Annotated in this window: 54 protein-coding genes and 2 pseudogenes (1 of these 56 only partly in view); 33 read left to right on the forward strand and 23 right to left on the reverse strand. The window is 68.6% G+C overall.

Annotated elements, in window-relative coordinates:
• Nucleotides 1–100 precede the first annotated feature (100 nt).
• The 8 genes from tssJ to J2850_RS07065 all read left to right on the forward strand — a co-directional run bounded on the left by tssJ (nt 101) and on the right by J2850_RS07065 (nt 11,325).
• Nucleotides 101–805 (forward strand): type VI secretion system lipoprotein TssJ, encoded by a 705-nt coding sequence (tssJ, locus tag J2850_RS07030; RefSeq protein WP_209980150.1) that lies wholly within the window; start codon nt 101–103, stop codon nt 803–805.
• The gene (icmH, locus tag J2850_RS07035; RefSeq protein ID WP_209980151.1) at nt 802–2,337 is read left to right on the forward strand and encodes a type IVB secretion system protein IcmH/DotU; all 1,536 of its coding nucleotides are present in this window, start codon (nt 802–804) and stop codon (nt 2,335–2,337) included. Before tssJ ends, icmH begins: the two co-directional genes overlap by 4 nt.
• 3 nt (nt 2,338–2,340) lie before the next feature.
• Entirely contained in the window at nt 2,341–6,045 is a 3,705-nt protein-coding gene (tssM, locus tag J2850_RS07040) for a type VI secretion system membrane subunit TssM (protein ID WP_209980152.1), read from the forward strand.
• Entirely contained in the window at nt 6,027–8,039 is a 2,013-nt protein-coding gene (locus J2850_RS07045; RefSeq protein ID WP_209980153.1) for a serine/threonine-protein kinase, read from the forward strand. The genes tssM and J2850_RS07045 overlap by 19 nt, the downstream gene beginning before the upstream one ends.
• Nucleotides 8,040–8,108: 69 nt before the next feature.
• On the forward strand, nt 8,109–8,528 hold the full coding sequence (locus J2850_RS07050) for an ATP-binding protein (RefSeq protein WP_209980154.1): 420 nt from the start codon (nt 8,109–8,111) through the stop codon (nt 8,526–8,528).
• Nucleotides 8,529–9,099: 571 nt separating this feature from the next.
• Nucleotides 9,100–9,402, forward strand: a complete 303-nt coding sequence (locus J2850_RS07055) for a YciI-like protein (protein WP_209980155.1) — start codon at nt 9,100–9,102, stop codon at nt 9,400–9,402.
• A 140-nt stretch (nt 9,403–9,542) separates the two neighbouring features.
• Nucleotides 9,543–10,604, forward strand: a complete 1,062-nt coding sequence (locus J2850_RS07060; RefSeq protein WP_209980156.1) for an aldo/keto reductase — start codon at nt 9,543–9,545, stop codon at nt 10,602–10,604.
• Between the two features lie 535 nt (nt 10,605–11,139).
• Nucleotides 11,140–11,325, forward strand: coding sequence for a hypothetical protein (locus J2850_RS07065; RefSeq protein WP_209980157.1), 186 nt, complete (start codon nt 11,140–11,142; stop codon nt 11,323–11,325).
• Nucleotides 11,326–11,490: 165 nt separating this feature from the next.
• On the opposite strand, the gene J2850_RS07070 is transcribed toward J2850_RS07065, so the two are convergent.
• Nucleotides 11,491–12,021, reverse strand: coding sequence for a helix-turn-helix domain-containing protein (locus J2850_RS07070; RefSeq protein ID WP_307354014.1), 531 nt, complete (start codon nt 12,019–12,021; stop codon nt 11,491–11,493).
• A gap of 52 nt (nt 12,022–12,073) precedes the next feature.
• Between J2850_RS07070 and J2850_RS07075 the strand changes: the two genes are divergently transcribed.
• Nucleotides 12,074–12,991, forward strand: coding sequence for a DMT family transporter (locus J2850_RS07075; protein ID WP_209980159.1), 918 nt, complete (start codon nt 12,074–12,076; stop codon nt 12,989–12,991).
• A gap of 9 nt (nt 12,992–13,000) precedes the next feature.
• Here the strand turns inward: J2850_RS07075 and J2850_RS07080 are convergent, their stop codons facing one another.
• A complete protein-coding gene (locus J2850_RS07080; protein ID WP_209980160.1) occupies nt 13,001–13,183 on the reverse strand; it encodes a hypothetical protein in 183 nt (60 codons plus the stop codon).
• A gap of 273 nt (nt 13,184–13,456) precedes the next feature.
• On the opposite strand from J2850_RS07080, the gene J2850_RS07085 reads away from it, so the two are divergent.
• The 3 genes and pseudogenes from J2850_RS07085 to J2850_RS32040 all read left to right on the forward strand — a co-directional run bounded on the left by J2850_RS07085 (nt 13,457) and on the right by J2850_RS32040 (nt 14,364).
• A complete protein-coding gene (locus J2850_RS07085; protein WP_209980161.1) occupies nt 13,457–13,858 on the forward strand; it encodes an RcnB family protein in 402 nt (133 codons plus the stop codon).
• A gap of 157 nt (nt 13,859–14,015) precedes the next feature.
• Nucleotides 14,016–14,231: pseudogene (locus J2850_RS07090) on the forward strand (helix-turn-helix domain-containing protein); the annotation flags it as partial.
• A 1-nt stretch (nt 14,232) separates the two neighbouring features.
• Nucleotides 14,233–14,364, forward strand: a complete 132-nt coding sequence (locus tag J2850_RS32040) for a hypothetical protein (protein WP_281414957.1) — start codon at nt 14,233–14,235, stop codon at nt 14,362–14,364.
• 9 nt (nt 14,365–14,373) lie between these two features.
• Here J2850_RS32040 and J2850_RS07095 read toward each other — a convergent pair whose 3' ends face one another.
• Nucleotides 14,374–15,231: a LysR family transcriptional regulator gene (locus J2850_RS07095; RefSeq protein ID WP_209980162.1), complete on the reverse strand. Its 858-nt coding sequence runs from the start codon at nt 15,229–15,231 to the stop codon at nt 14,374–14,376.
• A 104-nt stretch (nt 15,232–15,335) separates the two neighbouring features.
• Here J2850_RS07095 and J2850_RS07100 point away from each other — a divergent pair, with 104 nt between their 5' ends.
• Nucleotides 15,336–15,728, forward strand: coding sequence for a tautomerase family protein (locus J2850_RS07100; RefSeq protein ID WP_209980163.1), 393 nt, complete (start codon nt 15,336–15,338; stop codon nt 15,726–15,728).
• 119 nt (nt 15,729–15,847) lie between these two features.
• Here the strand turns inward: J2850_RS07100 and J2850_RS07105 are convergent, their stop codons facing one another.
• Together J2850_RS07105 and J2850_RS07110 are read right to left on the reverse strand one after the other, a co-directional pair.
• Nucleotides 15,848–17,677: a response regulator gene (locus J2850_RS07105; protein ID WP_307354010.1), complete on the reverse strand. Its 1,830-nt coding sequence runs from the start codon at nt 17,675–17,677 to the stop codon at nt 15,848–15,850.
• 136 nt (nt 17,678–17,813) lie between these two features.
• Nucleotides 17,814–20,417, reverse strand: a complete 2,604-nt coding sequence (locus tag J2850_RS07110) for a PAS domain-containing hybrid sensor histidine kinase/response regulator (RefSeq protein ID WP_307354009.1) — start codon at nt 20,415–20,417, stop codon at nt 17,814–17,816.
• Between the two features lie 498 nt (nt 20,418–20,915).
• Between J2850_RS07110 and J2850_RS32305 the strand changes: the two are divergent.
• Nucleotides 20,916–21,029 (forward strand): annotated as a pseudogene (locus tag J2850_RS32305) (hypothetical protein); the annotation flags it as partial.
• 180 nt (nt 21,030–21,209) lie between these two features.
• Here the strand turns inward: J2850_RS32305 and J2850_RS07120 are convergent.
• Nucleotides 21,210–21,716 (reverse strand): hypothetical protein, encoded by a 507-nt coding sequence (locus J2850_RS07120; RefSeq protein WP_209980164.1) that lies wholly within the window; start codon nt 21,714–21,716, stop codon nt 21,210–21,212.
• A gap of 181 nt (nt 21,717–21,897) precedes the next feature.
• Nucleotides 21,898–22,320, reverse strand: a complete 423-nt coding sequence (gene ndk, locus J2850_RS07125; protein ID WP_014197473.1) for a nucleoside-diphosphate kinase — start codon at nt 22,318–22,320, stop codon at nt 21,898–21,900.
• 560 nt (nt 22,321–22,880) lie between these two features.
• On the opposite strand from ndk, the gene J2850_RS07130 reads away from it, so the two are divergent.
• The 11 genes from J2850_RS07130 (at nt 22,881) to J2850_RS07180 (ending at nt 34,159) form a co-directional block, all read left to right on the forward strand.
• The gene (locus tag J2850_RS07130; RefSeq protein ID WP_209980165.1) at nt 22,881–24,776 is read left to right on the forward strand and encodes an ABC-F family ATP-binding cassette domain-containing protein; all 1,896 of its coding nucleotides are present in this window, start codon (nt 22,881–22,883) and stop codon (nt 24,774–24,776) included.
• A 35-nt stretch (nt 24,777–24,811) separates the two neighbouring features.
• Nucleotides 24,812–25,474: an exopolysaccharide biosynthesis protein gene (locus tag J2850_RS07135; RefSeq protein ID WP_246512860.1), complete on the forward strand. Its 663-nt coding sequence runs from the start codon at nt 24,812–24,814 to the stop codon at nt 25,472–25,474.
• Between the two features lie 56 nt (nt 25,475–25,530).
• Nucleotides 25,531–25,923 (forward strand): VOC family protein, encoded by a 393-nt coding sequence (locus J2850_RS07140; RefSeq protein ID WP_209980166.1) that lies wholly within the window; start codon nt 25,531–25,533, stop codon nt 25,921–25,923.
• A gap of 85 nt (nt 25,924–26,008) precedes the next feature.
• Nucleotides 26,009–26,803: a YdcF family protein gene (locus tag J2850_RS07145; protein WP_209980167.1), complete on the forward strand. Its 795-nt coding sequence runs from the start codon at nt 26,009–26,011 to the stop codon at nt 26,801–26,803.
• 126 nt (nt 26,804–26,929) lie between these two features.
• A complete protein-coding gene (locus J2850_RS07150; protein ID WP_209980168.1) occupies nt 26,930–27,907 on the forward strand; it encodes a septal ring lytic transglycosylase RlpA family protein in 978 nt (325 codons plus the stop codon).
• Nucleotides 27,908–27,973: 66 nt separating this feature from the next.
• Entirely contained in the window at nt 27,974–29,164 is a 1,191-nt protein-coding gene (locus J2850_RS07155; RefSeq protein WP_209980169.1) for a D-alanyl-D-alanine carboxypeptidase family protein, read from the forward strand.
• A 19-nt stretch (nt 29,165–29,183) separates the two neighbouring features.
• Nucleotides 29,184–29,837, forward strand: a complete 654-nt coding sequence (tmk, locus tag J2850_RS07160) for a dTMP kinase (protein WP_209980170.1) — start codon at nt 29,184–29,186, stop codon at nt 29,835–29,837.
• Nucleotides 29,834–30,952 carry a DNA polymerase III subunit delta' gene (locus J2850_RS07165; protein ID WP_209980171.1) on the forward strand — a complete coding sequence of 373 codons (1,119 nt, stop codon included), beginning with the start codon at nt 29,834–29,836 and terminating at the stop codon, nt 30,950–30,952. The genes tmk and J2850_RS07165 overlap by 4 nt, the downstream gene beginning before the upstream one ends.
• A 38-nt stretch (nt 30,953–30,990) precedes the next feature.
• A complete protein-coding gene (gene metG, locus J2850_RS07170) occupies nt 30,991–32,550 on the forward strand; it encodes a methionine--tRNA ligase (RefSeq protein WP_209980172.1) in 1,560 nt (519 codons plus the stop codon).
• 8 nt (nt 32,551–32,558) lie between these two features.
• A complete protein-coding gene (locus J2850_RS07175) occupies nt 32,559–33,338 on the forward strand; it encodes a TatD family hydrolase (protein ID WP_209980173.1) in 780 nt (259 codons plus the stop codon).
• A complete protein-coding gene (locus J2850_RS07180; protein WP_376981095.1) occupies nt 33,335–34,159 on the forward strand; it encodes an MBL fold metallo-hydrolase in 825 nt (274 codons plus the stop codon). The genes J2850_RS07175 and J2850_RS07180 overlap by 4 nt, the downstream gene beginning before the upstream one ends.
• A 64-nt stretch (nt 34,160–34,223) precedes the next feature.
• Here the strand turns inward: J2850_RS07180 and J2850_RS07185 are convergent, their stop codons facing one another.
• The 3 genes from J2850_RS07185 to recO form a co-directional block, all read right to left on the reverse strand.
• Nucleotides 34,224–35,330, reverse strand: a complete 1,107-nt coding sequence (locus J2850_RS07185) for a TRAP transporter substrate-binding protein (RefSeq protein ID WP_209980175.1) — start codon at nt 35,328–35,330, stop codon at nt 34,224–34,226.
• A 462-nt stretch (nt 35,331–35,792) separates the two neighbouring features.
• Nucleotides 35,793–38,018 carry a DNA topoisomerase IV subunit A gene (gene parC, locus J2850_RS07190; RefSeq protein WP_209980176.1) on the reverse strand — a complete coding sequence of 742 codons (2,226 nt, stop codon included), beginning with the start codon at nt 38,016–38,018 and terminating at the stop codon, nt 35,793–35,795.
• A 9-nt stretch (nt 38,019–38,027) separates the two neighbouring features.
• Nucleotides 38,028–38,759, reverse strand: a complete 732-nt coding sequence (gene recO / locus J2850_RS07195) for a DNA repair protein RecO (RefSeq protein ID WP_209980177.1) — start codon at nt 38,757–38,759, stop codon at nt 38,028–38,030.
• Between the two features lie 259 nt (nt 38,760–39,018).
• On the opposite strand from recO, the gene J2850_RS07200 reads away from it, so the two are divergent.
• Nucleotides 39,019–41,544 carry a sensor domain-containing protein gene (locus J2850_RS07200; RefSeq protein ID WP_209980178.1) on the forward strand — a complete coding sequence of 842 codons (2,526 nt, stop codon included), beginning with the start codon at nt 39,019–39,021 and terminating at the stop codon, nt 41,542–41,544.
• Between the two features lie 21 nt (nt 41,545–41,565).
• Nucleotides 41,566–41,949, forward strand: coding sequence for a hypothetical protein (locus J2850_RS07205; protein WP_209980179.1), 384 nt, complete (start codon nt 41,566–41,568; stop codon nt 41,947–41,949).
• 47 nt (nt 41,950–41,996) lie between these two features.
• Here J2850_RS07205 and J2850_RS07210 read toward each other — a convergent pair whose 3' ends face one another.
• From J2850_RS07210 to J2850_RS07240, 7 genes are all read right to left on the reverse strand, one after another.
• Nucleotides 41,997–42,803: an SGNH/GDSL hydrolase family protein gene (locus J2850_RS07210; RefSeq protein WP_246512861.1), complete on the reverse strand. Its 807-nt coding sequence runs from the start codon at nt 42,801–42,803 to the stop codon at nt 41,997–41,999.
• Complete coding sequence (locus J2850_RS07215; protein WP_209980180.1) at nt 42,800–43,579, reverse strand: SGNH/GDSL hydrolase family protein; 780 nt, start codon at nt 43,577–43,579, stop codon at nt 42,800–42,802. The genes J2850_RS07210 and J2850_RS07215 overlap by 4 nt, the downstream gene beginning before the upstream one ends.
• Complete coding sequence (locus tag J2850_RS07220; RefSeq protein WP_209980181.1) at nt 43,576–44,751, reverse strand: OpgC family protein; 1,176 nt, start codon at nt 44,749–44,751, stop codon at nt 43,576–43,578. The genes J2850_RS07215 and J2850_RS07220 overlap by 4 nt, the downstream gene beginning before the upstream one ends.
• 211 nt (nt 44,752–44,962) lie before the next feature.
• The gene (locus J2850_RS07225; RefSeq protein WP_209980182.1) at nt 44,963–45,955 is read right to left on the reverse strand and encodes a MotE family protein; all 993 of its coding nucleotides are present in this window, start codon (nt 45,953–45,955) and stop codon (nt 44,963–44,965) included.
• Nucleotides 45,952–46,578 (reverse strand): DUF6468 domain-containing protein, encoded by a 627-nt coding sequence (locus tag J2850_RS07230; protein WP_209980183.1) that lies wholly within the window; start codon nt 46,576–46,578, stop codon nt 45,952–45,954. Before J2850_RS07230 ends, J2850_RS07225 begins: the two co-directional genes overlap by 4 nt.
• On the reverse strand, nt 46,575–47,645 hold the full coding sequence (gene fliM, locus J2850_RS07235; RefSeq protein WP_209980184.1) for a flagellar motor switch protein FliM: 1,071 nt from the start codon (nt 47,643–47,645) through the stop codon (nt 46,575–46,577). Before fliM ends, J2850_RS07230 begins: the two co-directional genes overlap by 4 nt.
• A 63-nt stretch (nt 47,646–47,708) precedes the next feature.
• Nucleotides 47,709–48,260 carry a flagellar basal body-associated FliL family protein gene (locus J2850_RS07240; RefSeq protein WP_209980185.1) on the reverse strand — a complete coding sequence of 184 codons (552 nt, stop codon included), beginning with the start codon at nt 48,258–48,260 and terminating at the stop codon, nt 47,709–47,711.
• A gap of 508 nt (nt 48,261–48,768) precedes the next feature.
• Between J2850_RS07240 and flgF the strand changes: the two genes are divergently transcribed.
• Genes flgF through flgH form a run of 4 tightly spaced genes read left to right on the forward strand, consistent with a single transcriptional unit; the run spans nt 48,769 to nt 51,905 of the window.
• On the forward strand, nt 48,769–49,491 hold the full coding sequence (gene flgF, locus J2850_RS07245; RefSeq protein ID WP_209980186.1) for a flagellar basal-body rod protein FlgF: 723 nt from the start codon (nt 48,769–48,771) through the stop codon (nt 49,489–49,491).
• Nucleotides 49,492–49,522: 31 nt separating this feature from the next.
• Nucleotides 49,523–50,308: a flagellar basal-body rod protein FlgG gene (flgG, locus tag J2850_RS07250; protein ID WP_209980187.1), complete on the forward strand. Its 786-nt coding sequence runs from the start codon at nt 49,523–49,525 to the stop codon at nt 50,306–50,308.
• A 48-nt stretch (nt 50,309–50,356) separates the two neighbouring features.
• On the forward strand, nt 50,357–51,127 hold the full coding sequence (flgA, locus tag J2850_RS07255) for a flagellar basal body P-ring formation chaperone FlgA (RefSeq protein ID WP_209980188.1): 771 nt from the start codon (nt 50,357–50,359) through the stop codon (nt 51,125–51,127).
• Nucleotides 51,128–51,140: 13 nt separating this feature from the next.
• Nucleotides 51,141–51,905 carry a flagellar basal body L-ring protein FlgH gene (gene flgH, locus J2850_RS07260; RefSeq protein ID WP_209980189.1) on the forward strand — a complete coding sequence of 255 codons (765 nt, stop codon included), beginning with the start codon at nt 51,141–51,143 and terminating at the stop codon, nt 51,903–51,905.
• 176 nt (nt 51,906–52,081) lie between these two features.
• Here the strand turns inward: flgH and J2850_RS07265 are convergent, their stop codons facing one another.
• From J2850_RS07265 to J2850_RS07280, 4 genes are all read right to left on the reverse strand, one after another.
• Nucleotides 52,082–52,237, reverse strand: a complete 156-nt coding sequence (locus J2850_RS07265; protein WP_209980190.1) for a hypothetical protein — start codon at nt 52,235–52,237, stop codon at nt 52,082–52,084.
• A gap of 89 nt (nt 52,238–52,326) precedes the next feature.
• Nucleotides 52,327–52,470 carry a DUF1289 domain-containing protein gene (locus J2850_RS07270; protein ID WP_209980191.1) on the reverse strand — a complete coding sequence of 48 codons (144 nt, stop codon included), beginning with the start codon at nt 52,468–52,470 and terminating at the stop codon, nt 52,327–52,329.
• Nucleotides 52,471–52,624: 154 nt separating this feature from the next.
• On the reverse strand, nt 52,625–52,831 hold the full coding sequence (locus J2850_RS07275) for a DUF6494 family protein (RefSeq protein ID WP_209980192.1): 207 nt from the start codon (nt 52,829–52,831) through the stop codon (nt 52,625–52,627).
• A 195-nt stretch (nt 52,832–53,026) separates the two neighbouring features.
• A complete protein-coding gene (locus J2850_RS07280) occupies nt 53,027–53,245 on the reverse strand; it encodes a hypothetical protein (RefSeq protein ID WP_209980193.1) in 219 nt (72 codons plus the stop codon).
• Between the two features lie 352 nt (nt 53,246–53,597).
• Between J2850_RS07280 and J2850_RS07285 the strand changes: the two genes are divergently transcribed.
• Nucleotides 53,598–53,792, forward strand: a complete 195-nt coding sequence (locus tag J2850_RS07285; protein WP_209980194.1) for a hypothetical protein — start codon at nt 53,598–53,600, stop codon at nt 53,790–53,792.
• A 28-nt stretch (nt 53,793–53,820) separates the two neighbouring features.
• Here J2850_RS07285 and dksA read toward each other — a convergent pair whose 3' ends face one another.
• Both dksA and J2850_RS07295 read right to left on the reverse strand, forming a co-directional pair.
• The gene (gene dksA, locus J2850_RS07290) at nt 53,821–54,240 is read right to left on the reverse strand and encodes an RNA polymerase-binding protein DksA (protein ID WP_209980195.1); all 420 of its coding nucleotides are present in this window, start codon (nt 54,238–54,240) and stop codon (nt 53,821–53,823) included.
• Nucleotides 54,241–54,429: 189 nt separating this feature from the next.
• The gene (locus tag J2850_RS07295) at nt 54,430–54,855 is read right to left on the reverse strand and encodes a flagellar assembly protein FliX (protein WP_209980196.1); all 426 of its coding nucleotides are present in this window, start codon (nt 54,853–54,855) and stop codon (nt 54,430–54,432) included.
• A 230-nt stretch (nt 54,856–55,085) separates the two neighbouring features.
• Between J2850_RS07295 and J2850_RS07300 the strand changes: the two genes are divergently transcribed.
• On the forward strand, nt 55,086–56,085 hold the 5' portion of the coding sequence (locus tag J2850_RS07300; RefSeq protein WP_209980197.1) for a flagellar basal body P-ring protein FlgI. 155 nt of this gene lie beyond the right edge of the window; the window shows 1,000 of its 1,155 coding nt (coding positions 1–1,000); it begins with the start codon at nt 55,086–55,088; its stop codon lies beyond the right edge, outside the window.

The raw sequence follows: 56,085 nt of genomic DNA on the forward strand, positions 1-56,085 counted from the left end.
AGCCGGCGGTCGAGGAATTGTCACTGTGCGCCCGTTGGATAAGGATGACCATCCATTCTTGCCCTGCTATATCCGTTCGTATGAGCGAAAAGGTGGGGCTATGTTGAGGACAGCCGGCAGGACGCGGACCCGGATCAGTCTGGCGGCCGGCCTTGCCGCCGCGACCGCGCTCGCCGCCTGCTCGTCCGCGCCGCCTCCGCCGCCGCCACCGACGACAATCAGCCTGACGGTGGTGGGAAGCGCCGACCTGAACCCCGATCCGAGCGGCCGGCCGTCGCCGCTGATGCTGCGGCTCTACCAGCTCGGCCCCAGCGACGCCTTCGCCAATGCCGACTTCTTCCAGATCATCGACCAGGACAAGGCGACGCTCGGCCCGACGATGCTCGACCGCCAGGAGCTTGCGGTCGCTCCCGGCGGCCGGCAGACCGTGACGGTCGAACCGAAGCCGGATGCCAGGATGCTGGCGGTCGCCGCCGGCTACCGCGCCTACGAGGAGGCCGGCTGGCGCGCCATGGTGCCGGTGGAGCCGAACCGGAAGAACGAGTTCCTGCTGACCGCCGCCGCCGGCAAGGTCACGCTCGCCGCGCGCGGCGGGGAAGAGGCGCACCAGACCGAGGCGGACAAGACCGAAGCGGGCGAGCCCGAGGCCGGCAAGGCCAACCCGGATAAGGCCAAGCCGGACGGCGCTCCAATCCCGGCCAAGCCGGACGGCGCTCCAATCCCGGCGAAGCCGGCGGCAGCCCTTCCGCCCGCCGACCCGGCGCCGGCAGCGACGCACAACCTGATCATGAAGGGGCCGTCATGACCGTCCGGCCGCCGCCCGACAAGAATCCCTTCGAGGAGCCGGACGACATCGACGCCACGGTGATGCAGCCGATGGCGTTCCAGCGGCCGGCGGCACCGGCGCCCGGCGCCCCGGTACCGCCGCCGCCGTCCGGTTCCGCCGGCCCGGTTCCGCCGGCCTTCGGACAGGGCGGCGTCGCCCAGGGTAGCTTCGCACCCTCCGCCTTCGCGCCGTCCGCCTTCCCGGCGGCCTTCACCCCGGCCGCCCCGTCGCCCGCCCGTGCCGCGGCGTCCATGGGCGCGGCGTCGCCGGCGATGCCGGTCTCGCCGGCCTACCGTCCGCTCGACGACGCCACCCTGGCGGCCCTGGCGTCGGTCAGCGAGAACCCGCTGGTCACCGCCGCCGCACCGATCCTGGCGCTGGTGGGACGGGTCCGCGACCTCACCCAGCACCGCGACGTCGACTCCCTGCGCGAGCGGGTGATCGGCGAGATGCAGCGGTTCGAGGCGGCCTGCCTGCGCGCCGGCCTGCCGGCCACCGCCATCCGCAACGCCGGCTACGCGCTGTGCGCGACCATCGACGACGTGGTCCTGGCCACCTCCTGGGGCAGCCAGAGCCTGTGGGCGCACAAGAGCATGGTCTCGACCATCCAGAAGGAGACCTGGGGCGGCGAGCGCTTCTTCGACCTGCTCGACCAGATGGCGGAGGCGCCGGACCGCCACCTGATGGAGCTTGAGCTGTTCTACCTCTGCGTCTCGCTGGGGTTCGAAGGCCGCTACCGGGTGACGCCGCGCGGCTACGGCGAGCTCGCCCGGCTGCGCGACCGCATCTACCGCATCATCCGCCGCCAGCGCGGCGAGGCGGAGCGCGACCTCTCCCCCCGCTGGCGCGGCGTCGCCGACGGGTTCCGGCCGCTGGCGGCCTCCGTGCCGCTGTGGCTGCCGGCGGCGGTGATCCTGGCGCTGCTGGCGGCGCTCTACCTCTGGTTCGTCTTCGCTCTGGGCGACCAGTCCGATGCCGCCCACCGGCGGCTGGCGGCCCTGCTGCCCGACCAGCCGGTGCAGATCGCCCGCATCGAGGCGCCCGCCACCCTGCCGGCGCCGCGGCTGAGCCGCACCGTGGCCGAGCGCGTCGCCGCCGCCCTCGCCCCCGACATCAAGGCCGGGCTGGTCGATGTCGACGGCGGCAACGACGGCCAGGTCCGGGTGCGCACGCGCCTGAACGTCTTTGCCCCCGGCAGCGACCGTGTCGAGCCGCGCTATGTCGAGGTGTTCCGCCACGTCGCCGAGGCGCTGCGCCCGGAGGCCGGCCGCATCACCGTCATCGGCAACACCGACGCCACCGCCATCCGCTCCCAGCGCTTCGGCTCCAACCAGGAGCTGTCCGAGGCCCGCGCGGGCACGGTGCAGCGGCTGCTGACCGAGGTGCTGGGCGACAACGCCGCGAACCGCCTCGCCGCCGAGGGCCGCGGCGACACCGACCCGATCGCCCCCAACACGACGGCGGAGGGCCGGCAGGCCAACCGGCGCGTCGACATCGTGCTGGCGCCCTGACCGATGCTGAAGACGATCCTGTCCGCCCTGATCTCCCGCTGGTTCCTGACGCTGGTCGCGGCACTCTGCCTGGCGGCGGCGGTGTGGTTCCTCGGACCGCTGGTCGCCGTCTCCGGCAGCTTCCCGCTGGCCGATGCCACGGTCCGGCTGACTGTGGCCTTCGGCATCCTGCTGGTGTGGGCGCTGGCGATGCAGTGGTCGCTCTACCGCCACCGCAGCGCCAACGACCGCATGGTGAAGGCGCTGGCCGGCAAGCCCGCCGCCCAGACAGGCGCCCAGACAGGCGCCCAGACAGGCGCCCGGGCGGCCGACCCCGACGCCGAGGCGGTCGGGCAGGAAACCGACCTGCTGCGCGGCCGGCTGCGCGACGCGCTCGACCAGTTGCGCAAGGCGCGCTTCGGGCGCGGCGGCCCGTTCGGCGGCCGGCGCTACCTCTACCAGCTTCCCTGGTACCTGATGATCGGCGCGCCGGGGGCCGGCAAGACGACGGCGCTGGTCAATTCCGGCCTGCGCTTCCCGCTGGCGGCGGAGATGGGCCGAGCCGCCCTGCGCGACGTCGGCGGCACCCGCAACTGCGACTGGTGGTTCACCGACGAGGCGGTGCTGATCGACACCGCCGGCCGCTACATCACCCAGGACAGCCGGCCGGCCGTCGACGGCAAGGTGTGGTCGTCCTTCATCGGCCTGCTGAAGCGCCACCGCCCGCGCCAGCCGGTCAACGGCATCCTGCTGGCCGTCAGCCTCTCCGACCTCGCGGTGTGGAGCGAGGCCGAGCGCCGCGCCCACGCCGAGCAGCTCAAGCTGCGGCTGAAGGAGCTGCGGGGACAGGTCGGCTCGCGCGTGCCGGTCTATGTCCTGCTGACCAAGGCCGACCTGATCGCCGGCTTCGCCGAGTTCTTCGACGACCTCAGCCGCGAGGAGCGCGAGCAGGTCTGGGGCATCACCTTCCCGCTCGACGACGGCGCTTCCCGGGACGGGAAGCCGGCGGACGAGGCGCCGGTCTACCGGTTCGACGCCGAGTTCGACGCGCTGACCGTCCGCATCGCGCGCCGCGTCCTCGACCGCGTCCACGGCGAGTCCGACCTCCAGCGCCGGTCGCTGGACGCGCTGTTCCCGGCGCAGATGGCGGCGCTGAAGCCGGCGATCGCCGACCTGCTGCTGGTGATCTTCGAGCCCAACCGTTACGAGGAACGCCCGCTGCTGCGCGGCGTCTACATGACCAGCGGCACCCAGGACGGCCAGCCGGTCGACCGGCTGGCCGAGGTCGTCGCCGGTTCCTTCGGGCTGGAGCGGCAGGTGCTGCCGGCCGGAAGCGGCGGGCGCAGCTTCTTCATCAACCGCACGCTGCGCGACGTGGTGTTCGCCGAGGCCGGGCTGGTCGGCACCGATTCCGGACAGGAGCGGCGGCGGCGCCTGCTGCGCGGCGGGGCGATGCTGGCGATGCTGCTCGCCGGTTTGGCGCTGGCCGCCTTCTGGGCCAACAGCTTCACCCAGAACACCGCGCTGGTCGCCGGGGTCGACGCCGCCGCCGCCCGGGCCGCGGCCGAGCTGGAGCCGCTGGCGGCCAAGCCGCGCTCGCTGGTGCGGATCGACGACACCGACTTCATCACCATCGTGCCGCCGCTGAACACCCTGCGCGCCATTCCCGCCGGCTGGCAGGATCCGCCGCCGCTGGAGATGACCGGCGGCCTCTACCAGGGCGGCCGGCTCGCCCGCCAGAGCGACGGCATCTATGGCCGGGCGCTGCGCAGCGTGCTGCTGCCGCGCGTCTTCCTGCGGGTGGAGGAACAGCTCCGCCGCGAGCGCGGCCGGCCGGAATACCTGTTCCAGGCGCTGAAGGTCTACCTGATGCTGGCCGGCAAGGGGCCGCTCGACAAGGCGCTGGTCGCCGACTGGATGACGGTCGACTGGATGGCCTCGCTGCCCGGCCCGGCCTACGAGACGGTGCGGCGCGACCTGCGCAGCCACCTGGATGCGCTGCTTGCCGCCCCCTTCTCGCCGCTGCCGCCGGACGAGGCGCTGGTGGAGGAGGCCCGGCAGGGCCTGACCCGCTACCCTCTCGCCGAGCGCGGCTTCGCCATCCTGCGCGACCGGCCGGAGATCCAGTCCCTGCCGGACTGGAAGCTGGTCGACAATGCCGGCCCGCTCGCCGGGCGCGTGCTGATCCGCCCGTCGGGCAAGCCGCTGTCCGAGGGACTCCCCGGCCTCTACACCTATGACGGCTTCCACAAGGCGGTGCTGCCGGCCCTGCCGAAGGTCGCCAAGGCCCTGGTCGACGAGAACTGGGTGCTGGGCCAGCCGAGCAGCGGGCCGCAGGCGGTCGCCGGGGCGAAGACGCTGGAGAAGGGCATCCTCGCCGTCTATTTCGACCGCTACGCCCGCCAGTGGGACGAGCTGCTGGGCGACGTGGTGATCGTGCCGCTGCGCAGCCTCAACCAGGCCGCCGACGTGCTCAACACCCTGTCCGGACCGCAGTCGCCGCTGAAGCTGTGGCTGACCGCCATGGTGCGGGAGACGACGCTCGTTCCTGGCCCGAACGACAGGCCGGGCGCGGACGGGAAAGTCCCGGTCGCCGGCGGGCCGCTGGCCGGCGTCGCCCAGCAGGCGCAGGCGGCGGAGAAGGCGGCCGAGTCCACCGGGGCCAACACCGCCTATCTCGCCCGCCTCGCCGGGGTGCCGCTGCAACCGGACGGACCGCCGCCGGGCCAGCCGATCAACGACCACTTCAAGCCGCTGCGCGACCTGGTCCAGGGCGACGGCGGGGCGCCGCCCAAGCTCGACGACGCGCTGAAGCTGCTGGGCGAGCTGTACCAGCAGATCGCCCGCGCCGCCAACGCGCCGGACCAGAACGGCGCCCTGCTGGCCGGCCTGACCGCCGCCGGCGACAAGGGGGCGGTGGCGGCGCAGTTGCGCACCCTCGCCCGCGACCTGCCCGATCCGGTCGGCGGCATGGTCGCCACCGTGGCGCAGAGTTCGGCCACCGTCAGCGCCGGCGGGGCACGCGCGCAGATCAACAAGGCGTGGCAGTCCACGGTGCTGCCCTTCTGCCGGGCGGCGCTCGACAACCGCTTCCCGATGGTCGCCGCCAGCCCGGTCGACGTCACCACCGCCGATTTCGCCAAGCTGTTCGCGCCCGGCGGCATGATCGACCAGTTCTTCAACACCAACCTGCGCCCCTTCGTCGACATGACGGTCAGCCCCTGGGCCTGGCAGAAGGTCGACCAGGTCGACCTCGGCATCCCGCCGGCCGTGCTGGACCAGTTCGAGCGGGCCTCGCGCATCCGCGACAGCCTGTTCCCCGCCGGCGCGACCACCGCCAAGGTGGTGTTCGAGATCACGCCGGTCGAGCTGGACGCCAAGGCGACGCAGGTGGCGCTCGACATCGACGGCCAGACGCTGATCTATCAGCACGGCCCGCCGCGCCCGCAGGTGATGAAGTGGCCGGGGGCGGAAGGCAGCAGCAGCGTGCGCCTCGGCTTCGGCCCGCCGCTGCCGGGGGAGCCGGCCGGCATCTCGCGCCAGGGTCCCTGGTCCCTATTCCACTTCCTCGCCGACGGCAGGCTGGAGTCGACGCCGCAGCCCGACCGCTTCACCTTCGCGGTGACGGTGGGCACCCGCAAGGCGGTCTTCGCGCTGCGCGCCGACAGCGTCAACAACCCGTTCGGCAAAAACCTGCTGGAGACCTTCCGATGCCCGACGGCTCTGTAGCCCCGACGCTGCCCGGCCCGATCGGCCCCTTCCGGGTCGAAGGCGTCCTCGGCCACGGTGCGATGAGCGTGGTCTATCACGCCGTCGATGGCCGCAGCGGCGCCGAGGTGGCGCTGAAGCTGCTGCGCAGCGAGCTTCTGGCGGCGGCGGAACGCAACGCCGTGCTCGCCCGCTTCGGTCGGGAGGCGGAGATCGGCCTGAAGCTCGAACACCCCAACATCGTGCGGGTCCACGACTACGGCGTTCAGGACCCGGCCCGCGGCGGCGCCCCCTACCTCGCCATGGAGCTGGTGCGCGGCCGTGAGCTCAAGCACTACCTGGAAGCCGGTGATCCCCTGCCGACGCAGCAGGCCGGCGCGCTGATGCTGGGGGTGCTGGACGCGCTGGGCTTCGCCCACGCCCGCAACGTCATCCACCGCGACATCAAGCCCGCCAACATCGTGGTGCAGGACGACCTGACGCCGAAGCTCGCCGATTTCGGCATCGCCCAGGTGTCCTCCTCCGACCTGACCCAGGCCGGCGACCTGCTCGGCACCCCCGCCTACATGGCGCCGGAGGTGCTGCGCGGCGAGAAGGCGGATGCCCGCAGCGACCTGTTCTCCGCCGGGGTGGTCCTCTACTACCTGCTGGCGCAGCGGCGCCCCTTCTCCGGCTCGGTCGCCACGGTGATGCAGCAGATCCTGTTCGTGGAGCCGCCGCCGCCCTCCCGCGGCAATCCCGACCTGCCGCCGCCCTTCGACACCGTGATCCTGAAGGCCCTGGCCAAGGCGCCGGCCGACCGCTACGCCAGCGCCGGCGAATTCGCCGACGCGCTGCGCCGCGCCCTGGCGGTCGCCGGCACCATGCGGGCCGCCGCACCGTCGGCCGACCTCACCTGGTTCGCCGCCGAGGCGCCGGGCACCCCGGCGCTCGACCGCAACGCCCTGTCGGTGGCGCTTGAGGCGGCATTGCAGGCCATCCCCGGCCAGCCGGTGGACGAGCGCCGCCTCGCCGAACTTCTGGGCATGCTGAAGGACTGGCAGGCCGGAACCGGCGGCGACCTCCAGCGCTGGCAGTCGGTGATCCTCGGCGCCGGCATCGAGCCGCTGGCCGCGCTGATCGTCGCCGCCACGCCGGCACCGCGGGCCGTCCCCTCGACGCAGCGGCGGGACTGGATGCCGCTGGTCCGCCTGTTCGCCGCGCTGAACCGCGAACTGGCCGGCACGCCGGCGGCCGAGCGCGCCAGGATGTCGGCCGCACGCATCGCCTTCGACCTGTCCGGCCGCTTCTTCCTCTATTCCGGCGAGCTGAACCGCGTGCTGATGGACGGCGACAACCCGGACATCCAGATGCTGTCGCTCGACTTCCTGCGGCTGGAGATCCTGCAGCACGCGCTGGAGGAGCTGGGGGCCGAGGCGGAACTGGCGCAGAGCCGCAACGCCATGCTGATGTTCGCGGTGCAGGTCATCCGCAAGGTGACGCAGATCCTGCGGGCCTGCACCGACGGCAACGACGGGCTGGCCCGCTTCGGCGTCGCCATCATCCTCGCCAACATCGAGGAGCTGATCGTGATGGCGCAGCGCCTGTTCGAGACCGGCGGACAGGCCACCGGCGGGCTGCCGCAGGACGCCGTGTCCGACTTCATCGCCGCCGCCGGCCGCTTCGCCACCCTGTCGGTGGAGGAACTGCGCGGAGAGGTGTCCCGCGGTGCCGACAACGCCGGCACCGCCGAGAGCTTCGCCGCGCGCCTGCGCGGCGTCGGGCAGCTCTACCTGTTCGCGACGCGGCTGACCGCACCCGACTGCGCGCCGCTGATGCACAGCCTGTCGACCATGCTCTACGGCCTCGTCGCCGGGCTGACCGGCGACCTCGGCAACGCGCCGGTCGGCGACACCGGCGCCAGGACGCGGCTGGTTGCCCTCGCCGACATGGCGAGCGGGCTCGGCTGGAGCGAGGTGGAGCGGATCGCCGTGAGCGCGCTCCGCCGCTGGGCGGTCGCGGGGGTCGCGGCCTGAGCGCCGCATCGGGAGCCGATCAACCGGGGTGGAGGGCGTCGGCGCATGGGGGAGCGGATGGACGATACCGTGACGAACCGCCTGGACATGGTCCTGCGCAACGACCTTGCCGAACTGGAACGGCTGGCGGCGGCGGTCGATGAGTTCATCGAGCGCAACGACCTGCCTCCCGCGCTGGGCTTCTCCTTCAACCTCTGCTTCGACGAACTGATCACCAACACCGTCTCCTACGGCTATCACGACGGGACGCCGCACGAAATCCGGGTCCGGCTGGAGGCAGCCGGCAACGAACTGCGGGCCGAACTGGTGGACGACGGCGCCGCCTTCGATCCCTTCGCCGACGCGCCGCCGCCGGACCTGACCAGCGACATCGACGAGCGACGGGTGGGCGGCCTCGGCGTTTTCCTGGTCAAGCAGACGATGGACCGCACCGCCTACCGGCGGGAGGGCGACCGCAACATCGTCCTGCTGGCCAAGACGCTGGGGTGAACGGCCGGCGACACGGCGCCTGCATCCCCAGTCCCCCAATGGCCTCCCCTTTCGCCTCTCCTTTCGTTTCCCCCGGGGCCTCCGCCTGCAGGGCGCGATAAGCCCGATATTGTCCGCGCTCGGCGGACAATTCGGCGCGCGCTGCAACGCCAACGATGTGCGATGGTGGCCTCGCCCGCCTGGCGGAGGAGACGTTCGGGGTTGGTCGAGGCCTGAAGGGGCGATGGGCCGGCAATGGCTGTCGAACGCGCCCGGCACCGTCACCATTCGCCATCCACCGGTCGGGTGAGCGTCGCCGGGCGGCCCACCTCCTCGCCCGATCCGGCCTGCCTGGAGCGCCGACCGCCTCCGGCGATGCATCGGCACGGACGCGGTCCCGACGGTCCGGAGGCATCGGTGGTCGAAGCGGCTTCTTCGTCAGGGCCGCCGCCCCTCGGACCCCCTCGGACTCCTCGGACCCCCGCGGAGCCGACGTTGCCCGACCGCCCCGGCATCGCAACGGCCGACGAGGGTCGGATGGCGGGACATCTCCCCTTCTGTTTGACGGGATTGAGAACGAAGGATCGCCACCATGAAGCACTACCTTCTTTTTCTTGATTTCAGCGACAGCTATGAAGCGCGCAGGCCCGAGTTCCGCACGGAACACCTTGAGAAGGCCTGGGCTGCCGTCGAGCGCGGCGAACTCATCCTTGCCGGCGCTCTCACTGATCCCCTCGACACGGGCGTCATCCTCTTCAAAGGGGAGAGCGCCGCGGTCGTGGAGAAATTCGTGAAGGACGACCCCTACGTGAACAACGGGCTCGTCCGGAGCTGGCGTATCCGCGAATGGGCCACCGTCGTCGGCAACGATGCGTCGGCGATCCTGCGGCCCTGAGCGATTGGCGCAGGCGCCCGCAAGGCCGGCCGGCCTCTCCCCGGCATCAACCGGCGCGGAGCCGACGCCTTCGGCCCGACGCCTTCGGTCCGACGGGGCCGTCGCGTCGCCGGGGGCGATTTGGTCATCAGGAGATTTGGATGAAGTACAAGACTTTGGGAAACACCGGGCTTCTGGTTTCGCAACTCTGCCTCGGGACCATGACGTTCAGCGACGGCACCGGCGTTTACCAGCACATCGGCGACCTGGACCAATCGGGTGCCGATGAGCTGGTCAAGGCCGGCATCGACGCCGGCATCAACTTCTTCGACACGGCGGACGTCTATTCCGCCGGTGCAAGCGAGCGAACGCTCGGCCAGTCGATCAGGAACCTGGGGCTGTCCCGGACCGGGATCGTTCTGGCGACGAAGGTCTATAGCCGGACCGGCATGGGTCGGAACGATGTCGGCGCATCGCGTGGCCATATCATGGACGCCGTCGAGGGGAGCCTGCGGCGCCTCCAGACCGACCACATCGATCTGTATCAGATCCACGCCACCGACACCGTGACGCCGGTCGAGGAGACGCTGCGCGCGCTCGACGATCTGGTCCGGCAGGGCAAGGTCCGGTACGTCGGCGTGTCCAATTGGCAGGCATGGCGGATCGCAACGGCGCTGGGCATCTCGACGCGCCTCAATCTCGAACGGTTCAGCACGCTGCAGGCCTATTATTCGATCGCCGGGCGCGACCTGGAACGTGAACTGAAGCCTTTGCTCGAAGCCGAGAAGTTGGGCCTGCTCGTCTGGAGCCCGCTCGCCGGCGGCCTGCTGTCCGGCAGATTCAGCCGCGGGAACCAGTCGCCGGAGGGGTCGCGCCGATCCTCGTTCGACTTCCCGGTCGTCGACAAGGAGCGCGCCTGGAACGTGATCGACGTGCTGAAGCCGATCGCCGAGGCCCATGGCTGCAGCCCGGCCCGCATTGCGCTGGCGTGGCTGCTGGCGAAACCCGTCGTCACCTCGGTGATCGTCGGCGCAAAGCGGCTCAGCCAGTTGGAGGACAATATCGCCGCGGTCGAGGTGGTCCTGAGCGACGATGAGATCGCCAAGCTCGACGCCGTCAGCGAGTTGCAGCCGGAGTATCCCGGTTGGATGCTCGCCACCCAGGGCGCCGACCGGATGGGGCCGGTCGACCTGTGGGCCGGGAAGACGACCCCCACATCGTAACGGGCGGGAGGGAGGTGCCGCCGTCGCCGCCTCCCTCCCCGCCGTCCAGGGCGGGCAAAGCCGGATCAAGTCAAGCCGATCAAGTCAAGCCGGACCAAGCCAGCCAGATGTCCCCCACTCCGACGCCGCGCCGGGGCAATGACCGCGATCTTCGGCAACCTGGGTTTGCAACCCGCCGGCTGCGGTCGGCACGGTCCTGGACCACGGCCGCCCGCGATGCGCTGCAACCTGTGAATGATCGCGGACCAGCGCCCAGGCAAAACGGCTCCGGCACTGTGGACATCGTTTCGCGGCAGACGAGGAGCAGATCGTCCGAGGATCGAATCATGTATTGGTTGTCCGGAACTCCGGCCGGTGCCTCCCCATGACAGGACAGCAAAGCTGTGCGCATCAGCTTGCAGCAATCCGTCACGTGACAAGCGGAGTGGTTCGTAGCAAAATTGCGGGAGTTCTCATCCAGGATGGATTAAGCCTTTCCAGCCGGCCGTCCTGTGGAGCAGCATAGGAATACGCTAACGTGTGGAGTCGACGCATCATGACCGGGACGCAGTGCCAGCAGGCACGTCTGCGGCTTGGCTGGTCGACACGGATGCTGGCGAGCAAGGCCGGCGTTCCGTGGTACGCCGTGATGAACCTCGATTACGGGACCGGCGAAGTCGATCCCACCATCGTCGATGCGTTGGCTCGCGCTTTCCGCCAAGCCGGCGTCGACCTGCGCTGAACCAAGGGCCGCCCACCCGCGCCACGGTTTCCCCCTTTCTTCCGCAGGTACACCGTGGGCTTTGCCGCTGCGTTGCGGTGACTGCGGAAATCTCCCTTCGGCCATCTTCCGGGACCTGACAGCGATGCGCCCGGGTCGAGGGCGTTCTTCCACCTGCCCCTGCCGTCAGCAGACGACGTTGCGGATGAACAGCGTCACCATGTCGGCGGCGTTGACGTAGGCATAGGGCTGGGAACTGCCGTAAATGGCGAAATCGCCGGCCTTCACCAACCGTTCGCCTTCGGCAAGTTCGATGCGCAGGCACCCCTGCATTACGAACACCATTTCCGACCAGCCCTCCGGATCCGGCTCGGCGGCATAGCGCTCCCCGGGTCCCAGCGACCAGTGCCAAAGCTGGGCCTCGCTGCGTGCCGGAACGCTGCCGAGCAGCACCGCCTTGCTTTCCGCGCCGTGCCCGCGCCAAGCCACGGCCTCGATCCGCCGCGATTCGGCGGCGGGATCGCTGACCACCTCGACGAAGGTCGCTCCCAGCGCTTCGGCAAGCCGGTCGAGACTCGACAGGCTGACATTGGTGTCGCCGGCTTCGAGATTGACGATCATGCGCCGGCTGATCCCCGAGGCGTCGGCCAACGCCGCCTGGCTCAGGCCGGCTCTCTGCCGCAGGCGGCGCAGGTTCGCGCCGACATGGGCGAGCACGTCCCGTCTTTGGGGTTGATTGTGCACTATATTGCCCTTATGCATGTGCACTATGCTGCACAACACCCCCATAGCTAACCATTCCGGTGCCTTGCTGTCACGGCAAGAGTTGGCCCTGATCGGCGTGACGATGCTGTGGGGGACGACCTTCCTCATCGTCCAGAACGCGGTGGCCTACAGCGGCCCGCTGTTCTTCGTGGGCATCCGCTTCCTCATCGCCGGGGCGCTGTCGATCCTCTTCTTCCGCCGCGCGATGGCCGGGCTGACCAGGGCCGAGCTCGGTGCCGGCACCGCGATCGGTGCCGCCATCTTCCTCAGCTACTCGCTTCAGACCTGGGGGCTGCAATCGATCAGCAGCAGCATGTCCGCCTTCCTGACGGCGCTGTATGTGCCGATGGTGCCGCTGCTGCAATGGCTGGTGCTGAGGCGCCCGCCCCGCCTGATGAGCTGGATCGGCATCGTCCTGGCCTTCGCCGGGCTGATGCTGCTCGCCGGCCCGGACACCGGCGCGGGGACCTTCGGCCCGGGCGAGGTCGCCACGCTGTTTTGCGCACTGGCGACCGCAGGCGAGATCATCCTCATCGGCCACTTCGCCAGGCATGTGGACAGCCGGCGCGTCACCGCCGTCCAGCTTGTCGCCGCCGGCCTCCTGTCGCTGGTCTTCATGCCGGTGATGGGTGAGACGTTCCCCGCCTTCTCCTGGGTGTGGCTGCTCACCGCAATCGGGCTCGGCCTCATGAGCTGCATGATCCAGTTGACGATGAACTGGGCGCAGAAATCGATTTCCCCGACACGGGCGACCATCATTTACGCCGGCGAGCCGGTGTGGGGCGGCATCGCCGGGCGCATCGCCGGCGAACGCCTGCCCGCCCTCGCGCTCGCGGGCGCGGCGTTCATCGTCGTCGGGGTGCTGGTGAGTGAATTGAGGCCGCCGCTTCGGCGCAAGCGGTGTGCCGAAGCCGGCGGCTGAGGCGGTCCCTCACTTCTTCTTCCCAGCCTTGCCCTTCTCCGCGGGACGGTCGATGTGCTTGGCCGATTCGGTGTCGGGCGTGATCGGCTTGCCGGTGTCGGACACCGCTTCCGCCGCCTTCAGGGGATCGGCGATGTCGCGGTCGGGCTCGACGCTGAGCGCCTTGCCGTCCTCGGTCGTCGGGTCTGCCATGGTGCTCCTCCTTCATGAAAGGACCTCTGCACCACAACAGGCGGCGGGCCCCGGCGTCGCGGTCGGCGATTGCGGACATCGGACTGCGGACTGCGGCGCCGTCGCCGCCGGATACAGTCCGTTACCAAAAACCCGGCCGGCCGAGACGCGCCCGAAACAATGCCGCAATGGCGGGACCGCATGCTTGGGCCATAGGCAGCCTCTGGCCGGAGCGCCGGCGGCAGAAAACCCACCGTCAAAGCCCACCGCCCGAAACCGCCAAGGATCACGCTCATGAGACAGCCGCTGCTTGCCCTGGCCGCCGCCATCATCGCCGTCACCGCGGTGGTCGGCAGCCCCGCCATGGCCCAGCACTGGCACTCCGGCCGCGACGACCATCGGGGGCCGGACCGCGAATGGAACGATCATGGCGCCCGCGGCCGTGGTCCCGACCTGCCGGCCGCGGTGCGCCGCCCGGCACCTCCTCCCGGACCGCCGGCGGCTCATGGATGGCATGCGGGCGACCGCCTGGCGCCGAAATGGCGCGACACGCGGTACGTCATCGCCCGGCCGGTGACGTTCCACCTGCACCGGCCGCCGCCGGGCCACCGGTGGGTCCGCGTCGGCCATGATGCCCTGCTGGTCGCTTCCACCTCCGGGCTCGTGGTGGAGATCAGGCCCGGCCTGTTCCGCTAGAGTGTGATCGTTTCAAGCGGTATCGCTTGAAACGCGACTCACACGGAAAACCAAAAGCTTGGAGTCCATCTGGTGCTTCAATAAGCACCGGATGGACTCTGGTGCACCGACGCAAACAGAGGCTTCACAAGGGGCTTGGACGTGCGTGTCCGGCGGCATGGCCCGGATCGTCGGCATCATCGCCGGACCGGGGGACCACACGCGTTTGGCTGCGGTCGTCGGTGACCGGAACCGCCCGCAGAAGCATGTGAAGCGGGCGAGTATCATTCTGCTCGCGGCCGAGCGACTGCCCGTGCTGGAGCTGGCCGGTCGGGCCGGCGTCGGTCGCCCGGCGGTCTGGCGGTGGCAGGTGCGCTACGCCGAACAGGGCTTGGGTGCCTGACCTGCAGGACGCCGTCGTCCGCCACATCCGCGTGCACACCAAGACGTCCAAGCCCTTCGTCTGGACCAAGTCCGCTGATGCGATCGTCGCCAAGCTGAGCCGGTTGCCTGCACCCTCCGAATGAGCCAGTGCCCTACGCGAAATGCGTTGCCAGCATCCTCCGCACCTCACCTACCAGTGTGGCCTCGCCGGGGCGGGGCGGGAGCAGGCTGAACTCCACCTCCGGCAATGGCGGTAGAGTCTGCGCCAATCGGAACGTCCCCACATCGTCCGGCACCGCAGACATGTTCAGGCAGGAAATGCCAAGCCCCGCTACGAGCGCGGATTGAAGCCCCGCCACACCCGAGGCGGAATGGGCGACGACATAGGGTACACCATGCGCTTCCAGAAGCTTCCGCACGAAGCGCTGCAAGGAACAGTCCTGAGGGAGCCCGAGCAACGGGAGAGGTGCCCGGGGTTCGAACTCGAACTCGTGTCCGGCTACCCAGGCCAGAGCCTCACGTCGAACCGGGATGCCTTCCGGTAGAGTGCGCCCGTCGAGAATGCGCATGGACAATCCAATGTCGAAATCGCCACCCTGCGCCTCTCGTTCGATCAGAAGGCTTTTGCGGATTGTGACGTGCAGTCGGAGCTTCGGGTAATGCACTCGCAACCGCTTCAGCATCTCCGCGATCGCGTTGGGACGGAAGTAGTCCGTGACGGCCAGGTGCAACTCTCCAGCCAGGCCCATGCCCCGCATGTCCTCAAGGGCCCGATCGCTCGCAGCCAGCATCTCCCGAGCGTGGGCGATCAGGCGCTCCCCGGCCGGCGTCGGCCTCACGCCCTTCTTGCCCCTTTGCAGCAGAACGACCCCGGCAAACTCTTCCAGCCTCTGAAGCTGCTCGCTGATCGCCGATTGCGAGCGGAACAGCCTCGGCACTGCGGCGGACAGGCTACCCGCTTCCGCCACGGTCACAAGTGTCCGCAACTGCCCAAGATCAAACGGCTGCATCCTATCATCCCAATTTTCCGATAGATGCTATCGTACCTTCCGGCTTCCCCGATGCAAGCCCCGGTACCATCCTGGCGCCCGCACCAACCTTGCTGGAGGAAGCCATGCCCGGGATTAATCTCACACTCTCCGGCGAGTCGGATGCGGGACTTGCCAACCGCATCGTTCCAGAACTCACTGCCCTGACCAGCGCAGTTCTGGAAAAGCTCCCTGAACTGACCATGGTAATGGTTCGGTTTATACCGCACGAATTGTGGTTCATCGACAGTCGCTCACTCGTGGAGCACGGCCGAAATTCGTTCCGCCTCGAAATCACGATTACGGACGAGACCTGCTCCAAGGCGCAGAAAGCCCGATATCAGCGAGAAGCCTTCGATCTTCTCTCCACTCTCATTGGCAACGTTCATCCACATTCGAACGTACATATCGTCGATTGCCGAGCCGGTGCCTACGGCTACGGGGGAGTGACGCAGGAATACAAGTATCAGCACACCTGAAACGTGGGCAGCGGGACGCCGACCATCGCGCCGTCTCGGCTCGGCTGCTGACGGACCCTAGGCTTTTGGTTTTCCGTGCGAGTCATGTTTCAAGCGGTACCGCTTGAAAGGATCACACTCTAGGCGCCCTGGTCGCCGCCGCCCTTCTGCGCCAGGACCAGCAGCACCTTCTCCTCCAACTGGTCCGGCGTGAAGGGCTTGGCGATATAGCCGCTCACATGGTGGGCCAGCGCCCGCTTCACCGCCTCCAGGGTGGCGAGCGCCGTCACCATCAGGAAGGGCAGGTCGCCGCGGGCCTCGCGGACATGCTTCAGCAGGTCCAGGCCGTTGAGCCGCGGCATCATCCAGTCGCAGATGATCAGGTCCCAGCCGGCGGGATCGGCCTCGAAGCGCTCCAGCGCCTGCTGCCCGTCGGCTGCCGTTTCGACCGTGCCGACGCCGAGTTCCTGAAGCACCGAGGCGACGAAGGCGCGCGGCCCCTCCTCGTCATCGACGACCAGCACCCTCTGGGCGGCGAGGTCGATGAAGGGAACGCCGACCTGGCCCAGCGACTGGCGCAGCCACTTGGTCCGCACCGCCCGCTCGTTCGGGCTCGGTGCGTTCAGCACGACATGGCGCACGAAGCGGGGACGATGGCAATGGCGGTACAGCACGCGCGCGACGGCCAGCCTGCTCTTGCCGGCGCAGAAGGCACCCTCGCCCGCCAGGCGGACGATGTCGAGGACGGCGTTGGCCGGCACGTCGTCCTTGGCCTGGATCAGCGGCGTCAGCACCCTCTGGGTGCGCAGGAAGGCGTTCTGGATATCGTCGACCTGTCCGGCCAGGGATTCACGCTCATCTTCGGGAAAGCCGCTCGCCAGCACCAGCCGCTGAACGTCGGCCAGCCCCTTCAGCTTCTCGTTCCGGTCCTTCCAGCAGTCGAGCAGGCGGCCGGCGAAATCACGGCCTCCGAAAAAGCTCTTCAGGTAGTCGGCGACCGCCTTCGCCGCCGTCGGCGACAGCGGCATCTTCTGCAGGATGAAGAGGATGCGCAGCTTCTGTGCGAAATCGCGCCCGCGGGTGATCTCCGGAACGGTGTCCTCGTTGACCAGCAGTGCGGTGCGGCGCTGCAACGCCGCTTCCGTCCGGGCGCCGCCGACATAGCCGCCGTCACGCTCCCTCAGCCGTCCCGACAGGTCGCTCAGCGCCATGATCTCGCGCTGGACCGCCTCGATCCCGAACATGTCGCCGGCGCTGGCGATGGTGAAGCAGGCAGGTTTCGCCATCTCCCGGCGGAAGGCCGCGGCCAGCGCCTCCCGCAGTCCCGGCATCGGGATGCGGCGCATCAGCATGTCCAGCCGCTGGAAGACCGGCGGCGCCTCCTCCGGCATCGGACGGTCGGCGGCGATCAGCGTCACGATCAGGTCGATCAGCAGGGTGAAGGGGGCGTCGCGCGCGCAGGACGCAGTGCCGGCATCGCTGGTCATGATCTCGCCCAGCAGGCGCTCCAGGGGGGCCAGCGCGTCGGGATGCTCCGTCGTCTCGGCCAGCGCCAGCAGCGCGTCCGCCTTGTCGGCGAAGCTGCGGCCGGCCACGATGTGCTGGGTGACGGCGGCATCCAGCAGGAAGCGGCCGACAAAGCCGCCTTGCGACAGCAGCTCCGCCGCGACGCCGGGATACCCGTCGGCCAGGAACTCCGGCGGCGGATTCTCCTTCAGCCGCTCGCGGGTCAGGCGCGCGGTCTCGTTCACCAGCGGCGTCAGCGCACCCTTGCGCTCCATCACGCGCTCGGCCTGCGTCAGGATGGCGACGAAGGTGGCCGTGTTGGACAGCGAGGTCTGGTGGCGCGGGTGGTGCAGCAGCTCGGTCGCCGTCAGCGCGTTCTCGTCGAGGAAGCGGCGGCAGAAGCGCCCGACCCCGTCCCGTCCGGCCGGTGCATAGAGGTCGGCGGGCTCCCTGCAGACGGGCACCGCCGGGCCGTCCGCCTCATCCGGCGCGGCGGATTGCGGCGCTGTGGATTGCGGCGCTGCGGAGTGTGGCGCATCCGCCCCCCGGTTCGCCGCCCCCCGGTTCGGGTCCTCGTGCCGGCTGTCCTCCATCACGTCGTCACTCGGCCAGCAGGTCGCGCAACGCCTGGAGCAGCCGCTCCGGCGCCACCGGCTTCATCACGATCTGCCGGCCGGCCGGCCCGGTCAGCCCGGACGCCGTCTCCCGCGAGGCGTAACCGGTCAGGAAGAGGATGCGCAGCATCGGGTTGCGTTCCTCCAGCGCCCGGGCGAGGTCGGGGCCGTTCATCCGCGGCATCGACACGTCGCTGACCACCGCATCGAACAGGCCGCCGGCCTCGTCGAACCGCTCCAGCGCCTCCAGGCCGTCGGCGGCCTCGGTGACGGTGCAGCCGGCCTCCTCCAGGGTCAGGCGCAGGTAACGGCGCACGGAATCCTCGTCCTCGACCAGCAGGATGGCCGCCCCCTCTCCTTCGTCGACGACCAGCGGGTCGAAGCCGACCGGCGCCGCGGGCGGCTCGACGGCCGGCAGGTAGAGGGCGAAGGTCGCACCCCGCTCCCCCTCGCCCTCCAGTTCGATCGCACCACCGGACTGCTGCGCCGTGCCGTAGACCATCCACAGCCCGAGCCCGGTGCCCTTGCCGGGCTCCTTGGTGGTGAAGAACGGCTCCCAGATACGGTCGCGGATCGCCGCCGGCACGCCCGTTCCCTCGTCCGACACGCGGATCACCACGTAGCGGCCCGGCTTGAGGCCGCGATGGCGGGCGAAGAACGCGGCGTCCGGCACCTCGACGGCCAGGGCGATGGTCAGGCTTCCGCCGTCGGGCATGGCGTCGCGGGCGTTCAGCGCCAGGTTCAGCAGCGCCTGGTTCAGGGTGACCGGATTGACCAGCGCATGCGCCGCCCCGCAGGTCGCCTCGTCGGAAGCGTCGATCACCACGTCGATGCCGGCGCTGAGCAGCGGCTTCAGGAAAACGCGCAGGTCCCGCACCAGCGGCGCCACCGCCACCACCTCGCGCTCCTCGGCCACCCGCCGGTGGGAGAAGTCGAGCAGTTGCCCGGTCAGCGCGGCTGCCCGCTCGGACGCCTTGGCGATCTCCTGCACGCAGGTCAGCACGCGGTCCGCATCGGCGGGATTGCGCTCCGCCAGACGGGCGAAGCCGCCGATGGCCGTCAGCATGTTGTTGAACTCATGCGCGATGCCGCCGGCCATGCGGCCGACCGCCTCCATCTTCTGGGCGCGCTGCAGTTCCCCCTCCACCCGGCGGCGGTCGGTGACGTCGTTCAGCACCAGCAGCACCGCGGGTTCGCCGTGGAACATGGCGGGCGTGGCGCCGACCTCGAGCTGGCGGCGCTCGCCGGACGGGCGGAGCGCCGCGCACTCCAGCCGCGACACCCCGCGATCCGCCACCCCGGCCAGCATCGCTTCCAGCGCCGCCCCGTCGTCGAGGAAACCCGCAAGGGCCGCTCCCTCCAGGCCCGCTCCCTCCCCTCCCTCCTGTCCGACGCCGAGGATCATCGCGGCGGCGCTGTTGGCGAAGCGGATGGCGGCACGGTCCCAGATGACGATGCCGTAGGGTGCGAGCTCCACCAGTTGGCGATAGCGCCGCTCGCTCTCCTGCAGCGCGGTGACGGTCCGTTCCAGCCGGGCCGTCTGGCCGGCCAGCTCCTCCTCCCGCCGTTTCAGTTCGGTGATGTCCATCAGCAGCTTCACCACGCCGCCGGCACCCGTGGCGTGTTCGCTGATGCGGTACCAGCGGCCGTCGGACAGCCGGCCGTCGACCGGCGTGGAATGCTGGAGATGGCGGGTCAGCCGCTGTTCGACCCAGGCGCCGATGTCGCCTTCGCCCCCGTAGCCGCCACGCTCGGCCGCAGCCCGCAGGATGTCGGCGAAGCTGCGGCCCGGCGTCAACTGGTCGGCGATGGTGGGATAGGCCTGCCGGTAGCGCTCGTTGCACATCAGCAGGCGGCCGTCGGCGCTGAACAGCACGAACCCTTCGGAGATGCTGTCGATGGCGTCGTGCACCACCGCCTGCATGAAACGCGCCTCGACCAGCGCCTGCGTCTCGGCGGTGGCATCGACGCCGCACCCCCGGTAGCCGCGGAACGCCCCGTCGTCGCCGAACACCGGAACGGCGCTCACCCTGAAGACGAGACTGCGACCGTCCCGCCCCGTGAAGCCGACCTCCAGGTCGCGGAAGGGGCGCCCGGCCTCGATGTCCCGGCGGTACTCGCCCCAGTTCGCCTCCGCCCCGGCCAGCGCGCCGAGGGCGAGCAGCGAATCGCCGAACACACTGCGCGGATCGCCGCCGAGGATGTCGCCCAGCCGCTTCGAAACATAGAGGTACCGGTGATCGGAATCGGTTTCCCAGAACCAGTCCGACGAGGCGGCGATGAAGTCGCGGCTGCGGGCCTGCAGGGCGGCAAGCCCGTCCTCCGCCCGGCGCAGCTCGTCGCGGGAAGAGGCGAGCGACGCGGCGGCTCGGCGGTCCCGCCATGCGCTCCACAGCGCGAGCCCGCCCACCGCGGCCAGGGTCCCGGTGACGATCCCTCCCGTCAGGCCGGCGGCCGCCATGACCACGGCCGAGCCGATCCCCACCGCCCCCCCGACCAGGCCCGGAAGGCCGGCAGGAAGCGTCGGCCGGCGGACGGGCGCGGATGGTCCGGCAACAGCGGCGGTCTCATCGGCGTTCGAAACGTCCACGGGGCCTCCGTCCGGTCGGAAGGTCGGCGGTCCGCAAAGGGATCGCCCGACGTCATTCGTGATAAATGCCCATGAGTTAACGACAAGTTTCGACACAAAGAATTCGTGATCGCTTCCGGTCCCGGCGACGTCCGGCTTATAGAAAGAGTAGCGCGAAATCGGGAACCGGGATCGATTCGCCTCCCGCCGGCGACACATCCTTTCACATCAGACGCAAGGATAAGTGGCGATGAAAAGCACGTCACGCCCTCGTTCTGCTTGCGACCGGATTTCCACACCTTCGTACGATGCGACAAAACCCCGCAGCATTGTTTTCCGGCAAAGACGGTGGAGCGGAAGATCCGCCGGATTCCCCGGTTCGTATGGAGGACCGGACCAAGGGGAGACTGCCGGAATGTCCGGGGCGACCATCTTCACATGGCGTGACATGCCGCCGGACACCGGGCCGTTGTCGAACGGCGCCTGACCGGCGGCACGGGAGCCTCGCTGAAACAGCCTGTGGTCAGGGCGGGGACGACCGCCACACGCCACAGCCATCCCTTCGAGCAGTTCGTCATCGTCGCCGAAGGTGCCGCGCGGCTGGAGTGCGCGGGCGGCCCGGTCGAGCTGCGGCCGGGAATGGTTCGACCCGGGTGCCTGGCACAGCGCCGAGTTCATCGAGGATACGGTGCTGATCGAGGTGAATGTCGCTCCCGCACCCCCATCCGCGTCACGCGGGTAGGGAGGGTCGGGGGCGGCGGTCGCCCGGACCGTGGCGGGCGCCACCGCGTCCCGACCCTGCCTGCCGGCTTGTCAGACGCCGATGTCGATGTCGATCTCGCCGTCGTCCTCCGGGGCGCGGCCGAGCAGCAGGTCGGCGGCGTCGAGCGTCAGCGCCTCGACCTCCTCGTTGCGATCCTCGTCGGGCAGGCGCAGGGCATGCATGACCTGGGTCGCCAGATGGATCAGCATCGCGCGCACGCAGTCGTCCTCGGGATAGTCGAGGGCGACGACATCCTTCAGGAAGGCGCCGAGCTGGTCCGGCGCGTTCCAGGGATGGGCGATGACGGTGTCGAAGCCGCTGGTGCCGAGGAACACCGCGTTCAGCGCGGTCGCCTGCCGGTTGATGCCGTCCACCGCCTCGTCCTGGTCGAGCCGGCCATGCAGCACTTCGGTGAAGGCCGCCAGCGCCTGGTCGATGAAGCCGCGGACCAGCAGGCGAACGACGCCCTCGTCGGACAGGTCGTTGCGCGCCCGGGTCAGCTCCGGCAGCGGTTGCAGCAGCGCCGCGATGATCGGCTTTGCGGATTGCGATTCCATCGCGGGAACTCCTCGCGGTGATCGGCTCCGGCGGGTCGGACGGGGACGCCGGAGCAAATGGTTTGAAAGGCTTATGCGATCCGATAGTGCCAGAGCCGGATGCAAAACGCAAAAAGGGCCGCTCCGGTGGGGGAGCGGCCCTTTTTGCGGGGTGCGCGGGCGCGAACGCCCGCGCCGCGCCTCAGCCCACCAGCTCGATGCCGGCGAAGAAGAAGGCGATCTCCTGGGCGGCGGTCTCCGGAGCGTCGGAGCCGTGCACCGAGTTGGCCTCGATCGACTCGGCGAACTCCTTGCGGATGGTGCCCTCGGCGGCGTTGGCCGGATTGGTGGCGCCCATGATCTCGCGGTTGCGGGCGATGGCGTTCTCGCCTTCCAGGACCTGCAGGACCACCGGGCCGGAGATCATGAAGGACACCAGGTCGTTGAAGAAGGGGCGCTCGCGGTGCACGCCGTAGAACTGCTCGGCCTGGGCCTTCGAAAGCTGGACGCGCTTCTGCGCGACGATGCGCAGGCCGCCGTCCTCGAACTTGGCGTTGATCTTGCCGGTCAGGTTGCGGCGGGTGGCATCGGGCTTGATGATCGAGAGGGTCCGTTCGACGGCCATCGTGGTGACTCCTGCAAAGGGGCTTTTCGCCGATTAAAAGCGTGCAGGCGCCACCGGAAGGACCGGGGCGCCGGATGGGGCGCTTTATAGAGACGCTTTCACGGCCCGGCAAGCCGTTCCTTGCCCGCCCGCCCGGCTGGCCGCGCCGAAGCCGGCCCGGCGGGTTGCGGCGGATTTTCCCGCTGGTGCTGACCGGCTCCGGGCATCGGTGATAGAATCAGGCGATGCGGAGAACGACCGAGGCCGAACGTCCCCGACCCATTCAGCGGAGCGCCCGGCATGCGCGGGGCCGCGCCTTGGAACGGTGGAACAGGCCGCGGAAACTGTTCCATACTGTTTCAAATGTTCAATCCGCGGCGGCCGGGCGCCCCGAAATCCGGCCTCCCGCCCGTTCCGATGACCTGCCGATGGAGCGGGCGCTCACGGCCGCGGCCGGCCTTCTCCGCCCCGGCACGGGCGCCGCGGGCCGGCGCACCTCCGGTTCGGCACGGGACAAAGCCGTGCCATCGGCCGGCCGCCGCTTCAAATCCGCGGATCCCCATGCTACATCCTCGACCGCTATGCTGCACATCAACGACCTGACCTTCCGCTTCGGCGGCCGAGTGTTGTTCGACCATGCGACGGCCGTGGTGCCCAAGGGGCACCGGGTGGCGCTGGTGGGCCGCAACGGCACCGGGAAATCGACCCTGCTGAAGCTGATCTCGGGCCAGCTCCAGACCGATGCGGGCGCCATCACCCTGCCGTCCGGCATGCGGATGGGCATGGTGGCGCAGGAGGCGCCGTCCGGGCCGGTCACGCTGATCGACGCCGTGCTCGCCGCCGACACCGAGCGCACCGCCCTGCTGGCGGAGGCCGAGACGGCGACCGATCCCATGCGCATCGGCGAAATCCACGCCCGCCTCGCCGACATCGAGGCCCACTCCGCCCCGTCGCGCGCCGCCCAGGTGCTGTCGGGCCTGGGCTTCGACGCCGACGCCCAGCACCGTCCCTGCTCCGACTTCTCCGGCGGCTGGCGGATGCGCGTGGCGCTGGCCGGCGTGCTGTTCTCGCGTCCCGACCTGCTGCTGCTGGACGAGCCGACCAACCACCTCGACCTTGAGGCGACGATCTGGCTCGAGGGCTACCTGAAGAACTACCCGCACACCATCCTGCTGGTCAGCCACGACCGCGAGCTGCTGAACGCGGTGCCGACCACCACGATCCACATCGACCAGGGCAAGCTCGTCACCTACAGCGGCAACTACGACCAGTTCCTGGCCCAGCGCCGCGCCAACCAGGAGCGGCTGGCCTCGATGGCCGCCAAGCAGGAGGCGCGCCGCAAGCACATGATGTCCTACGTCGACCGTTTCCGCTTCAAGGCCAGCAAGGCCCGGCAGGCGCAGAGCCGCCTGAAGCTGCTGGAGAGGATGGAGACGATCACGCTGATGGAGGACGATCCCGAGGTCGTCTTCAACTTCCCCCATCCGGACGAGCTGGCGCCGCCGCTGATCGCGCTGGAAGGGGTGAGCATCGGCTACGGCGACAAGGTCATCCTGCGCCGCGTCACGCTGCGCATCGACATGGAGGACCGCATCGCCCTGCTGGGTGCCAACGGCAACGGCAAGTCGACGCTGGTCAAGCTGCTGGCCGGCCGGCTGGCCCCGATGGCCGGCGAGATGCACCGCTCGCCCAAGCTGCGCATCGGCTATTTCGCCCAGCACCAGTCGGAAGAGCTCGACCTGTCGCTGACGCCGATCCAGCAGACCCAGCGCATCATGCCGCTGGCGCTGGAAGAGAAGGTGCGGGCCCATCTCGGCCGCTTCGGCTTCCCGCAGGCCAAGGCGGAGACGAAGATCGCCAACCTGTCGGGCGGCGAGAAGGCGCGGCTGCTGCTGGCCCTGATGAGCCGGGAAGTCCCGCACATCCTGATGCTCGACGAGCCGACCAACCATCTCGACATCGACAGCCGCGAGGCGCTGATCGAGGCGATCAACGACTTCCCCGGCGCGGTGATCGTCATCAGCCACGACCCGCACCTGATCGAGCTGACCGCCGACCGCCTGCTGCTGGTCGGCGACGGCACGGTGCAGGCCTATGACGGCGACCTGGAGGACTACCGGCGCTACCTGCTCGACCGCGCCAAGGCCGAGCGGGCGGTGGCCAAGGGCGCGGCCGACCGCGAGGCCGGCCCCAACAAGAAGGACCAGCGCCGCGCCGCCGCCGAGGCGCGCACGGCACTCGCCCCGCTGAAGCGCAAGGCCACCGACGCCGAGACGCTGGTGAACAAGCTCAGCGAGGAGAAGCGCAAGATCGAGGTGAAGATGGCCGACCCCACCCTCTACACCGGCCCCTCGGACAAGCTGACCAAGCTGCAGATCGAGCTGGGCACCGTCGAAAAGAAGCTGTCGACGGCGGAGGAAACCTGGCTGGAGGCGCTCGAAGCCTACGAGAGCGCGGCGGCGGAGGCCGGCGTTTGAGCGGCGCCCGCTACGACGCGTCGGAGGATCCCTCCATGGACCACTCCATGAAGGGGCGCGCCACCACCCTGCCCGCCACCTGCGGGGGCGGCGAGGAGGAACGGACCTCCGACGTGCTGGCGCGCTTCCGGGCCAACCTGCCGGAGGGCCGGGTGTCGCTGGGCGACCTGATCGGGGCGCTGGGCGACCGCTCGCTCGGCACCATCCTGCTGGCGCTGGCGCTGCCGACCATCGCCCCGGTGCCGCTCGGCGTCTCCTGCCTGTTCGACCTGCCGATCGTCCTCTACACCGCCCAGCTCGCCTTCGGCCGGCGCGGCGGCCGGCTTCCCGACTGGCTGCTGAAGCGCTCCATCGGCCGCGGGCTGGCGGCCCGCACGCTGGACGCCGCCATGCCGCGGCTGGTGTGGATCGAGCGCATGCTGAAGCCGCGCGCCCACCGGCTGGCCCACATCGACCAGGAACGCTGGTTCGGCCTGCTGCTGCTGCTGCTGACGCTGACCTGCATCGTGCCGCTGCCGCTCACCGGCTGGCTCCCCGGCTTCGCGCTGGTGCTGATCTCGCTCGGCCTGATCGAGCGCGACGGCCGCGCCATCGGCATCGGGCTCGGGCTGACGGTGGCGGCGCTGGTGTTTTTCACGCTGGTGGCCAGCAGCCTGTCATACGCCGGTCACCGAATTCTGGCAGCTACGCTGCAGTAGGGCGGCGCCGTCGGCGGACCGCCCCGATCGTCCGGCCCGATCCGCAGGGAGATCCCATGAAATTCGGCTACACGATCCTCTATGTTCCCGACGTCGCGGCGTCGCTGGCCTTCTTCGAGAAGGCGTTCGGCCTGACGCGCCGCTTCTTCGCCGACACGGGCGATTACGGCGAACTGGAGACCGGCGCCACCACGCTGTCCTTCGCCAGCCAGGATCTGGCGCTGTCGCACCATGCCGCCGGCTACGTGTTCGCCAGCGGCAGCGACAAGCCTTTGGGGGTGGAGATCGCCCTGGTGGCCGAGGATGTGGAGGCGGCCCATGCCGTGGCCCTGGCCGCCGGCGCCACCGAGCTCGCGCCACCGAAGGCCATGCCGTGGGGACAGACGGTGTCCTTCATCCGCTGCCCTGACGGCACGCTGGTGGAGCTCTGCACGCCGGTCGGCGGCTGACACCACCCGATGGCCGGCGCGGTTGCCCGCTACCGCCCGCCCCGCTTATGCTTGCCCCACTCCTTCCATCACAGCGGGTCCGCCGGTGCTGTCGTTCATCCTGTCGAAGCTGTTGTGGGGCATCGTGGCGCCCGGCAACGCCCTGGTGCTGGCGGTGTCCTTGGGAATGCTGCTGTTGTGGACGCGGCGCTGGCAGCGGGCGGGGCGGCGGCTGATCACCGTGGCGGCGGTGCTGCTCCTGCTGGTCACCTACAGCGGCCTCGGCGCCCTTGTGGCGGTGCCGCTGGAGAACCGCTTCCCGCGGAGCGAGCCGGAAGGGCGCATCGACGGCATCATCATGCTGGGCGGCGCGGTCAACCCGCCGATCACCGCCGACCGCGGCGACCCGTCCGTCAACGAGGCGGCGGAGCGGGTGCTGGCCTTCGCCGACCTGGTCCGCCGCCACCCCGAGGCCAAGGCCGTCTTCACCGGCGGCTCCGGCCGGCTGCTGGGCCAGGAGTTCAAGGAGGACGTCTCCGCCCGTGCGGCGCTGCTGCAGGCCGGCATCCCGGAAGACCGCGTGACCTACGAGGCGGAATCGCGCAACACCTGGGAAAACGCCGTCTTGAGCAAGGATCTGGTGAAGCCGGCGCCAGGGGAACGCTGGCTGCTCGTCACCTCGGCCATGCACATGCCGCGGTCCGTCGGCATCTTCCGCCAGGTGGACTGGCCGGTCATTCCCTATCCGGTGGACTACCGCACCCGGCACGACGCCAAGCCCTACCTGCGGTTCGAGTTCGACCAGAACCTGATCATCCTCGACGACGCCGTGCGGGAATGGCTTGGGCTGGCGGCCTACCGCCTGATGGGCCGGACCGACGCGTTCCTTCCGGCGCCCTGACCGTCCCGCCCGGCCTGCTGTGTCATCGTGAATCGGGCTTGCTCGCGGCCATTGGCGCAGCGGTGACACTCCGCTAGAGTGCCGCCGCCCCGAGGATTCGAGGCGGAGGAATAAGGGGTTCGGCGGATGCGTCGCTGGCGCGGTGTGGGCAGGATGGTCGTGCTGGTCGGCGTGGCGACGCTCGCCGGCTGCGCGTCGAAGCCGGCCGACACCGGCTCCGGCCTGCCGACCAGCGGCATCTACAAGGTCGGCAAGCCCTACCAGATCAACGGCGTCTGGTACTATCCCAAGGAAGATTACGACTACGACGAGACGGGCATCGCCTCGTGGTACGGGCCGGGCTTTCATGAGAAGACCACCGCCAACGGCGAGATCTACGACCAGAACGAGCTGACCGCCGCCCACAAGACCCTGCCGATGCCGAGCCTGGTGCGCGTCACCAACCTCGACAACGGGCGCTCCATCGTGGTGCGCATCAACGACCGAGGTCCCTACGCCAACGGGCGCATCATCGACATGTCCCGCCGCGGCGCCCAGTTGCTGGGGTACGAAGGCCCTGGAACCGCGAAGGTCCGCGTGCAGGTCCTGGCCGAGGAAAGCCGCGCAATCGCCGCCGCCGCCCGCCAGGGCACCCCGGCGCCGATGCTGGCGGAACTGGACGGGCCGCCGCCGAAGGCGGCGCCGCGCGGCCGGATCGAGGTCACCGGATCCGCCGGGCCGGTCACCACGCTGGCGGCCGACACCTATCCCGCCACGGGCCGCGCATCCATCGTCGGCAGCCCGGTGCCGCCGCCCGCCACCGTCGCCGGCAGCATGTCGGACGGGCGCTTCGTTCCCGCCCCGGTGGTGGCGCAGCTTCCAGTGAAGGCGCGCGAGGCCATCTACGTGCAGGTCGGCGCCTTCGGCAGCGAGGAGAATGTGGCCAAGGCCCGCGCCCGCCTGAGCTCGATCGGCCAGCCGGCCAGCGTCACCCGCACCCGGTCGGGCGGCCTGACGCTCCAGCGTGTCCGGGTCGGTCCGGTCGACAGCGTCGAACGTGCCGACTCCCTGCTCAACCAGATCATTCAGGCCGGCCTTACGGAGGCCAAAATCGTGGTGGATTGATCCCGCCGCCCACCCGACCGCTTCGGTGAAGCGCCTGTGACAGAGTGCCCTTGGAGGATTGCTGACATGAACCCTGTTGTCGTCCGCTTTTGCGCCGTCTTCGGCCGTTCCGCCGCCGTCGCGGCCGGAATCGCAATGGCCGGAGCCACGATAGCCGCCGGTTCCACCGCCACGACGGTCCAGGCCGCGACCATCGACACCATCGCCAAGCAGGCGATCCTGGTCGACCTCACCTCGAACACGGTGCTGTTCGAGAAGAATGCCGACGAGCGCATGGCGCCTTCGTCGATGAGCAAGATCATGACCGCCTACCTGACCTTCGAGGCGATCAAGGCCGGCCGCCTGACCCTGGAGAGCACCCTGCCGGTCAGCGAGCGCGCGTGGCGGATGCAAGGCTCCAAGATGTTCGTGGAGCTGCACAACAACATCAAGGTGGATGATCTCATCAAGGGCATGATCATCCAGTCGGGCAACGACGCCTGCATCGTGCTCGCCGAAGGGCTCGCCGGGTCCGAGGGCTCCTTCGCCGAACAGGCGAACCGCAAGGGGCGCGAGCTGGGGCTGAAGGGCAGCAACTTCGTCAACTCCACCGGCTGGCCCGACCCCAACCACTACATGACCGCCCGTGACCTCTCGATCCTGGCCGAACACCTGATCAAGGACTACCCCGAGTACTACCACTACTATTCGATCCGGGAGTTCAAGTACCACGGAATCAACCAGGGCAACCGCAACCCCCTGCTCTATCGCGGCATGGACGTCGACGGCATGAAGACCGGCCACACCGACGCCGGCGGCTATGGCCTGACGGCGTCCGGCGAGCGCGAGGGACGCCGGCTCCTGCTGGTGGTCAACGGTCTGCCCAGCATGCAGTCGCGCGCCGACGAATCGGCCCGCCTGATCGAATGGGGCTTCCGCGAGTTCGCCTCCTACACGCTCTACAAGGGCGGCGAGGCGATCGAGCAGGTGCCGGTCTGGCTCGGCGAGCAGGAGACGGTGCCCGTCACCGTCCCGCAGAATCTGAGCGTCACGATGGCGCGGGCCGACCGTGCCGGCATGAAGGTGTCGCTGGTCACCAACAGCCCGGTCGCCGCTCCGCTCAAGAAGGGCGACGTGGTCGGCAAGATCGTGATCTCCGCCCCCGGCTTCCCGGGCAAGGAGGTGCCGGTGGTCGCCGCCCAGGACGTGCCGAAGGCGGGCTTCGTCGGCCGGGCCTTCGCCGCCGCCAAGTATCTCGTGTTCGGCAACAGCCTTTGACCAGCGGAGACCCAAGGGCATGACCGGCACCTCCCCGGCCGTCCGCGGCCGCTTCATCACGCTGGAAGGCGGCGAAGGCGCAGGAAAGTCGACGCAGCTTCGCCGGCTGTCCGCTGCGCTGGCGGCCCGCGGCATCGACGTGGTGACGACGCGCGAGCCGGGCGGCTCGCCGGGGGCCGAGGAGATCCGTGGCCTGCTCGTCACCGGCGAGACCGGCCGCTGGAGCCCGGTGACCGAGGCGCTGCTGCACACCGCCGCCCGCCGGGACCATCTGGAGCGCACGGTGTGGCCGGCGCTGGAGTCCGGGCGCTGGGTGCTTTGCGACCGCTTCTTCGACAGCACCATGGCCTACCAGGGCTATGGGCTGGGGCTGGGCCGCGGCCTGGTGGAGACGCTGCAGCGGGCGGCGCTCGGCGATTTCCGGCCCGACCTGACGCTGATCCTCGACATCGACGTGGCGACCGGCCTGAAGCGGGCCGCTGCCCGTCCCGGCGGCGAGGACCGCTATGAGCGGATGGATCGCGCCTTTCACCAGCGCCTGCGCGAAGGCTTCCTCGACATCGCGCGCCGGGAGCCGGAGCGTTGCGCCGTCGTCGACGCCGACACCGACGCCGACGGCGTCGAGGCGCGGATCCGGGCGGAGGTCGCCGCCCGCCTGGACCTTGCGCCATGAGCAAGGCGCGCACCGCGGGTGCCGAACCCGCTGCCGTCGACGAGGCGCTGGCACCACGCCGCAATGCCGACCTCGTTGGCCATGACGAGCCCGAACAACTGCTTCTGGACGCCTGGAATTCCGGCCGCCTGCCGCATGCCTGGTTGATCGGCGGCACGCCCGGCATCGGCAAGGCGACGCTGGCCTTCCGTTTCGCCCGCTTCGTCCTGGCCCAGGAACCGCCTGGCGACAGCCTGTTCGGCGGTGCGGCGCCGGCGGCGACGCTCCAGCTCTCCGCCGACCATCCGGTGTTCCGGAGGGTGGCGTCGGGCGGCCATGCCGACCTGCTGACCATTGAACGCCAGCGCGACGAGAAGCGTGGCCGCCTGAAGCGCGACATCGCGGTGGACGACGTCCGGAAGATCGGTCCCTTCCTGCGCCGCACCTCGGCGGAAGGCGGCTGGCGCGTCGCGGTGATCGACGGCGCCGACCGCATGAACCTCAGCGGCCTCAACGCCATCCTGAAGATCCTGGAGGAGCCGCCGCCCGGCGCCCTGCTGCTGCTGGTCAGCGACAACCCCGGCGGCATGCTGCCGACCATCCGCTCGCGCTGCCGCAAGCTGACGCTGAACCCGCTGGACGAGGCGACGGTGGTCGGCCTGTTGGGACAGCACCGCCCCGACATCGCGGAGGAGGATCGTCCCGCGCTCGCCCGGTTGTCCGAGGGCAGCGTCGGCCGCGCCATCGATCTGGCGGACGCCGGCGGGCTGGCGCTCTACCGCGAGATGGTCGGACTGCTGTCCGACCTGCCGCGCCTCGACATCGCCGCCGCCCACGCCTTCGGCGACAAGCTGACCCGCAAACAGGACGACGGGCTCTACGAGACGGCAACGGAGTTGCTGGTCTGGTGGCTCGCCCGCTTCGCCCGGTCGCTCGCCCGCGGCGCCTGGCCGGCCGAGGTGGTGCCCGGCGAGGCTGCCCTGATGACCCGTCTGGCCAATGCCCGCGGCCTTGAACGTTGGGTGGAGGTGTGGGAAAAGGTCCAACGCCTTTTCGCTCGCGCGGAATCCGCGAACCTGGACCGCAAGCAGGTGGTCCTGAACGCCCTGGCGGCGCTGGAAACGGCTGCCGCCTAGCGTTATTTGAGACTCGCCGGGAAACCTACTGGAAGAAAGTGCCGCAAATGGCCGGGCCGAAGACCTACTATCTGACGACGCCGATCTACTACGTGAACGACGTGCCGCACATCGGACACGCCTACACGACCCTTGCCTGCGACGTCCTCGCCCGGTTCATGCGTCTCGACGGCTATGACGTGAAGTTCCTAACCGGCACCGACGAGCACGGACAGAAGGTCGAGAAATCGGCCGAGAAGGCGGGCATCCCGCCGCAGGAATTCACCGACCGCGTCTCCAAGAACTTCCGCGACCTCGTGTCGCTGATGAACTATTCCAACGACGACTTCATCCGCACCACCGAGCCGCGCCATGTCAAGTCGGTGCAGGCGCTGTGGACCGTGCTGAAGGAGAAGGGCGAGATTTATCTCGGCTCCTACGCCGGGTGGTATTCGGTCCGCGACGAGGCCTTCTACGGCGAGGACGAACTGACCACCAACGCCGACGGCCGGAAGATCGCGCCGACCGGTGCCGAGTGCGAATGGGTGGAGGAGCCGTCATACTTCTTCCGCCTCTCGGCTTGGCAGGACCGCCTGATCGAGTTCTACGAGAAGAACCCGGACTTCATCGCCCCGGCCGGCAAGCGCAACGAGGTGATGGCCTTCGTCAAGTCGGGCCTGAAGGACCTGTCGGTCAGCCGCACCACGTTCAAGTGGGGCATCCCGGTGCCGGGCGACGACGCCCACATCATGTATGTCTGGCTCGACGCGCTCGCCAACTACATCACCGCGGTCGGCTACCCCGACACCAGCCGCGACTACGCCAAGTACTGGCCGGCCGACCTGCACATGGTCGGCAAGGACATCCTGCGCTTCCATGCGGTCTATTGGCCGGCATTCCTGATGGCCGCCGGCCTGCAGCCGCCACGCCGTGTCTTCGCCCACGGCTGGTGGACGATCGAAGGCCAGAAGATGTCGAAGTCTCTCGGCAACGTCATCGCGCCGGAGACGCTGGTCGAAACCTACGGGCTCGACCAGACCCGTTATTTCCTGCTGCGCGAGGTGCCGTTCGGCAATGACGGCGACTTCTCGCACAAGCAGATGGTCAACCGGATCAACGGCAACCTCGCCAACGATTACGGCAACCTGGTGCAGCGCGTCCTGTCGATGATCGGCAAGAACTGTGGCGCCGCGGTGCCGGTGCCGGGCGAGTTCACCGCCGCCGACAACGCGCTGCTCGGCTCCGCCCACGGGTTGCTCGACATCGTGCGTGCCGAGATCAAGGCGCAGTCCTTCCACAAGGCGCTGGATGCCATCTGGGCGGTGGTCGGCGACGCCAACCGGTATGTCGACGAACAGGCCCCTTGGGCGCTGAAGAAGACCGACCCGGCCCGCATGGCCACCGTGCTGTACGTGCTGGCGGAAACCATCCGCCATCTCGCCATCCTGACCCAGCCGGTGATGCCGGACGCCTCCGCCAGGATCCTCGATCTTCTGGCGCTGGGACCGGATGCCCGCGGTTTCGGCACGCTCGGCTCGACCGGCGCACTGGTCGCCGGCACGCCGCTGCCGACGCCGCAGGGCGTCTTCCCGCGCTACGTCGAAGAACCGAAGGCCTGAGTTCCCGCATGCTCGTCGACAGCCATTGCCATCTCGACTTCCCCGACTTCGCCGAGGAGCTGGACACGGTCGTCGACCGCGCCCGGCAGGCCGGGGTCGGCCGGATGGTCACGATCTGCACCTACATCAGCCGCTTCGACCGCATCCTGGCGGTGGCGGAGCGCTATGAGGACGTCCTGTGCTCGGTCGGCGTCCATCCGCATCAGGCGGCCGAGGAGTTCGCCGTCACCACGGCGGAAAAGCTGGTCGAGCTGTCGCGGCACCCCAAGGTGATCGGACTGGGCGAGACCGGGCTCGACTATTTCTACGACAAGAGCCCGCGCGACCAGCAGCAGGAGTGCTTCCGCCGCCATATCCGCGCCAGCCTGGAAACCGGCCTGCCGCTGATCGTCCACACCCGGGATGCCGACGACGACACGATGCGCATCGTCAAGGAGGAGACGTCCGGCCAGCCGGTGAAGGGCCTGCTGCATTGCTTCAGCTCGGGCCGCAAGCTGGCGGAAGAGGCATTGGAGTACGGCTTCACGCTGTCGCTGTCGGGCATCGTCACCTTCAAGAAGTCCGAGGACCTGCGGGGCATCGTGAAGGACGTGCCTCTTGACCGCATCCTGGTCGAAACGGATGCCCCTTACCTCGCGCCGATTCCCTTCCGCGGCAAGCGCAACGAGCCCGCCTATGTCGCCCACACCGCGGCTTGCGTCGCCGAGGTGAAGGGGGTGTCGGCGGAGGAACTGGCCCGCATCACCACCGAGAACTTCTTCCGCCTGTTCGACAAGGCGGCCGCATGACGGTGGCCGGCGCATCCCCCAATCGCGATTTGGGTGATCCGATGCGCGTCACCATCCTCGGCTGCGGCGGCTCGCGCGGTGTGCCCGTAATCTCCGGCACCCCGGGTGGCAGTTGGGGCCGTTGCGACCCGGCCAACCCCAGGAACCGGCGCATGCGCCCGTCGGTCCTTGTGGAGCAGGGCGGCGTCGCCGTCCTGATCGACACGTCTCCCGACCTGCGCCAGCAGCTTCTCGACAGCGGATGCTCGCGGCTGGATGCCGTGCTGTGGACCCACCAGCACGCCGACCATTGCCATGGCATCGACGAGTTGCGCGAGGTCTGCCGCCAGATGCATGCCCCCATCGATGCCTATGGCTGGGACGAGCATCTGCGCGACATCGAGGCTCGTTTCCCCTACTGCTTCGACCCGCTGCCCTCCGGCTACCCCTTCTATCGTCCGGTGCTGAACGCTCTCCGGTTCTCGGGACCCTTCGACGTGAAGGGGCTGACGGTGGCGCCGTTCGAGCAGGATCACGGCTACATGCGGACGGTCGGCTACCGTCTCGGCAACTTCGCCTATTCCACAGACGTGGTGCGGCTGAACGAGGATGCCTTCGCGGCCTTGGCCGACATCGACGTCTGGGTGGTCGATTGCGGCCGGCTGGAACCGCCCCACCCGGTGCATGCACATCTGGAACTGACGCTGTCCTGGATCGAGCGGGTGCGGCCGAAGCGGGCCTACCTGACCCATATGGACAACACGATGGATTACGACAGCCTGATGCGGATGCTGCCGCCAAATGTCGAGCCCGCGTATGACGGGCTGGTGATCGAGGTTTGATCCGAGGGTTTTGCCCCCACCCTGCCCCGCTGGACAACGGAGGGTGGGGGCAAGTGGAGGCGCCTTACTTCTTCTTCCCTTCAAGGGGCGGCGCCGCATAGACGAAGCGGTCGAAGCTATACTCCGCGACGCGGAACCACAGATACTCCTCCTCGCGGAACTTCTTCCAGGCGTCGTAGATCTTCTTGAATTTCTCGTTCTTGGCCGCCTCCTCCTCATACACTTCGATGGCGGCTTGGTAGCAAGCCTGCATCACCTCGTTGGGGAAGGGCCGGAGCTGCGTGCCGGCACCGACAAGACGCTTCAGCGCGGTCATGTTCTGGACGTCGTACTTGCCGAGCATGTCCAGGGTGGCATCGGCGCAGGCCGCCTGCAGCGCCGCCTTGTAGGTCTGCGGCAGGGCGTCGTACTTCTCCTTGCCGAACAGCATCGACACCTGCGGACCGCCTTCCCACCACCCGGGATAGTAGTAGTATTTGGCGACCTTCTGGAAACCGAGCTTCTCGTCGTCATAGGGGCCGACGAACTCGGCGGCGTCGATGGTTCCCTTCTCCAGCGCCGGATAGATGTCGCCGCCGCCAATCTGCTGCGGCACGACGCCCAGCTTGGCCATGATGGTGCCGGCGTAGCCGCCGATGCGGAACTTCAGCCCCTTCAGGTCCTCGATCGACTTGATCTCCTTGCGGAACCAGCCGCCCATCTGGGTTCCGGTATTGCCGGCGCCGATCGCGACCAGATTGTGGCCGGCGAAGAACTCCGCCATCAGCTCCCTGCCGCCACCATGGGTCATCCAGGCATTCTGCTGGCGTGCGTTCAGGCCGAACGGCATCGCCGCGTCGAAGGCGAAGGTCGGGTCCTTGCCGACATAATAATAGGAGACGGTGTGGCCGCACTCGATCGTGCCGTCCTTCACGGCATCCAGCACCTGGAGGGCCGGCACGATCTCGCCCGCCGCGAAGACACGGATCTGGAACTTGCCGTCGGTCAGTTCCGCGACGCGCTTCGCCACGAATTCCGCACCGCCATAGATGGTATCGAGGCTCTTTGGGAAGCTGGAGGCGCAACGCCATTTGATCTCGGGGTTGCTGCTGCTCTGCGCGATGGCGGGGGCCGCGAGCGTACTGGCCGCGACGCCCACACCGGCGGAGGTCAGAAATGCACGACGTTTCATCCAGAAGCTCCCTTGTTCATTTTCTGTTATGCGTTCTTTTCATCGCGCCGACAGCCGGTCGGGCGCGCGAGCGAAGAAAGAGGGACTGCTTCCGGGGGTGCACATTCGGTCGACACTGCCAGGGCATCGTTGAGAAACCGCGGACCGGCTGCGCCACGGGGATGGCCGGCTACCTTCACGCGGTTTCCCAACGCTGCTGTGCGCTCCTCCCATCCATCCGGGCTTGCCGCCGGCTTTTCAGCCGATCCGTCCCAGCTTTCTTTTGCTGTCCGGATTATGCAGGAAGCAAATGGTTCTGATCAAGTCAGAACGGGAATTGAATATAGTATTTCAGTGGTTTAACGCTGCGACGAGAAGCCGCGGACGACACATGGCGGGGAGAAAATACCACGCCTCCGACTGGCACCCCGCCCGCTCCTTTCCAGCGTCGAAAGAAGCGGGCACGGCGTCGGGGCTGGCCCCTCAGGTGAAGCGGTTGTTCTTGGGGAAACCGTTCGGCGGCATCTTGCCCTGCCCCGCCCGGTCGGCGATCCAGCCGGTCAGGTCGCTGACACAGAACTTGCGTTCGCCGTTCCGCCAAGCCAGGCCGTCGGCCAATACGAAGGTCTTCACGTCGGCGACGCTGGCATCCTTGTATTTCTGGAGCTGCACGCCCTTGCCGCGAGTCATCACCGGCACCTGGTCGAGCGGGAATACCAGGAGCTTGCGGTTGTTGCCGATGATCGCCACCGTGTCGCCGGTGACCGGCTTGCAGATGCGGGCGGACTTTCCGTCCTCCAGGTTCAGCACCTGCTTGCCGGCGCGGGTCTGGGCCAGCACCTCGGTCTCCTCGACCCGGAAGCCGCGCCCGTCCTCCGAAACGACCAGCAGGACGCGGTCGTGCTGGTGGCGGAACAGGTCGACGATGTCGACGTCGTTGCCGAGATCGATCATCAGGCGCACCGGCTCGCCAAAGCCGCGGCCGCGCGGCAGCTTGTCGACGCCGATGGTGTAGAACTTGCCGTTGCTGGCGAAGACCAGGAGCTTGTCGGTCGTCTCGCAGCGCTCGATGAAGCCGCGTGAATCACCGTCCTTGTACTTCACGTCCTCGGCTTCGGCATCGGTCAGGTGGCCGCGTACGCTGCGGATCCAGCCTTTGGCCGAGCAGATCACCGTCACCGGCTCGCGCTCCACCAGCGCATCCAACGGAACCTCGATCACCGCAGGAGCATCGGCGACGTCGGTGCGCCGCTTGCCGAGCGAGCCGCCGCCGAACTTCTTCTTGATCTCGGCCACACTGTCGGCGATGCGCTTCCACCGCAGGGTTTCGTCGCCGAGCAGTTCCAGCAGGCCGTTCTTCTCCTTGGTCAGCGTCTCGTGCTCGCGCCGGATCTCCATCTCCTCCAGCTTGCGCAAGTTGCGCAGGCGCATGTTGAGGATGGCGTCGGCCTGTACGTCGGTCAGGGTGAAGGCGCGGATGAGTTCCTGCTTGGGCTCATCCTCCTCCCGGATGATGCGGATGACCTCGTCCAGGTTCAGGTAGGCCGCGAGATAGCCTCCCAGAACCTCCAATCGGTGGTCGATCTGCTTCAGCCGGTGGTTGGAGCGACGGACCAGCACCTCGTGCCGGTGGTCGAGAAAGGCTTGCAGCACCTCGCGCAGGTTCATCACCCGCGGGACGTTGTCGGCCCCCAGCACGTTCATGTTCAGCGAGAAGCGGATCTCCAGGTCGGTCGCCTGGAACAGCGAGGCCATCAGCACCTCGGGATCCACATTGCGGTTCTTAGGCACCAGGACGAGGCGCACGTCCTCCGCCGACTCGTCGCGCACGTCGTCCAGCAGGATCAGCTTCTTGGCCAGCAGCAGTTCGGCGATCTTCTCGACCAGCCGGGCCTTCTGCACTTGGTAGGGGATCTCGGTGACGACGATCTGCCAGGTGCCCTGCCCCAGCTTCTCCACCTCCCAGCGGGCGCGCAGGCGGAAGGCGCCGCGGCCGGTGCGGTAGGCATCGATCACGTTCTCCCGCGACTCCACCAGCACGCCGCCGGTTGGGAAATCGGGGCCGGGCATGAAGTTGACCAGCGTCTCGATCGCGGCGTCGCGGTGCTTGATCAGGTGGCGCAGCGCATCGCAGATCTCGCCGACATTGTGGGGCGGGATGTTCGTGGCCATGCCCACGGCGATGCCGCTCGAACCGTTGGCCAGCAGGTTGGGGAAGTTGGCGGGAAGCACCGCCGGCTCGTCGCCGTCGCCGTCGTAAGTCGGCCGGAAATCGACCGCGTCCTCGTCGATTCCCTCCAGCAGCGCCTTGGCGACCTCGGTCAGGCGGGCTTCGGTGTACCGCATCGCCGCGGCGTTATCGCCGTCGATGTTGCCGAAGTTGCCCTGCCCGTCGATCAGCGGGTAGCGGACGGCGAAGTCCTGCGCTAGGCGCACGAGCGCGTCGTAGACGGAGCTGTCGCCGTGCGGGTGGAATTTGCCGATCACGTCGCCGACGACGCGGGCCGACTTCTTGGGCGGCGTCGTCGGCTCCAGGCGCAACTGGCTCATGGCGAAGAGCAGGCGGCGGTGCACCGGCTTCAGGCCGTCGCGCACGTCGGGCAGCGACCGCGACATGATCGTCGACAGCGCGTAGCTCAGATACCGCTCACCGAGCGCATCGGCGAGCGGCTTTTCCAGAATTTCGGAGGCAGGGTCTTGCGGCTTCATAGCGGGGGTCTACCAGACTTGGTCGGAACGCGCTACCGCGTTCGCGTAACGTTCTCTCAGTCGCTCGCGGGCCGGCGGCAACGGCCCGCTCAGGACGTGGCGTTCGAGGAAATGGGCGGTCAGGCGAAGCCCGTCCGCCACGGCCGCCGGGCCGCCGCCGCCACGGCCGGCAAGGAAATCCGGCAGGGGCAGCAGCCGGTCACGGTAGGGTTCCCCCACCGAAGCGGTCACCGCACGTCCCGTGCGCGGGCTGACATAGGCCAGGTAATCATTGGCACCCGACACCGCGCATCGATCGAGGTCGAGGCCGAATCCGAGCTCCGCCAGCAACCCGATCTCCCAGCGGACATACGCCTCGGCCCAGGCCGTTCCGTCGAGCAGCCCGAACAATGCCAGTAGCCCGTCGAACAGCGCCGGATGCCGTTCATGCTCCGGCAGGGCCGCCTCCACCAGCGCGCAGGCGCTGGTCAGCGCCGCCAGCGCCGCCGCGTCGTCGAAGAAACCGGCGGCATAGCCCTTCACCGGCTCCAGGGTAAAGTGCCCGAGATGCTCGGGCAACCTGCCCCGCCAGCGGGCGGCGACCAACGTTCCGGGTTCCAGCACTCCCCGCATGCGGTGCGAGCGCCCGCCCATGACCATGCCGGCATGGCGTCCGTGCTCGCGGGTCAACAGCGTGGCGACGGCGGATCCCTCCCCTTGCGGGCGGGCGGACAGGACGATTCCCTGGTCGGTCCATTCCATGGCGGGCACTGAAGAGTCGGACGGGAGGGCGGCTGGCGATGTATCCTAATATAGGAAAAAATTTCGCCGATGGAACCGATCGCTTGCGCTTTCCGGGCAGCACCGACCGGCACCTTTATTTTTTCTTCACCAAGGAGGCCCTAGGTTCGTTCATCCGACGGCGGAACATCCCGCCAGCATCCGCGGGCGGGCTTTCCGCCGATCGCCGGCCGGCACGGGTCTGCGGCACCGGGTCAGACGTGGGGGCCGACGAGGGGTCTTGAACACCAACATCGACCGATACCTGCTGGCCGAAAAAGCCGGCTCCGAAGGCGTCTGGGATTGGGACCTGCGCAGCGACACGCTGTATCTGTCCCCGCGCTTCAAGGAATTCCTCGGCCTGCCTCCGGGTGACGCGAACCGGCCGGCCGATTGGCTCTCCCTTGTCCATTCCGAGGACGTGGAGTGGCTGCACGCGTCTTTCGAGGCGCAGATGGTCGGATTGACCGTCCCGTTCCAGATCGAGCACCGCGTCCGTCGCAGCGGCATGCCGAACGACGGGCAGACGGAGTGGCGCTGGCTGGTCTGTCGCGGGATGGCGGTGATGGACGACGCCGGGGAGCCGATCCGCCTCGTCGGCTCTGTTGCGGACATCACCGACCGCAAGCACGCCGAGCGGGAACTGCGCCGCAGCGAGGAACGCTACGCATTGGCGGCCGCTGCCAGCAATGACGGGCTCTACGACTGGGATCTCCTCACCGACCGGATCTATTACTCGCCACGCTGGGCCTCCCTTCTCGGCCTGTCCGCGGGCGACCTTGGCGACCATCCGCTGGAATGGCTTGACCGCATCCACCCGCAAGACCGATGCATCGTCACCGATGCCATCGACCGGCTCGGCCGGTCGCCCGGTTCCGAGGGCGATGCCGCGTTCCAGGTGGAGTACCGGATGCACGATGCCGCCGGCGTGATCCGTTGGATGGCCTGCCGCGGCATCGCCGTGCTCGACCCCGACGGCAAGCCGGTAAGGCTCGTCGGCAGCCAGGCCGACGTGACCGACCGGAAGACCGCCGAGCAGCGCCTGCGCCAGAGCGAGGAACGCTATGCCCTGGCCGCCGCCGGCGCCGCCGACGGCCTGTGGGACTGGCACCTCGACAGCGGCGAGGTCTATTACTCGCCGCGCTGGAAGGCGATGCTGGGCTTCGAGGAGGCGGAGCTCGCCGACACCGTCGACGAGTGGCTGCAGCGGGTGCTGCCCGGCGATCTCGACGGCTTGCGCACGGCGATCAACCTCCACCTGAGCGGTGAGCGCCCCCACCTGCAGCACGAGTTCCGCATCCGTCGCAAGCCCGGCGACGAGATGTGGATGCTGGTGCGCGGACTCGCGGTTCGCAACGAGGCGGGCAGCGCGGTCCGCATCGCCGGGTCGATGACCGACATCACCGCACGGAAGAAGGCGGAACAGCAACTGCTCTTCGACGCCGTGCACGACACGATGACGGGCCTGCCGAACCGGACCCTGCTGCTCGACCGTATCGGACAGGCGCTGGACCGCAACAGGCGGGCCGGGGCGCAGCCCTTCGCCGCCCTCATCATCGATCTCGACCGCTTCAAGTCGATCAACGATGCCTTCGGCACCAGTATTGGCGACCGGGTGCTGCGCCTGGTCGCCAAACGGCTGGACGCCAGCCGCCGGGTTGGCGACACGCTTGCCCGCCTGTCGGCGGACGAGTTCGGCGTGCTGCTGGACGGGCTTGACGATGCGGGCGAGGCGCTTGAGACGGCCGAACGGATGGCGCGCGCGATCTGCCGCCCGATCGCGCTGGAGGAACATGACCTCGTCCTCACCGCCTCGATCGGCGTGGCATTGAGCCAGACCGGCTATGAGCGGGCGGAGGACATGCTACGCGACGCCAGCCTTGCCATGTACCGCGCCAAGAGCGGTGGCCGGGCCCGGCTCGACGTGTTCGACGCCAACCTGCGCCGGCAGGCGATGAACGCCATGCGGATGGAGGCGGATCTTCGCGCAGCGCTGGAGCAGGGGCAGTTCTGCCTGCATTACCAGCCGATCGTGCATCTGGAATCCGGGATCATCGCCGGGTTCGAGGCGCTGATGCGCTGGAACCATCCCGACCGCGGGCTGGTGCCGCCGGGCGAGTTCATCCCGCTTGCGGAGGAAACCGGGCTCATCGCACCGATGGGCCGTTGGGCGCTGGTCGAAGCGATCCGGCAGCTCGCCGCTTGGCAGAGGCGCTTCCCCCGCCCCGCCCCCCTGTTCATGAGCGTCAACGTCTCCTTCCGCCAGTTCCGCGACGACGATATGGTGGGGCTGGTGCGCGACCTGCTCGACGAGTTGCCGGTGCCGCCATCCAGCCTGAAGCTGGAGTTGACGGAAAGCGTGCTGATGGAGAAGCCGGACGAATGCCGGTTGCTGATGCAGAGCATCCGCGACATGGATGTCCGGCTGTCGATCGATGATTTCGGCACCGGTTATTCGTCGCTGGCCTACCTGCACAGGTTCCCCGTCGACACGCTGAAGATCGACCGCAGCTTCATCCGCGCCCTGTCGACAGGGGACGGCAGTGCGGCCATCGTCCAGGTGATCGCCGGGCTTGCCACCATTTTGCGGCTCGACGCCGTGGCGGAAGGGGTGGAAACCGCGGACGAAGCGGTGTATCTGCGCGGCATCCAGTGCAAGTACGCACAAGGCTTTCACTTCGCGCGCCCGGCTCCGCCGGAAGCGGTGGAACGCCTGCTGGTGGCCGAGGACGAGCGCATGGCGCTGCCGACGCCGGCTTGCCTCTGACAGTCACGAGTGGAGTTTACGATGTCGGACCGCACCTGCGGTGAATGCACCCTGTGCTGCAAGCTGATGGGCGTGCCGGAGCTGAAGAAGCCCTCCGCCAAGTGGTGCGCCTCGTGCGACCAGGGCAAGGGCTGCTCGATCTACGAGGAGCGGCCGCAATCCTGCCGGAACTTCCAGTGCTTCTGGCTGATGGACGACAACTTCCCCGACGAGTTCCGCCCCGACCGCATCCATGCGCTGGCGGCCTTCAACGACGTCAAGGACAGTTGTGTGCTGCATGTCGATCCGGCGAAGCCGCGCGCGATGGGCAGTCCGGAGGTCCAGGCGCTGACCGACGCGCTGCTGAAGGTTTATTCGAAGGTCTTCTTCCTGTGCGGCAAGGAAAGCGCGATGATGCAGCGGTAGGGCGGCGAGAGGCCCAGGGCGGCCGTCCGACCCGGGACGGCAGCGTCCTATCGCCCGAGGCTGCTGTCGTGCAGACGGACGGCATCCTCCAGACCGACCGCCAGGATGCTGGCGACGCAGTCGTAGCCGAGATCGTTCTGGTGCACGCCGTCCGGCCCGATCAAGTCGGCCAGCGTCACCCTGCGGGATTCCACGAGCGACCGCATGGCGGCGAAACGGCGATACAGGCCGACATGCTCGTCGGAGGCTATGTCGGCGATGCGGGCCAGCATCGGGGCGGCACCCGTCTTCTCCAGCATCTTCGGGGCATATTGCAGGTCCATCAGGACGACGTCGATGCCGGCGGCGCGAAGCCGCTTCACGCCCTGGCGCACCGACCGCTCGCTGAGCCCCTGGTCACCGTCGCGCAGCACCGTGTTCGCCCCCACCTGCCAGATGACGAGGTCGGGCTTGGACGCCAGCGCGTCGGGGTCGATCCGCCTCTCGGTCTGGTCGTCGGTCTCGCCGTTGATGCCGCGGTTCAGCACCTCGATATCGGTCATCCGGAAGCGCTGGCGCAGGTAATGGGCGAGCCTGGCCGGATAAGCCCTGTCGGATGCGCTGGCGCCCGCCCCTGCGGTCGAGGACGACCCGATGGCCACGATACGGATCGGCCCGCCGGCCGCGATGCGCTGGGACAGGTTCGGAAGAGGAGCGGACAGCGCCGCATCGGTCCGCGGTCCTTGGCATTGCACCGGCGAACCGGTTTCCAGCGCCCTGGCCGCCCCGGCAAAGCAGGCGGAAACGGCGAGAGCGGCGATCAGCGCGACGGTGCGGATGCTGGACCGCGGGAAAGCTGGCAGGTCATGGCTCAATGGCTCGCTCCGTCGCGTCGGACAATCATCGTGGCGATGCTCTCTGCCAGCAATTGTCCGACGCAACGGTGAACGAATTCATAAGACCGCCGCTTGGCCTCCTCGGCTTCGTCGGTGAAGTCGACGCGCCCCTCCTCCACCCAATGCCGCATGATGTCGTAGCGCGGGAAATGGAAGACGTCGGAGCTCTGCGCCAGCCAGGACATGTAGGCGACGTATGGCGCGAAGTCGATCAATTGGGCCGTATGGACACTGTACTGCATGTCCATGATGACGATGTCGGCGCCGAGCCGCTGCACCTCTGCGATCCCCTCCTGCAGGGCGGTGCCGAAGATCTCCGGGTCCAGGTTGCGCATCGCGTCCACCGTGCCGGTCTGCCACACGACCAGGGCCGGGCGCTGCTCCGCCACGGCCCGCGCCAACGGTCCGATCATGCCGGACGCCGCCTCCCCCGGCAGGCTGAGGACACGGGCTTGAACGTCGCGGCCGGGCAGGCGGCGCCTAAGCTCCCCCTCAAGCCTGGCCGGATAGCCGGCGGCAGCCGGCTTCGACGTCTGCTTGGCGGAGTGGACGATCAGGATGGAGAGCGGGGCCCCGTCGGCCAGCCGGGCCGCCGCCCTGGGCAGGCCCTCTCCCGGCGCGAGGAGTGACTCCGGTACGGCGCAGGCGGGATCGACGGTTGTATCGGCGGGTATATCGGCTCGGGCATCAGCGGCAGAGACGGCAAGCATCATGATCGCGCCCGCCAGCAACCGTCGAACCACCTGTCTATTCATGCGCCCATGTTCCTGGCGGCCGCCCCCCTCTGGCGGCCCGCCCGTTCCGTCGACCGGTACCAGGTCAGGAAACGGGCCAGCAGCACCATCGCGGCGATGCCGAGGACGGTAACAAGGAACTGTGCGGAAAGCGAGCTGCTGACATGGACAAGCACCGTCTGCCCGGCGAAGGACAGCAGAACCCCGAGGCAGAACACCGGGAGGGATTGCCGGCCGCAGTCGAGGACAGGGGCAACCACGGCCCCGCGAAGCCACGACGCGCCGGCGGGCACCAGCCAGAGGACGACATAGGCCAGCGCGAAGAAGTGCAGAAGGCGCAACGGGTCGAGATCGGTCTTGCTGATCGGGTAGAGGAACTCGGTCAGCAGGACCGGGATCAAGGCATGCAGCGGGGCGAACTTCCAGGACAGGGCCAGGAACAGGCTTGCCAGCAGGATCGCGACGGCAGCCACCGCGGTGGGCCGGCGGAAGCGGGTCGCGCCGGCCCGGAGATCCGGACGGAACTGCAGCGCGCCGCCCAGCACGAACAGGAACTGCCAGGCGAACGGGTTGAAATACCAGACGCCGCCGTCGGGATAGGTCGGCAGGTTCCAGCCCCAAAGCCGTGCGGCGGCGTACAGCGCGCCCGATCCCGCCAGCACCGTGAGCGGGTTCCGTTTCAGGGCCGGAAGAAGCAGCGGGAATGCCAGGAGAAGCACGATGTAGAGCGGCAGGACATCGAGATTGGCCGGCCGGAACTTCATCAGCAAGGCCTGGGTCAGCGCGGCGACCGGGTCCTGGAAATAGCCGGCGATGCCCATCTCCTCCGCGAAGAGCGGATTGTCGAAGGTCCGGGCGGTGTAGGCGATCTGGGCCGTGAACGCGAAGAACAGGATGATGTAGGTGACGTACAGCGTCCAGCACCGGTGGAGAACCTGGGCGCCAGCCACGGCGATGCCCTGCCGCTCCAGCGTACGGCCATAGACCAGGGCCGCCGTGTAGCCGGAAATGAAGACGAAAATCTCGGTCGCGTCGCTCAGGCCGAAATTGCGCGGCGTCAGCCAGGAGATCTGATTGGCGGGAATATGGTTGACGAAGATGAACCACAGGGCGAGGCCGCGAAAGAAATCGAGCCTCGGATCCCGTGCCCCGGCTGCATCCGCATTACCGATCGCCGCACGTGCGTCCGTCATGGTCGTTCGACCCGCCAATGTCCATTCCAGTCACTGAAACGCCTGGGACGGCACGGCGTTTCACCGCCGCACCGCTTCTTCCGAAGATGGGAGCGCCGCAGGCGCTTTCGAGGGGAGAAAGCCGGAAGGGCGAGGCCCGGCGAGCGGCCGCGGCCGATCAGCCGGTCCTGCGAAGCCTATCCTTAATGGAGCGCAACCCCGTTGCGCAGCCTCATTTCCCGGGAGCCGGCGCCGTCACGGTTGCGGTCAGCGGCACGCGGCGCTCGACCAGCGCGGCGGTGACCTCCTTGGCCTTGACCGGGTCCATCGCCGCCAGGATGGGCGCGGTCTTCTGTTCCTTCATCTTCTGGATGACGCCAAGCAGCACCGGCATGTCGAGTTCCTCGAAGATCCGGGCGGCCTCCTTCGGCTTCATCGTCTCGTAGATCTTCACCAGGCTGTCGAGCTGCGCCGACTGCTGCTGATCCCCCTGGGCCATCAGCTTCTGGATGTCGGCGCGGGTCTTCTCCATCTCCGCGACCTTCTCGTCGATGCGCTTTTCCGCAGCGGCCAGAAGGGCGGCCCGCTGTTCCAGTTCCTTGCCACGGCGTTCGATCTCGGCACGGCGCTCGGCGAAATGCTGCAGAAGCTCCTGGTTGTCGATCGGGCCGAGCGGCGCCAGGGGTGAAGCGCCCACCGGGGCGTTGGCCGCCGCGGCCCCGTCCGGGCCGCTGGAGCCGCCGGGGGCCGGCGGGGCATCCTTCGCCGCCGGCTTGCCGGCCGCCGAGGCCGACTGGATGGGTGGCGTCGCCGGGGTGGAGCTCTGCGGCCCCTGGGCGAGGCTGACGGGGAAATCGGGCAGGCGGGCGTCGTGGGTGGCGAGGCGCCAGAGATCGCCGACCCGCACGCCCAGCATCAGCACCGCGACGAAGATGGTCAGCGGCAGCAGGCGGAAGCGGGCTCCCCGCAGGCGCTCGCGCAGGCGCTCGCCCAGCGGGCGGCGCGGCACCGCCGGCTTGCGCGCCTTGGCCTTGCCTTTCCCGACCTTCCGGGCCGCCGGCCTTCCGGCGGCCGGGCGGGTGGCTGGAAGCTGCTGTGCCTGCTGCGATGCGAGCGTCGCGGACGTGCGCACGCCCGTGGGCGCCGCACCGGCCGGCCGGATCACCACCCGCGGCTCCACAGCATCCGCGGCGGCGGGCTTGCCCCCTGTCGTCGACGCGTTCATCCCAGCCCCTTACCGGCGTTCTCGATCGCCTGCAGAAGTTCACGTTCGGCCCGAGACAGGCTTTCACCGTCGCGGGTCATCGGATCGCGCGGTTCGGCCTGCGGTTCGGGCCTCGCAGCGGCCCGGCGCGGCGGGCCGTCAAGCCGCACCGGCGGCGGCGCGTCCTCATGCTCGTCCTCCGCCACGAGGCCGCGCAGGGCCGGACGGGCCACCACCGGCGCCCGTGCCGGCGTGCGCGCGGCCAGCGCCGGCGCCACCGCGGCCGAACGTCCCCCATCACGGCCAGCATCACGGCCGCCTTCGCGCTCGCCGACACCGCCCAGCCGGTTGGCCAGGGCATCGGCCGCCTCGATCATGAATTCCAGTTCGTCGCGCAGGGTCTGCGCCTTGGTCACGGTGCGCTGGAGATCCTCGCCGGTATCGCCGGCCGTCTTCTTCAGCGTGCGCACGCCGGTTTCGGCCCGCCCCATCGCGTCGTTGAGGCCCTGGATCAATTCCGCCATCTCGCCGCGGCTCTCGCGCAGCTTGATGATCTGCTTGTTCAGGATGATCGCGTAGGCGATGGTCGCGGCCAGAAGCCCGACCATCACAACGTCGATGATGATGGAGACCATCGGACTCATAGCCTCATCACCTCCTGCTTGGGCAATTCCTTCTCGAGCCGCACCGCGATGTGCCCGCCCTTGCGCCCCATCCGCCCCTGGAACATCGACACGTCGCCGCAGCGCAGCTCGATGGATCCGTCCGGGGTGGCGTTCAGCAGGATGCGGGTGCCGACGCGCCAGTTCAGCACGTCGTGCAGCGTCATCGTCACTTCGTCGAGCACGGCCGAAAGATCGACGTCCGTCACCATCAGCTCGGAAGCCAGATGGGTTTCCCAGATCGAGTCACGGCCGAACTTCTCGCCCATGAACATCTGGAGCAGCAGCTCACGCACCGGCTCCAGCGTCGCATAGGGGATCATCAGCTCCAGCCGGCCGCCGCGATCCTCCATGTCGATGCGCAGCTTGACCAGCACCGCCGCGTTGGCGGGCCGCGCGATGGTGGCGAAGCGGGGATTGGTCTCCAGCCGGTCGAAGCGGAAGGTGACCGGCGACAACGGGTCGAAGGCGGCGGACAGGTCGGAGAGCACGACGTGGACCATGCGCTCCACGAGGTTGCGTTCGATGGTGGTGTAGGGGCGGCCCTCGATGCGCATGGCCGCGGTGCCGCGCCGGCCGCCCAGCAGCACGTCGACGATCGAATAGATCAGCGCGGAGTCCACGACCATCAGGCCGTAGTTGTCCCATTCCTCCGCCTTGAACACCGACAGCATCGCGGGCAGCGGGATGGAGTTCAGGTAGTCCCCGAAACGAACCGAGGAAATCTGGTCGAGGCTGACCTCGACATTGTCGGAGGTGAAGTTGCGCAGGCTCGTGGACATCATGCGGACGAGGCGGTCGAACACCACCTCCAGCATGGGCAGGCGTTCGTAGTTGACCAGCGCCGAGTTGACCAGCGCCATGATGCCGGAATTGTCGCCGTCGCCGGCCCCGCCCTGGTCGAAGCCCAACAGGCTGTCGATCTCGTCCTGGTTCAGGACGCGGGTGGAGCCGCCGCCCATGTCCCCGACATCACCGCTGTCTTCGGCCAGTGCCGCCCATTCGGCGGCCAGCCTTTCCTCTTCGCTCAGTTCACCGGTGTCGCTCATGGCCCGTAACCCCGCCCTTGCCCCTAGCCCCGCACCCCTGCCCCACCCCTCAGCCGCCGGTCCCTACTGGACCAGCATTTCCTTGAACAGGACGTCCTTCACCTTGACCGGAAACGCCGCGGCGGTGATGCGCAGGAGCAGTTCCTGACGCAGGCGGTACATGCCGGCCGATCCCCGCAGGTCCTCCAGCCGCAGCTCGCGCAGATAGACCTGGAAATTGTCGATGATGCGCGGGAGCACATGCTCGACCGCACCGACATCCTCCGCCTTCGTGAGCTGGATCGAGATCTTGATCTTCAGGAAGGCCGGGCGCTTGTTGCCGGTGTTGAGGTTCACCAGCATGTCCGGCAGGTCGTAGAACACGGGTGCCGCGTGCGCGTCCGGCTGGGCCGGATCGGCGCCATGCTCACCCTCGGCCGCGGCATGCTCCCCCTCCGCCGCCTTCTCCTCCTTGCCCAGCAGGCTGTCGAGCAGACCGGAAAAATAGACGCCGGCGCCGGCGCCGATCAGCAACACCAGGGGAAGGACGACAAACAGAACCAGCTTCTTGCCGCTGAATTTCTTCCGCGGCAGGCCTTCGGTCGAAAGTTCGCCGGCGTCGGTTTCGGAAGCCATGGCATCCTGAAGTCGTTCGGGGAGCGCAGTGAGGCGGACCATCCACCGCTTGCGCAGCTCGAAACTACTTTTGGGATAGTTAATAACTCCTTTCGAGTGGGCGGTGTCCTCCCACCTGTGGCCAGGTTGATACAATCCGGCACGGTTCTTGATTGGGTCTGCCCGGACCCCCGTGCCGGGAAACCGCCGTCGCGGCCACGCGGCATCCGGTCCATGCCCTCCGCCCTCCGCCACGCCCTTCGGCCGGCGGATAGGCCCTTATCGCCCCGCCGCCGGCTCCATGCGGCGGGAACGGGCGAGACTTGCCCGAGCGTACCCGGCAAGGACCTCCCGCACCCCGGCAGTTTCTGCCCGGCATCCCCTGCCCGACATGGCGGGAACGCCCGGATTTCGCCAAGCAGACCCGGCGCCCGCGGCCTCGCCGGAGTTGGCACGCCGTCTGCATTGCTTTTGGCGCCGGTCGGACGGTTCCGTTGCCCGACCCCATTGAAGGTTGAAAGGCCGCAAGATGGAAAACTCGATCTACGTCGCCCTGTCGCGCCAGATGGCCCTGCAGCGCCAGCTCGACGTTACGTCGAACAACATCGCGAACATGAACACGACCGGCTACAAGAACCAGCGGATGCTGTTCACCGAGTTCCTGGAAAAGCCCGGCCTGCACGAGAAGGTCAGCTTCGTCCAGGACCGCGCCGTCGTGCGCGACCTGTCCAACGGCCCGATGACCCAGACCGGCAACCCGCTGGATCTGGCGCTGACCGGCCAGGGCTATTTCACGGTCGATACCGCCAGCGGCCCGCGCTACACCCGAGCCGGAAACTTCCGCCTGAACGACCAGCGCCAGATCGTCGACGCCGGCGGCCTGCCGCTTCTGGCCAACAACGGCCAGCCGCTGACCGTCCCGGCCGGCACCACCGACATCAAGGTCAGCGGCGACGGCACCATCGCCACCGAGCTCGGCCCAGTCGGCAAGCTGAACATCGTTACCTTCAAGAAGGAGCAGTTGATGACCGAGGTCGGCAACGGCCTCTACGTCACCGACGAGCAGCCGGAACCGGCCCCCGCCGACACCAAGGTGGCACAGGGCTTGCTTGAGACTTCCAACGTGAAGCCCGTCGTGGAGATGACGCAGATGATCGAGATCCAGCGCCAGTACATGTCCGCCCAGCGCATGATCGAGAACGAACACGAGCGCATCCGCGGCATGCTCCAGAAACTGGGCCGCACCGCCTGAACCCGACCGAAGACGAGAGGAGAAGACCACAATGCGCAGCCTCGCCATCGGCGCCACCGGGATGATCGCCCAGCAGCTCAACGTCGAGACGATCTCCAACAACATCGCCAACTCGACGACGACCGGCTTCAAGAAGCAGCGCGCCGAGTTCCAGGACCTGCTCTACCAGAACTTCCGCCGCATCGGCTCGACCTCGTCGGATGCCGGCACCGTGGTGCCGACCGGCGTGCAGGTCGGCGCCGGCGTGCGCGTCGCCGCGGTGGCGCGGGTGCTGGAGCAGGGCAACCTGAACATCACCGACAACAAGCTGGACGTCGCCATCAACGGCTCGGGTTATTTCCAGGTGACGCTGCCCAGCGGCGATACGGCCTACACCCGCGCCGGCAATTTCAAGCTGTCGCCGGAAGGCATGATCGTCACCGCCGACGGCTATCCGATCCAGCCGAACATCACCATCCCCACCGACGCGGTCGATGTGTCGATCAACTCGTCGGGCGAGGTGCTGGTGAAGCTGGACGGCCAGACGGCGACGCAGAACGTCGGCCAGATCCAGCTCGCCACCTTCGCCAACGCCGCCGGGCTCGAAGCCACCGGCGACAACCTGTTCCTGGAATCGGGCGCGTCGGGCCAGTCGGTGACCGGCAACCCCGGTGCTCCCGGCTTCGGCCGCGTGACCCAGGGCGCCCTGGAGACTTCCAACGTCAACGTGGTGCAGGAGATCACGACCCTGATCACCGCCCAGCGCGCCTACGAGATGAACTCCAAGGTCATCAAGACGACCGACGAGATGATGCAGCAGGCCAGCCAGATGAAGTAACGCCGGCCCCGGCGCTTCTCTTCGGCCTCCAGTTCGGGATTTGCCACCATGACCACCGCCCGCCGCCTCTCCGCTCTGCTCCTCGCCGGCGCCACCCTGCTGGCGATCCCGACCGCCGCGGTCGCGGCCACCGTGACCGGAGTGGCTGCCGCGGCCCAGCCGGCGCCGGACATCGTCTATGGCATGCCCCATGTCGAGGCCGTGCTGTCCGATGCCCTGGCGAAGGTGATCACCGCCGGGCGGCTGCAGATGGAGATGGACAACCGCGCGGTGGAGCTGCGCGCGCCCCAGGGCGCCGGCAGCCTGGCGGTGGAGAACCTCTACTACAGCCCGGTACAGGGCCGCTTCGCCGCCGAGATCGTCGTGACCGGAACCCAGCCCCAGGTTCGCCTGCCGGTGTCCGGACGCGCGTTCGGCGTGGTGCAGATCCCCGTGCTGACGCGCCGCGTCGTTCCGGGCGACATCATCGGTCCGGGCGACGTGGACTGGCAGGACATGCGCGCCGACCAGACCACCAGCGACACCGCCGCCACCGACATCCAGCTCGTCGGGATGACCCCGAAGCGCGGCATCTCGACCAACCAGCCGGTGCGGCTGCGGGATCTGCAGTCGCCGCGCATGGTCGACAAGGGCGCCATGGTCACCATCACCCTGGCCACGCCGTCGATGACGCTGACCACTCAGGGCAAGGCCCTGCAGGACGGCGGGCGGGGCGAGGTCATCCGCGTCGTGAACACCCAGTCCAACCGCATCGTCGAAGCGACGGTCGCAGGCCCCAACGTCGTCGCCGTGGCAAAGCCCGGCACCATCGCGCAGTAAGGAGAAAGCTCCAATGTCCGCCACCAAGACCGCCCGCCTGATCCGCTTCGCGATGGTCACGACCGCCGCGCTGTCGCTGACCGCCTGCGGCGCCGCCTCGCGCATCGCCGACATCGGCAAGGCGCCGGAGCTTTCCTCCATCCAGGACCCGCAGGCCAAGCCGGGCTATCAGCCGGTCAGCCTGCCGATGCCCACCCCGCTGCCGACGGAACGCAATCCGAATTCGCTGTGGCGGACCGGCGCCAAGGCCTTCTTCAAGGACCAGCGCGCCGTCAAGGTCGGCGACATCCTGACCATCAACATCTCGATCGACGACAGGGCCAAGGTCGCCAACGAGAGCAAGCGGTCGCGCGCCAACAGCGAGAAGGCCGGCATGCCGAGCCTGTTCGGCCTCGAGGGCGCCACGCTGAACCGCGTGCTGCCGGCGGGGGCCTCGGCCTCCAACCTGGTGGATCTGTCGAGCGACACCAACAACGACGGCAAGGGGTCGGTCGACCGCAACGAGAAGATCGACCTGAAGGTGGCGGCGCTGGTGACGCAGAGCCTCCCCAACGGCAACCTCGTCATCCAGGGCCGGCAGGAGGTGCGCGTGAACTTCGAGGTGCGCGACCTGCAGATCCACGGCGTGATCCGGCCCGAGGACATCACCGCGCAGAACACCATCAGCTACGAGAAGATCGCCGAGGCCCGCATCTCCTACGGCGGACGCGGCCAGATCAGCGACGTCCAGCAGCCGCGCTACGGCCAGCAGCTCTACGACATCATCATGCCGTTCTGATGGAACGCGTGTGGCCGGCGGTCAACGACCGCCGGCCACACTTTGCGTTCTTCCGGGCGCCTGGTGCCGGCCCTCAGCCCTCGGCCGGCCCGTCCGTCGGACTGGCAATTTCTGCCCGTCGGACGCTTTTGCCGAACCGATCCTGCCGGCCGCCGTCTTGCCGGCCGCCGCGCGGCTTACTGGTATCCGCCCTGGCGAGCCCGATCCTTCGCTGCCTCCTCCTGGGCCTTCTCGGTCCGGCTGTCGATCTTGCCGGGGCCGCCCGTCTGAGGCTGCTGGGAGGCATCGTCACGCTTGGGGGTCTGTCCGGAGGCCTGGTCTCGGTCGTTCATCGTCTGCTCCTCGGTTGCTTCACGTCGTGATGCCTTCCCAGCAAACAGGCACGGACCGCAATCATCCCGCCCCGGCGGTACACGCCCCCTTACTCCTCCCGCCGCCCGGCCCCGCCGGTGTCGGTTTCGCCGGCCTCGATCGCGGCGTTGATCTGGTCCAGGGTGCGGCCGCATCCGGTACAGACGTCGCCGTCGATGGCGCACATGCCGAGGCAATCAGGGTCGTCGCTCATGGGGTGTCGCTCATAGGCCGGGGCTCCCCTCGCCGTGGAGGGGTGATCGCCCCGATCCCTACCTGAAAGCCGCGACGGGCTCAACATCCGGTCGCTCGCCCTGGTGAGGTCATCCCAACAGGCGCGAAGCGGGCTTTGCCCCCCGGGGTGACGCCTACTCCAGCGCGATGTCCGCCTTGACCTCATGGGTCAGGTCGATGGCGTCGACGGTCAGGACGATGCGGGCGGAAATCGTCTCGTTCCCCTTGAGGCGGCCCTCGGCGAGCGCGCGGCCGACAGCCAACTCGATCTCGCGCTGCGAGGTGACGCCGACCTGCTTCAGGAACTTCCTCATGTTGAGGTTGAAGGTGTCGTTGTCCATGGCTCTCCCCCGCGATCGAAGTTCCGTAGGTGGTTCCGCACATCATTGTGCGAATTTCGAACCCGACGATGACCGGATTGGTTCCACTCCGAGCCGTCCACGATGCGGGAAACGAGGCCGGACCTACTCGCTCCAGTCCATCTGGTTGTTGGCAATGCCGTCGGGCGCGCCATGGCCGACGCCGTACCCCTCCCTCTAGGAGGTCCAGCCGTTGGTGATGCCGTCGGATGCCGGATCGGGGGAACGAAGCTGCGCACTGCCGCCGGACTGCCCGGTATCGCGCTGCATGGTCAAGCCGACCGGCGCATCGCCGGCTCGGCCCGATGCTCCTTCGCCTGTCTGCAGGCCGGCGCAAGCTGCCAGCAGGCTACAGGTGGCGTAGGCCATCAGGAGCAGCTTCGCTCTCATCGTCATTCCCCCGATCACCCTCTCGGTACGCCAAGCAATCTGCGTCGGCGTGCGGTGCCGGCAACCGCGGCCGGGATGACCATACCCTGGGTTATGGTCGGCACCGGGCGGATGGCGCCCCCGCCTGACCGGCGGTGGCCGATCCCACGCCCGCCAGCCGGTCATGCATGCCGTACCGGGTAGAGCCACCAGGGCGCCGACCGACAGGACGGGCACGGGGCACCATGGATGAAATCCGAGAGCCGGCCGAAGATGTCGGCCCCGCCTGCATCCTGCAGCGATCCGGTGTCGGGGGAACCGCGCTTCTGCTGGTGACGGTCCCCGATGCGCTGGAAAGTGGCGCGACCGTCGAACTGGCATGCCCGTCGAGCTGGCGAGCATGCCGATCCCGTCGATCGCCATGGCGGCACGCGCCCGGCACGGCAAGGCGGTGGCGCATCCCGACCGCAGCGGTGCGGATGCGGTCTTTACGGGCGAACGCCAGATCGCCCGCCACATGATCGAGCATGCCGCCGGGCAAACGGCGTCAGCCGCCGCCGCGGCGCCGCAATGACGGCCGAATCAGCGTCCCGGCCGGCGCGTCAATCGTCGCGCTGGGTACGCTCCATCCGCTCGTGGCGCTCCTGGGCCTCCAGGCTCAGCGTCGCGATCGGGCGGGCGTCGAGCCGGCGCACGGAGATCGGATCGCCTGTCTCCTCGCAGTAGCCGTAGCTACCATCGACGAGACGCTCCAGCGCCGCATCGATCTTGGAGATCAGCTTGCGTTCACGGTCGCGGGTGCGCAGCTCGAGAGCGCGGTCCGTTTCCGCCGAGGCGCGGTCGGCAATGTCCGGTTCCTGAATGCCGCCTTCCTGGAGGCTGTTCAGCGTACCGGTGGATTCCGCCAGCAGTTCCGCGCGCCAGCGCAGCAGCTTCTGACGGAAATACTCCCGCATTGTCGGGTTCATGAACTCCTCGTCGTCCGACGGGGAATAGTTCTGGGGCAGAAGCGGCGACGTCATCCGAAAGCATCCAGCGAAAAAGGGGTGATCCGGGCGGCGCGGAGTATATGCACGCGACGGCGCGACCGCAACCCTATGGTTGGCCCCTACAACAGCCGAACAAGCCTTTGGAATAAAAAAGATTTGCCGCGGGCGAACCCAGGGCGCCTCAACCGCCGCGCTGTGCGTCCGGACCGGCGCGTCCGGCGCTCAGGAAGTCAGCTTGGCCAATTCCACCTGTGCGCGCAGATCGATCTCATCAAGGATTTCGGCCAGGTCGGGATCATCGACGTGAACACGGCGGGACTGGACGACCTTGGACAAGTCGATCAGCTTCTGTGCCGACAGGGTACCCGACAGCAGGCCATGCTGGATTTCCTCCAGCCGATCGAGCATCTCCTCCGCCCGCATCTTGCCGCGCGACGCACGCGCCGTGGCGTCATCGGTCGCATCGACCTCCTGCAGCGCCAGCACGCCCGTGACGCCGGCGGCGGCGGCGGTGCCGCTGACGCCGTGGGCCGCTCCGGCCTCACCGACGAGCTGCTTGGAGAACGCGGCGCCGGACGAGCCTTCGGCCTTGCCGGTACGGCGGACCGACCCGCCGCCGCGAATGTTTCCGGTGCCTTCGACTTTCATGATCCGTGCAACCGTTTGCAGTAAAGGATGCGTAAACGCGCACACTCTAGATGGGTCAACCTTAACATCCGGTCAAGCCTTGCCGCAATCCGGCAAAATTTGCCGCGTTGCTGTGACCGAAAGGCGCCAACACGCGGGCGTTTTTCAGGACAAGTCCAGAAATCCGTGCAGATAGGCGGCTGGCATGGAGCTTGTATAGGGAAGGGCACGCGTTCAGGAGTGCCAGTGTCATGATCCGCTTCGCCCTTTGCCTTTTCGACCGCCGCGCCTGCGCCGCCGCAGTGGGGGCGGTCCTTTCCGCCCTGGTCGTGCTGGCCTGCCTGGCGGCCCCGGCGCAGGCGGCGTCCGCGCGCATCAAGGACATCGTCGACGTCGAGGGCGTGCGCGACAACATGCTGATCGGCTACGGGCTGGTGGTGGGCCTGAACGGCACCGGCGACAGCCTGAACAACTCGCCCTTCACCGAGCAGAGCCTGACCGGCATGCTGGAGCGGATGGGCGTCAACACGCGCGGCACCAACCTGCGGACCAAGAACGTGGCGGCGGTGATGGTGACGGCGACGCTCAACGCCTATGCCGCCCAGGGAACCCGGATCGACGTCACCGTGTCTGCCATGGGCGACGCGAAGAGCCTGCTGGGCGGCACGCTGCTGGTCACGCCGATGATGGGCGCCGACGGCGAGGTCTATGCGGTGGCGCAGGGCCCGATCGCGGTGTCGGGCTTCTCCGCCCAGGGCCAGGGCGCCAGCGTGACTCGCGGTGTGCCGACCTCCGGCCGCATCTCCTCCGGCGCCATCGTCGAGCGGGAGATCCAGTTCTCGCTGGCGGAACTGCCGGTGCTGCGCCTGAGCCTGCGCAACCCTGATTTCACCACGGCACAGCGGGTGGCGACCGCCATCAACATCCAGCTACGCGGGAACCGCGCCCAGGCCACCGACCCGTCGTCGGTGCTGCTCAACGTGCCGGATGCGCGCCGAGGCGACGTCGTCGGCCTGATCACCGAGATCGAGCAGCTCCGCATCACGCCCGACCAGGTGGCGCGGGTGGTGGTGGACGAGAAGTCCGGCGTGATCGTCATGGGCGAGAATGTCCGCATCTCCACCGTCGCCATCGCCCAGGGCAACCTGACGATCCGGATCACCGAGACGCCGCAGGTCAGCCAGCCGGGTCCCTTCAGCCAGGGACAGACCGCGGTGGTGCCACGCACCGACATCCAGGTCGACGACCAGT

Origin of the sequence: Azospirillum picis, from assembly GCF_017876115.1 — a bacterium.
Classification (GTDB): Bacteria; Pseudomonadota; Alphaproteobacteria; order Azospirillales; family Azospirillaceae; genus Azospirillum; species Azospirillum picis.

Bases quoted from the DNA above. Each gene is read 5' to 3' on its own strand.
- J2850_RS07205 (WP_209980179.1), top strand. From the start codon at position 41,566: ATGTCGGACCGCACCTGCGGTGAATGCACCCTGTGCTGCAAGCTGATG.
- J2850_RS07265 (WP_209980190.1), bottom strand. From the start codon at position 52,237: ATGAACGACCGAGACCAGGCCTCCGGACAGACCCCCAAGCGTGACGAT.
- J2850_RS07220 (WP_209980181.1), bottom strand. From the start codon at position 44,751: ATGACGGACGCACGTGCGGCGATCGGTAATGCGGATGCAGCCGGGGCA.
- J2850_RS07215 (WP_209980180.1), bottom strand. From the start codon at position 43,579: ATGAATAGACAGGTGGTTCGACGGTTGCTGGCGGGCGCGATCATGATG.
- flgF (WP_209980186.1), top strand. From the start codon at position 48,769: ATGGAAAACTCGATCTACGTCGCCCTGTCGCGCCAGATGGCCCTGCAG.
- J2850_RS07175 (WP_209980173.1), top strand. From the start codon at position 32,559: ATGCTCGTCGACAGCCATTGCCATCTCGACTTCCCCGACTTCGCCGAG.
- flgA (WP_209980188.1), top strand. From the start codon at position 50,357: ATGACCACCGCCCGCCGCCTCTCCGCTCTGCTCCTCGCCGGCGCCACC.
- icmH (WP_209980151.1), top strand. From the start codon at position 802: ATGACCGTCCGGCCGCCGCCCGACAAGAATCCCTTCGAGGAGCCGGAC.
- tssM (WP_209980152.1), top strand. From the start codon at position 2,341: ATGCTGAAGACGATCCTGTCCGCCCTGATCTCCCGCTGGTTCCTGACG.
- ndk (WP_014197473.1), bottom strand. From the start codon at position 22,320: ATGGCCGTCGAACGGACCCTCTCGATCATCAAGCCCGATGCCACCCGC.
- J2850_RS07120 (WP_209980164.1), bottom strand. From the start codon at position 21,716: ATGGAATCGCAATCCGCAAAGCCGATCATCGCGGCGCTGCTGCAACCG.
- J2850_RS07165 (WP_209980171.1), top strand. From the start codon at position 29,834: ATGAGCAAGGCGCGCACCGCGGGTGCCGAACCCGCTGCCGTCGACGAG.
- J2850_RS07270 (WP_209980191.1), bottom strand. From the start codon at position 52,470: ATGAGCGACGACCCTGATTGCCTCGGCATGTGCGCCATCGACGGCGAC.
- J2850_RS07080 (WP_209980160.1), bottom strand. From the start codon at position 13,183: ATGGCAGACCCGACGACCGAGGACGGCAAGGCGCTCAGCGTCGAGCCC.
- tssJ (WP_209980150.1), top strand. From the start codon at position 101: ATGTTGAGGACAGCCGGCAGGACGCGGACCCGGATCAGTCTGGCGGCC.
- J2850_RS07180 (WP_376981095.1), top strand. From the start codon at position 33,335: ATGACGGTGGCCGGCGCATCCCCCAATCGCGATTTGGGTGATCCGATG.
- tmk (WP_209980170.1), top strand. From the start codon at position 29,184: ATGACCGGCACCTCCCCGGCCGTCCGCGGCCGCTTCATCACGCTGGAA.
- J2850_RS07275 (WP_209980192.1), bottom strand. From the start codon at position 52,831: ATGGACAACGACACCTTCAACCTCAACATGAGGAAGTTCCTGAAGCAG.
- J2850_RS07285 (WP_209980194.1), top strand. From the start codon at position 53,598: ATGCCCGTCGAGCTGGCGAGCATGCCGATCCCGTCGATCGCCATGGCG.
- J2850_RS07225 (WP_209980182.1), bottom strand. From the start codon at position 45,955: ATGAACGCGTCGACGACAGGGGGCAAGCCCGCCGCCGCGGATGCTGTG.
- J2850_RS07100 (WP_209980163.1), top strand. From the start codon at position 15,336: ATGCCCGGGATTAATCTCACACTCTCCGGCGAGTCGGATGCGGGACTT.
- J2850_RS07295 (WP_209980196.1), bottom strand. From the start codon at position 54,855: ATGAAAGTCGAAGGCACCGGAAACATTCGCGGCGGCGGGTCGGTCCGC.
- J2850_RS07085 (WP_209980161.1), top strand. From the start codon at position 13,457: ATGAGACAGCCGCTGCTTGCCCTGGCCGCCGCCATCATCGCCGTCACC.
- J2850_RS07280 (WP_209980193.1), bottom strand. From the start codon at position 53,245: ATGACGATGAGAGCGAAGCTGCTCCTGATGGCCTACGCCACCTGTAGC.
- J2850_RS07140 (WP_209980166.1), top strand. From the start codon at position 25,531: ATGAAATTCGGCTACACGATCCTCTATGTTCCCGACGTCGCGGCGTCG.
- flgG (WP_209980187.1), top strand. From the start codon at position 49,523: ATGCGCAGCCTCGCCATCGGCGCCACCGGGATGATCGCCCAGCAGCTC.
- recO (WP_209980177.1), bottom strand. From the start codon at position 38,759: ATGGAATGGACCGACCAGGGAATCGTCCTGTCCGCCCGCCCGCAAGGG.
- J2850_RS07075 (WP_209980159.1), top strand. From the start codon at position 12,074: ATGCTGCACAACACCCCCATAGCTAACCATTCCGGTGCCTTGCTGTCA.
- parC (WP_209980176.1), bottom strand. From the start codon at position 38,018: ATGAAGCCGCAAGACCCTGCCTCCGAAATTCTGGAAAAGCCGCTCGCC.
- J2850_RS07130 (WP_209980165.1), top strand. From the start codon at position 22,881: ATGCTGCACATCAACGACCTGACCTTCCGCTTCGGCGGCCGAGTGTTG.
- J2850_RS07150 (WP_209980168.1), top strand. From the start codon at position 26,930: ATGCGTCGCTGGCGCGGTGTGGGCAGGATGGTCGTGCTGGTCGGCGTG.
- dksA (WP_209980195.1), bottom strand. From the start codon at position 54,240: ATGACGTCGCCGCTTCTGCCCCAGAACTATTCCCCGTCGGACGACGAG.
- flgH (WP_209980189.1), top strand. From the start codon at position 51,141: ATGTCCGCCACCAAGACCGCCCGCCTGATCCGCTTCGCGATGGTCACG.
- J2850_RS07045 (WP_209980153.1), top strand. From the start codon at position 6,027: ATGCCCGACGGCTCTGTAGCCCCGACGCTGCCCGGCCCGATCGGCCCC.
- J2850_RS07135 (WP_246512860.1), top strand. From the start codon at position 24,812: ATGGACCACTCCATGAAGGGGCGCGCCACCACCCTGCCCGCCACCTGC.
- J2850_RS07065 (WP_209980157.1), top strand. From the start codon at position 11,140: ATGACCGGGACGCAGTGCCAGCAGGCACGTCTGCGGCTTGGCTGGTCG.
- J2850_RS07240 (WP_209980185.1), bottom strand. From the start codon at position 48,260: ATGGCTTCCGAAACCGACGCCGGCGAACTTTCGACCGAAGGCCTGCCG.
- J2850_RS07060 (WP_209980156.1), top strand. From the start codon at position 9,543: ATGAAGTACAAGACTTTGGGAAACACCGGGCTTCTGGTTTCGCAACTC.
- J2850_RS07095 (WP_209980162.1), bottom strand. From the start codon at position 15,231: ATGCAGCCGTTTGATCTTGGGCAGTTGCGGACACTTGTGACCGTGGCG.
- J2850_RS07055 (WP_209980155.1), top strand. From the start codon at position 9,100: ATGAAGCACTACCTTCTTTTTCTTGATTTCAGCGACAGCTATGAAGCG.
- J2850_RS07155 (WP_209980169.1), top strand. From the start codon at position 27,974: ATGAACCCTGTTGTCGTCCGCTTTTGCGCCGTCTTCGGCCGTTCCGCC.
- fliM (WP_209980184.1), bottom strand. From the start codon at position 47,645: ATGAGCGACACCGGTGAACTGAGCGAAGAGGAAAGGCTGGCCGCCGAA.
- J2850_RS07230 (WP_209980183.1), bottom strand. From the start codon at position 46,578: ATGAGTCCGATGGTCTCCATCATCATCGACGTTGTGATGGTCGGGCTT.
- J2850_RS07185 (WP_209980175.1), bottom strand. From the start codon at position 35,330: ATGAAACGTCGTGCATTTCTGACCTCCGCCGGTGTGGGCGTCGCGGCC.